Origin of the sequence: Streptomyces sp. NPDC048278, from assembly GCF_040652195.1 — a bacterium.
GTDB lineage: Bacteria > Actinomycetota > Actinomycetes > Streptomycetales > Streptomycetaceae > Streptomyces.
On the sequence record NZ_JBEZLP010000038.1, the window covers coordinates 1 to 55,910 of the forward strand.

Here is a 55,910-nt window from a genome sequence, read left to right on the forward strand (position 1 = left end):
GCCGTCCCCGCGCAGGCCTCGATCACCGACGGGCTGCTCCTGCGGTACAAGCTGGACGAGACGTCCGGCACGGTCGCCCACGACGCCTCCGGCCAGGGACACGACGGCACGGTCAACGGCACCGCCGGCTGGAAGGGCGCCGAAGGGCTGGACTTCAACGGTTCGGACACCTACGTCAAGGTGCCGAACAACATCCTGGCCGGGCTGAACTCCATCACCGTCGACTTCGACGTGTGGATCGACCGGACCATGGGCAAGCCGTACTTCCTCTACGGCTTCGGCAACACCGGCAGCGACGGCAAGGGCAACGGCTACCTGTTCTCCACCGGCAACCAGTTCCGCACGGCGATCACCACCACCAACTCGCACGCGGAACAGCAGACCCGGCCGGGCACCTCGTACCAGCTGGCGCGCGGCATGTGGAAGCACGTCACGTACACGCAGACCGGCAACACCGGCGTCCTGTACGAGAACGGCGTGGAGAAGGCCCGCAACACGTCGGTGACGATCACCCCGGGCGCGATCGGCGGCGGGACGACCACCGCGGACTACATCGGACGCTCGCTGTATTCCACCGACCTGTACTTCAAGGGCCGGATGCGGGACTTCCGCGTCTACAACCGGGCCCTGTCCACCTCCGAGGTACAGGCGGTGGCCACCGGGACCGAGCAGCAATGGGAGCAACTCCAGGCACTGGCCTCGTACAACGGCGCGCTCGCGGCGTTCGACGATCCCGGCATCGGCCCCGTCGTCATCTTCCCGTCGGACTACACCGGCGACATGGACAATCTGCAGCCCCCGCCCGAGTGGACCGACGAGTTCGGGCAGGTTCCCACCGACTGGCCGGATCCCACGACTGCGAAGAGCCCGCTGTTCACTCTCGGTCAGATCACGGACATCGAGGACGCGGTCACCGCACAGGTGCAGCCCGACGGCGACATGACCACCTATCAGCTGAACATGTACTACGACGGGACACGTGACCGCGTGGTGGCCGCGACCAACGCGCCCTCGTCCGTCACCGATCCCCTGGCCACCCAGTTCACGGGCAGGCTCGTCATCGAGAGCTACGTGTCCGACTACGAGACCGTCGGCAAGTGCGCTCCCGAACAGCGGACCGCAGGCACGGTGCTGTCGCCGGAAGCCGGACCCCAGGACGGTTTCCAGGACGCCGCGACAAAACTGCAGTGGCAGCAGGTCCAGGCCCTCGCCGACTACAACTGCGCGCTCGCCGCGTTCAACGACCCCAACATCGGACCGGTGGTCATCTTCCCGTCGGACTACACCGGCGACATCGACGATCTGGCGAAGCCCCCGGGGTGGACTTCGGAGTACGGAGACATCCCCACCGACTGGCCCAGCCCCACCACCGCGAAGAGCCAGTCGTTCACGCTCGCCCAGATCACCGAGATCCAGGACCAGGTTCTCCGCCAGGTCTCGTCGGACGGCGACACGACCGCCTACAACGTCTCCGTCCACTACGACGGTTTGCGCGATCGCGTCGTGGTGGCGACCGACGCCCCGGCTTCCGTCACCGATCCGCTGCTCGCCGCCTATCCGGGCAAGGTCGTCATCGAAGCGCCCGCCGACTCCGCGCCGGCCGACACCGACGGTTCCTCAGCAGTCCTCGGATAGACGACTACCGCGCATCCCTCCCGCCGTCATCGGCGCGAGGCAGAAAGGATCCACGATGAGAAACTCCTTTCCCCGGGTCTCCCACGGGAGAAGACACCGCGGCGGTCGCCGAACGCGGATGAGATATCTGGTCGCGACACTGGCGCTGGCCATGCTGGCGTGCCTGGTCGCCTCCTTCTCGACACCGCAGCGCGCCTCGGCGGCCGTCGAGGACTACCGGCCTGCGACCTACAACATGCAGGGCGGCATGAGCGCCGGCCAGAGCAAGTGGACCACCGACCTCCCGCAGATCATGAACGCCGGTTACAACGTGATCGCCCTCCAGGAGGCGGGACCCCAGCCACCGGCGTCCGCCCGTCTGACGTGGACGTCGCCCTATCTCTCGGGCAACGACCACTGGAGAGGCTGGCGCGTCTACGAGTACGAATGGGACCCGTACCCGAACCGCATCAATCCGCCGTGGCACATCTACTGGGTGCGCACCGACTTCAGCGGTCCGGCGGGCGTCAACGGCGGCCGGGTGAACCTGGCCATCCTGACAACGTTCGACGCCGCCGAAGCCTTCGTCGCCCGTCCCGCGTTCTGGGGATCGAACGGCCTTCCGACCTCCCGTCCCGCCCTCGGTATCAGACTGGGGCAGACGCTCTTCTTCAGCGTGCACGCGGTCTCGGGCAACGGTGCCGGAAATGACGGCCCAGGTCTGCTGAATCAAATCTCGGCGCTGGCCGGGACACGCATATGGGCCGCGATGGGTGACTGGAACCGCGAACCGGACGACCTCGCCATACGCCGTGGCTGGCACAGGTACAGGACCAATGGCGCTACCCACATGAGCCTGGTCGCGGGCCGGACGGTGAACAGGGAACTCGACTATATGGTGTCGAACGAGCGCATCGCCGGCTACGGCGGAGTCGCACACGGCTACGGCTCCGACCACATGGCCGTCATGTTCCGCCGTTTGGCTGCGAGCGCCGGTGTGCAACTCCTCAACTCACACGACGGAAACCGCGCCATGGAGTTCCGCACCAACGTCAATGGCACCTACATGGTTGTAGGAAATGCGTCCGCGGCAGGCAGGTACGGCCACTGGCGGTTCCAGCCTGCGGGCAGCGGATTTTACAGAGTCGTCAATGTCTCCACCGGGAGTTGCTGGAGGGACAGTGGCGGCAGCATCCTCCAGTGGGACTGCAACACCAACAGCGATGAGCTGTTTGATCTCAACTACTGGAACGACACCGGCCAGTTGCAGATCCGTGCGAAGAACCGGAACACCTGCGTGGGAGACGACACCCAGTTCGGTTACGGTTCGATGATCGTCACAACCGCCAGCTGCAGCGGCGGCGAAACGCGCCTCAACTTCAAGTTCGACTACGACCCCGGCCCGAACGCACCACTCGTCGTGTTCTGATCGGCAGGAGATCCACCCGCCGACGGCAGCATGCCGACACCGCGCCCAGAAAAGGCGGTTCACGGCATGCTGCCGCGCGAGGACCAGCGGGCCCGCCGCGCGGACGGCACGACGCTCAGCCTGCCCCGGCTGCCGCAGGGTGTCCACCTCCCGCGACGTGGCCGTCACCGCCGAACTCGTCGACCGGAGGCCGGTACGGGCCCTGTCGTTCACCGGTCGGGCTCGCCACGTTCGAGGAGAACGACACCTCCTGCTGCTACGCCCTCCAGGACAAGGTCTGGGTCCACGGCCCCGGCAAGGAGCCCTGGGAGGTCCACGTCGTCAAGGCCGACACCGACCAGACGGGCAAGGGCCCCGCACTCGAAGGCGGAGGCAACTGGTGCGCCGACCAGCCGGCAGCCGAAGCCGCGCCGACGGCCGCGGGCTGCGCGTGCGGCACCTGAGCATCTCCTTGTCGTCGCCGCCGGCTCCGTGATCAGCGCGATCAAACTTCGATGACACGAACCTGCGCTCGTCAAGGTTCGATGACACGTGATCAAACTTCGGTCACACGGGACACTCGGGCGGGGCAGGCCGGCGGCACGGCCCCCTCGCCTGTCCGGCGAGGGCGAGGTTGTGCATGAGACACCGAACAGCGGAGCGAGCTGCCGCAAGGTCAGGTTCGTTCGCCAGTAGGCCGTGACCAGCAATACCCGGTCCTCCAGTGGCAGACTCCACGGTCGGCCTCGGTGGATCACATCTGCTCCATCGCGCCGCAGCGTGGTCAGCAGCTTGCCGAAGCAGGCATGCCCACAGCTACGCTGATCGAGGCAGTCCACGTATGCAAAACCGGGGGAAACCGTGAACCGACCACTGCTGTTCCTCGACGTGGACGGGCCACTCAACCCCTACGCGGCCAAGCCGGAGAGGCGTCCCGACGGTTACACCACACTCCGGGTCCCCCGGAACGACACCCGTCAGGACGACACGGGCCTGTCGTCCCGACGACGCCCCCTGCGGGTCTGGCTCAACCCCGAGCACGGACGAATCCTGCTCCGGCTCGGCTTCGAGCTGTGCTGGGCCACCACATGGATGGACGATGCCAACCGATGGATCGCGCCGGTCCTCGGCCTTCCGGAACTTCCCTTCGTGAACTTCGGCGACGTCCTGCTTCAAGAACGCCCCGATGGAGTCCACTGGAAGACCGGGCCGTTGGTGGACTACGCGGACGGCCGTCCTTTCGCCTGGGTGGACGACGAGCAGAGCGAGTTGGATCAGACCTACGTGACCGCGCACCACCAAGGGCTCGGGCTCCTCCACCACGTCAACCCACGGATCGGCCTCCGGGAGAACGACTTCCACACACTCGCCGGCTTCGCCCGATCCCTGGACGCCTCACGAACCACCGGCTGAACACCTCGCCAGCTCTGCAAGCCGCTACGCACTCGGAGCCAAGATCATTGGGGGGTGCTGATCGGCGCGCGCACTCCGGCCGGGCGCCCGCTCCTGAGCCGACCGCCCGAGGGCGTCCGCCGGGTCGGACGCCCTCCTCGCTGTGGGTGGTCGGCCGGGCGGCCCCGGGTCAGCTGCTGGAGCGCGCTGCCGCGACGTCCTGGCGCAGGGCGGGCAGGTCGCCGTAGAACGTGGTGCCGGGGCACTCGGTGGCCAGCCAGTCGCGGTGGCCGCTGATCATCTGGACGTCCCTGGTGACGCCGTTGACGGGGTTGACGAAGGTGACGGCAGCCTCGGGGTCGAGGTCGTGGTAGTCGGCCAGCGCTGCGAGCAGCTTGGTCAGCGACGCACGGGCCGCGGCGGTCGGCGCCTGGCTCTCGAAGGTGCCGAGTACGGCGATGCCGAGGTTGCCGGAGTTGAAGCCGGAGGTGTGGAAGGCGGTCACCATCTTCCCGTCGGCGTTGTGGGCCGGGATGCCGTCCGTGCCCGAGTAGCGGCCCTCGTAGACGAGACCGGCCTCGTCGACGAGGAAGTGGTACCCGATGTCCCCCCAGTCGTTGGTGATCGCGTGCAGGTAGTAGTACGCGCGGATGGTGGCGGCCGGGTCCAGGTCGCCGTTGGCGCCTGCGGTGTGATGCACCGTCAGGGTCTGGGCCGGGTAGTAGGTCTGGGGCGAGTTCTCGGTGCCGTCGGCCTTGAAGCGGAGGGACTCGTCGGCGCCCCAGCCGGCCCGGGTGATGAACTCGACGCCCCGGAACGACGCCGTCTCGGTGGCCACGGAGACGGCGACGGTGGGGCCGTTGACCGTGTCGATGGCGGTGGAGCGTATGCCGGTCGCGCCGTCCGGCATCTTCAACTCGTAACCCGCGGCCCCGCCGGCGGGCACCAGCACCCTCACGCTCTTCGCCGGTTCACCGGTGTCCGCGTCGGACCCGGCGGCGCAAACCGGCGTCAGCGGCTGCCACGCACCCGGCTTGCCGGCCTGGTCGAGCATCCTGATCGCGGCACCGCGCCGGGCGCCGGTCCAGGTGACTCCGACGTATTCGACGGGGAAGCCCGGCTTCGCGGACTTGGCCGCCGCGCCCGTGAACGTCTTCGCCCGGGTGCCGGGAACCGCCTTCTGCCGTGTTGTGGTGCTGACGGGTGCGGCCGAGGCGATCACCGGGGCCGCGACGGCGACGCCGGCTGCGAGACCGGCCGCTCCGAGGACGGTACGACGGGTCATGGCGCGCTTCTTGTGACGCAAGGACTGATCCTTTCGGGTCGTTCCGACGTGGCAGAAGAAGTGCTGATTCATCGTCAGTTCCCGTGACTCCAGCACCAGTTGAGAACATCTGCCACTCGTGTCTCACTTCTTAGTACGTTTCACGCCGGGATCCGGTGGCGTGAGCTGCGGCACAGTCCGGTCCCGAGCCATGGCCAACCGTGCACGAGGTCGTTAGTGAAGACGCCCAAAGCAGGACATGAAGCAAACTCGCATACTGAAAACGCCATGTGCACGCCCGCTGAGTAACTGGCTCCGTTGCGATGCCCCGACCAGCAATGGCCGGCTGTTCTGCCACGTCTACAAACGTGGCGACCGTAGGACGGACCAGTTCGTGCGGGGCTGAACGTATGGTTTCGTTGCCGCGCCGGAGTCGGGTCACACCGTCTGGGTCGGACGGCTGAGCACCGTACGCCCGGGGCCCGCTGATCATGCGACGCTCGTCACGCTGTCCAACTGCGCTGCCTCGTCGAGCGGTTGAGGCATGCCAGGCCAATCCTCACCGCGTATGAGGGCTGAGCGAGTGTCCCTCTCGGGGCCGGGCGCATGCCCGGCCCCGAGAGGGGTGGGTGATCCTCGGCGGATCAGCCCACCGCGTTCGCCCGCTCCTGCGGGGTCAACTCCCAGTAGGGGCGGCTGTCCTTCGCATTGGGGTGCGCCGGCTCCGCCGCACCGCCACCCGAGGGGCCGGCTTCCTGCGCGCCGTGGGCTTCCTGCGCACCGCCACCCGAGGGGGCGGCTTCCTGCGCGCCGTTACCGGCTGGGGTGGCGGTGTCGGCGCGGTCCGCGGACGGGGCGGAGTGGGAGGCGGGGGTCGCGGCGGCAGCGTCGTGAGCGGTGGCCGCCGAGGCGATGCCGGCCGTGCCCGCGGCGGCCAGGACGGTTCCGGCGGCGATGCTGTACAGCCGGCGCTGCTTCTGCGAGATCTTGCGGTGCTTCAACGGTTTTCCTCTGTTCGGGTGTCAGGTCTCTGGATCGGGGGCCGCCGTATGACAGCGAGGAAGCCCTCGTGTGACAGAAGTACGGGCACGGGCGAAAACGGGTTGCACCCGGCGGCAGAAGGAATCTTCCTGCCGCGCCGTGCAACCCTGCGGGCCCGATCTCCGTATGTAGGACCGGTGGGATGATGCGCAAGCGGAGGTCAGCAAGGGTGAGGGAAGCAGTCCGGGAACGGGAGTTCCGGGAATTCGCCGAGAGCCGGCAGGCACAGCTCCGACGCAGCGCCTACCTGTTGTGCGGGGACTGGTACCAGGCGCAGGACCTGACCCAGACCGCCTTGATGAAGCTCTACGTGGCCTGGGGACGGGTCAGCCGGGACGGCAACGTGGACGCCTACGCACGCACCATCCTCACCCGGACCTTCATCGACCAGCAGCGCAAGGGAGGCTGGCGCGAGGAGTCGGTGAGCGAGCCGCCCGATCTGACCGCAGGCGTGCCGGTCGCACCGGAGCTGCGGATGATGATGCAAGAGGCGCTCATGGAGCTGCCGCCCCGTTACCGGGCTGTGCTGGTCCTGCGATTCTGGGAGGACTGGACCGTCGAGCAGACGGCACATGCGCTACGGGTGACTCCGGGGACGGTGAAGAGCCAGAGCGCCCGGGGGCTCGCCCGGCTGCGTGCCATCGTCGAGAACATGAACAGTGAAGGGACGGCCAGGTGAGGCTGGACATGGACGAGCGCGACGACGACGCCCTGCACGCCGCCTTCCAGGAATTCCTCGGCGCACGGCCGGAACCGCCCCTGCCCAGCGTCGTCGACGCGGCCGTGACCGGTGGCCGCCGCATCCGGCGCCGTCGCCTGGTGTTCGCCGCAGTTGGCACGCTCGCGGTCGTGGCCTGCACGGTCACCGTAGCCACCACCCTGCCGGGGGCAGGCACGCGACACAGCCCGCAGCCCGTCACCCCGGCCGCAACTCTCCCTGCGGCGCCCAGCCCGACCACAGCCGCGCCGCAGGACGCGAACCCCCCGGGCGGCGCGCAGCCCGCGGAGAACACGGCTACTGGCACAGGGGCGGCATCGCAGGACTCGAACGGCGCCGCCGAACCCGCCCCCACAAGGACACAACACCCCGGCAACCGGTAGACAACCGGGACGCGCCCCATCCCCCGCAGCCGTCGACAAAACGCGCCCGCCCGCCGAGCCGCTTGCGGAGGTGCAGCCGGGGGTCGGCTCTGGGTAGCCGTGGTGATTTCTCACGTGGTACTGCCGGCGCCTCAAGAAACTCAGCGTGTGGTATTTGCAGGCTCGTTGAAGTGGGGTGAAGTGGCCAAGGTATGGCCTGGCGGTGCCACGTTCCGGCGCGGCTGAACAGCCATATGCATCGAATTGAAGAGAAGCGGCACCCAGTCCTTGACCCGGTGGAGGTACGGACGGAAGGCCGTGGACCGGGCGGGCCGCGAACGCGTCTACGCGTCGATCACCGGACAACGGGACACCGTCGAGGTCTCGCCGCGCTGTCTGTCTGAAGATGAGCGGATCGTCATCGCCGACCTGCTCAGAGCCAGGAAGTCCGTGCGCCGCGCCCGCTCGGAGGAAGGCAAGATACGGCGCGATCCGGAGCTGAAGGAGTTCATCCAGCAGCACCTGGACCGGCGTTGGAGCCCTGAGCAGATCAGTCAGGTCCTGCGCTCGGCCTGCCCGGACGAGCCGGACCGCCACCTCGCGCACGAGACCGTCTACCAGGCGATCTACCTGCCGCACCGCGGCGGCCTGGAACGCAAGCCCGGCGTGCTTCGCTCGGACAGGTAGCCGCTGCCGAGGTCGCTCTGATCGAGCAGGCGGGACGTGAGCGCGGCCGAGGAGAGGGCGGTCGTCTCCCGGACGCCGTTGGACGGCTTTCCTGTCCGGGTAACGGAGGGGGCTTGTGCTGGTCCCCGGTGGTGTCGGTGGAGCAGGCGGGCAGGACGAGGAGGGCGGCGGTGATGCCGAGGGCGGTGGTGGCGACGCGAACGCGCATGACGTACTGACCCCTTGGTGCTGGGCGACGTGCGGTCAGTGCGGGCGCGCGGGCCCGGTGGGGTCGTAGGAGTGGTGGTCAGTGCCCGAGGTGGCGCAGGCAGTCCTCGAACGTGGCGTGTGTCGCGTCCGCCGGTCCGGAGTGCCGGTTGTACCAGGCGGTGTCGATGCGGGTCTCCTGCTACTGGTGGCCTGCCCGGCAGCGCAGCCGGATCTGGCCGAGGGGGGAGAGGATGAGCCAGTCCCGGTATGCGCCGCACTCGGCGCAGGCGGTCATCTCGCCGTCGAGGACGAGGGGCTGCTTCCACGGCATCATCGTGCCGTCGACCTGGTCGTGGCTCGGCACCCGCAACTCGGGCGGGAGGAAGTCGTCCACGGCGGCGGCCGGTTCGGCGAGCTGCGGCTCGGGCGCCGGTACTCCGATGCCGGGTGGGACCTGGCCGTGCAGCCGTGCCTGCAGGTCAGCGAACTGCCTCTGAGTCTCGCTCAGCTCCTTGGCCTGGCGGCGTATCCGGTGCAACACCCTTGTGTCCTCCTCGATCTCGGCACCTCGTCCCGCGCCTTTCGTGATCGTGCCCCACGCCCCCAGCGGTTTGAATTCACAAAGTCCACAGTCCTCTTCGCCCAGGTCAGCTGGGATGTTCAGGCATCTCGGCTGTCCGGAGGACGAGTTGGCGACGGAAGTTGACTGCGCGCCGAGACGCCGGCGCTACAGCGGTGTGGCCGCGTAGAGCAGGAACAGCAGGGTGAGCGCCGAGTTCGCGGAGAAGGTGGCGGACAGCACGGCGCCTGCCGCGGCCGTCCACATGGCCAGCCCCGCGGTGGTGAACAGGGACGGCCAGGTGCTTGTGACGGGCGGCGGGCCGAGCAGGGCTGCCACGCGTCGGGGGAGCGGGCCCGGCGAGGCCAGGCCGGCGAACGTGGGGGCGGGGGTGCCGCGCGAGACGAGCGCCGCCGCACCGATCGCCCGGGCGACCGTCCGGCGGCTGCCCACGGTCTGCGCCGCCTCCTCGTCCGCCCAGCGTTCGGCCGTGTAGGTGACGGCGGTCCGCAGTGGCAGCAGGAACGGGTTGGCGCGGGCGGCCAGTTGGGCGAGCAGCAGATACCGGTGGTGCCGGGCTCTGAGGTGGGCGCGCTCATGGGCGAACAGGGCGCGACGCTCCCGTGAGGTCAGCTGGGCGAGCATCCCCGTGGACACCACGATGCGGTCGCGCGGCCCGCCCGGCAGCGCGTAGGCGTAGGGCTGTGGGTCCGGCAGGACCGCGACCTCGGAGCCCGGCAGACCTCGCAGGGCCTCATGAGCTCGCCCCCGCACCCGGCGGTGGTGCGAGAGTGCCCGCGCACTACCGATGAGAACTGCGAGCAGTGCCGGGATCGCCGCTTTCCCCGCGATCTCGTGGCGCGGCACGCTTTCGCGCACCTCGGGGTCCGACCAGCCGTCCGGGAGCGGGTTTCCCGGCAGTTGCGCGGTGCCGACCACCATCAGCAGGGCCAGGCACACCGTGCTGCACAGGGCCATCACGGCGGCGACCGTGGTGAGCAGCACGGTGGCGGCACGGGGATCCAGCCGCTGTTCGCCCAGCCGCGCTATCGGCCACGCGGTCAACGGCAGTACGAGCGGAAGGAAGACGAAGATGCCCACGGACGCGCTCAGTCCCCGTCACCGGCGTCGCGCAGCAACTCCCGCAGCAACTGCTCGTCGTCCTCCGGCAAGGTGGTGATGAAACTCGCCAGCACCGCCCGCCGGTTCTGCTCGCCGTCCAGGACCCGGCGCATCTTCAGTGCGGCGAGGCCCGCCTCGTCGGCGGCCGGCATCCACACGAACGACCGGCCTTCGCGTCTGCGGGTGACGGCGTTCTTCGCCAGCAGACGGGCCAGCACCGTCATCACGGTGGTGTAGGCGAGGTCGGCGGCCAGCCGGTCCTGCACCCAGCCCGCCGTGACCGGGCTCCCGGCCGCCTGCAGTGCCGCGAGTACCTGTGTCTCCAGGGCACCCTGTGCCCTGCGCGGGCTGCGTGGATCCGGCTCGGCCACGCGCGCCTCCTTCTGCCCGGTCCGCTCCCCGGCTTCTCGTGCCAGGGCGCGTCACATCGTACAAAGCGGGACCCGTGCCGCCCGCCGCCAACTTCTACAGTGTTGTAGATTTTAGCTCGGGGTCCGTGCCGCGGATCCCGAACCAACGGTGTGTGGAGGGACGAAGCATGGGTGTTTCCCTGTCCAAGGGCGGCAATGTGTCGTTGAGCAAGGAGGCTCCGGGGCTCAGTGCCGTGGTCGTGGGACTGGGCTGGGACGTGCGGACCACCACCGGCGCCGACTTCGACCTGGACGCGTCCGCGCTGCTGCTGAACACCTCGGGCCGGGTCGTCTCCGACCAGCACTTCGTCTTCTACAACAACCTCAAGAGCCCGGACGGTTCGGTGGAGCACACCGGCGACAACCTCACGGGCGAGGGTGAGGGCGACGACGAGAGCCTGAAGGTGGCGCTCACCGCCGTACCCGCCGACGTCGACCGCATCGTCTTCCCGGTCTCGATCCACGACGCCGATGCCCGGGGGCAGAGTTTCGGGCAGGTCCGCAACGCGTTCATCCGGGTGGTGAACCAGGCCGGCGGCGCCGAACTCGCCCGCTACGACCTGTCCGAGGACGCCTCCACCGAGACCGCGATGGTCTTCGGAGAGCTGTACCGGAACGGCGCGGAGTGGAAGTTCCGCGCGGTGGGCCAGGGCTACGCGTCCGGACTGGCCGGTATCGCCGCGGACTTCGGAGTCGGCGTCTGAGCCGACGACATACACCAGGAACCCGTGTGAGCGGCGCACCCGGTCTCCGGCCGGAGGACCGGGCGGACTTCGAGGCGGTGCTGCGGCTGGCGCTGGACACCGCCGACGTCCGGTCGGTGCTGCGTACCGATCCCAGCGGCAGGGCCGCCGAGCGGCTGAGGGACTGGTCGCTGGCGGCGGCGGAGGAGATCTCGGCCGCCGCCGGCGACGAGTACCGCGACTATCTCGACGCCCGCGCGACCGCCGCCCGGGCCCCCGGCGAGCGGACCGGCGGAAACACCGTGTGGCCGCTGCTCGCGGTGCTCACGCCGCTGGTGTCCGCCGGCGCGGGGGCGGTGCTCCTGCTGGTCGGATACGGGCTCCGTCTGGCCCGCGTGGCCACGGAATTCGCCGCCTCGGTCGCGTTCGCAGGGTGGGTTCTCGCCGGGACCGGTGTCGTGGCCGGGTGCGCCGGCCTGTCGGCGCTGCTGCGCACTGCCCTGCGTGGACCCGGACGCGGCGGCGATGTGGTGCGGGCCAGGGAGAAGTGGCGGCAAGTGCTGCTGGAGCGCGGCCTGCTGCCTTACGTCCGCCGCAACCTCCCCGAATCCCTGACCCGCTGACCGGCCCCGAACGGCCGCACGATGCCAAGCGAGAGAAAGCGAGACGAGAACCCATGTCGGTCAATCTGAGCAAGGGCCAGCAGATCAGTCTGAGCAAGTCGGACGGGAGTTCACTGAGCGCTGTCCGTATGGGCCTGGGCTGGCAGGCCGCCCCGCGCAAGGGCTTCCTGGCGAAGCTTGCCGGTGCCCGGGAGATCGATCTGGACGCCTCGGCAGTGCTGTTCGCCGGAGGCCAACCTGCCGACGTCGTGTTCTTCCAGCACCTGGCCAGCGACGACGGTTCGGTACGGCACCTCGGCGACAACCTCACCGGCGGTACCGTGGCCGGAGCGGACGACGAGGTGGTCCTCGTCGACATGGGCCGGGTTCCCGCGCACATCGACCAGATCGTCTTCACGGTCAACTCGTTCACCGGACAGACCTTCGCCGAGGTCCAGAACGCGTTCTGCCGGCTGGTCGACGAGACCACCGGACAGGAACTCGCCCGTTACACCCTGAGTGGAGGCGGAGCGCACACGGCGCAGATCATGGCGAAGCTCTACCGGGACGGTGCCGGCTGGCAGTTGCGGGCCATCGGCGAGCCCGCCGCCGGGAAGACATTCCAGGATCTGCTGCCTGCCATCGCCGCCCACCTGTGACCGGGTGGCGACCGCCCCGCTCAGTCGCGTGAGTTGCCGAACAGCAGCCGGCAGTCGACGAGGAGGACCGGGGAACCGGCGATCGCGGCGCCGATGAGGGTGGTGCCGATCAGGCCGCCCGGGTCGCGGCCGGGCAGCAGGACCTGGGCGACGGCTCCGGCGAACAGGCCAAAAGTTGCTCGGTTGCGCAACTCCAGGCATATATCTGCGAGGATGACGGACGGCGAGCAGCCACTGAAGGCAAGCCGTCGAGGTTCTGTCACCTCGCCAAGACATCTGCGCAAGCAGCGAACTGGAAGGGACATCGATCGCATTGATCGAGAGGGACACGGGAAGCGGCTGCGGAGGAGGCACATGAGCACGCCACTGACCAAGGGCGGCAACGTGTCGCTGAGTCGTGAGGCCCCGGGTCTGACCGCGGTGACCGTGGGACTGGGGTGGCAGGCGAACACCGGCTACGACCTGGACGCCAGCGCCTTGCTGTGCGACGCGTCCGGCACCGTGCCGTCCGACGACTGCTTCGTCTTCTTCAACAACCTCACCAGCCCGGACGGTTCGGTCCGCCACACCGGCGGCGGCAGCCCCGTCGACGGCGACGACCAGCGGATCCAGGTCGACCTCTCCAGAGTCCCCGACCGGGTGACGAAGATCGTCTTCCTCGTGTCCCTCTACGAGGGCGCGGCCCGCGGCCAGGGCTTCGGAGAGGTGCACCGCGCCCACATCCGCGCCCTCGACCAGGAGTCGGGAGCCGAACTCGCCCGCTACGACCTCGCGTCCGCCGTCCTGTCGAACGAGACGGCACTGGTTTTCGGCGAGCTGTACCGGCACGGCGCCGCATGGAAGTTCCGCGCGGTGGGCCAGGGCTATGCCTCCGGACTCGCCGGAATCGCGGCCGACTACGGCGTGGACGTCCTGCGCGAGAGCGCTCCGCCCCCGGCTCCCAGCGCCCCGTTGCCGGTGGACGCTCCGGTTCCGGCGTACGTGCCGCCCACGCCCCCCACCCCGACCGTCGTATCGCCTCTTCCTCCGCTTCCGGCGTACGCCCCTGCCCCGCACCCCACAGGGAGCTCCTCCATGACGTGCTTCTTCGATCCTCAGCACGGCCCCGGTGGGACCACCGTGACCTGGTCCCCGCAGTGGGGCGTCCCACGACCGGTCCAGGCGTGCGGCGGCTGCGCACAGCGGGTGCAGACCACACCGCCGCCGTTCTACACACCGCCCCAGCAGGGGTATCCGCAGATGGCACCGCAGGGTTATCCGCAGCAGGGCGGTTACGCGCAGCCCTACGGCGACCACCACGACCACGGGCAACAGCAGGGCGGCGGGCGCCGGTTCGGTGCCGGCGCGCTGATCGGTGCCGGCGCGGCCGGTCTGGTCGGCGGAGCGCTGCTCAACGAGGCTTTCGACGACGACGAACCCGACGTGATCGTCAACAACTACTACGAGGACTGACCGGTCGACTGCGCTCCGGCCCCGCATCCACGGCGAGGCCGGGCGCCTACACTGGGTGGGCGCGTGAACGTCCACCGTGACATTGCGTGACGACGCAGAGGAAGAGGGCGGGCTGTGGCGGGGAAGGCCGGTGGCGTCGAGGATCCCTCCGCCGAGGTACTGGCGGACGCGGCCGAGGCGTTCGGTCTGCTCGCTTCGGCGGCCCGGCTGCACCTCATGTGGGCGCTGTCCCAGGGCGAGAGCGATGTCACGCACCTCGCCGACCGGGTGGGCGGCGCGCTGCCGGCCATCAGCCAACACCTGGCCAAGCTGAAACTCGCGGGTCTCGTGCAGGCCCGTCGCGAGGGGCGGCGGCAGGTCTACTACGTGGACGATCCGGACGTCGTGACCGTGGTGCGCGTCATGGTCGGCCAGCTGATCGTGCGTTCGCGCCAGGCGGCGGCGCCGGGGCACGGGCGGCGCGGGACCGGTGGCTGAGACCACTGCGGTTTCGGGGCAGGGCGCCGATACGCCCGGTCCCGAGGCCCTGCCGACGGCCGGCGGCAAGGAATCCGGACGGGGGGATGCCGTCGTACCGACGGTTCTCGCCGTGCTGCGCGGGCTGGACAGTGGTCCGCGCGGACTGACCGAGGCCCAGGCCGAGGAACGGTTGCTCGGGTCCGGCGAGAACACGGTTCAGGACACCCGCGGGGCCTCCTGGCCCCGGCTGTTCGTCCGGAGCCTGCGGGACCCCTTCACCGCGGTGCTGGCCTGCCTGGGCCTGGTCTCGGCGGTGGTCTTCGCCTGGGGGACCGCCTCGGTGATCCTGCTGCTGGTCGTGGTGAGCTGCGTGCTGCGCGCCACCGGTGAGCACCGGGCCGACCGGTCCATGGCCGGATTGCGTGAGCTGGTCGCCACCACCGCCTCCGTGCTGCGACGCCGGGACGACGACACCGAGCCCGTCTGCCGCGAGATCCCGGTGGCCGAGCTGGTCCCCGGCGACATCGTCCGCCTGGGTCCGGGCGACCTGGTTCCCGCTGATGTACGGCTGCTGCGCGCCAGCGGTCTGACGGTGCACCAAGCGGCGCTGACGGGCGAGTCGGCGCCGGTCCGCAAGCATGCCGCCGATCCGCCTGGCGCGACCGGTACCGGGGCCGGCACCGGGGTGTTCGAGCAGCCGCAGCTCTGCTTCCAGGGCAGCAGCGTCGCCTCGGGCAGTGCGACGGCGGTGGTCACCGAGACGGGCGCGCGTACCAGGTTCGCCGGTGCGCGGGCCGGGACGGTACGGCATGCGGCGAGCGCGTTCGACCGTTCCGTGCACGGCATCGCGTGGATCCTGATCCGGTTCATGCTGCTCACCCCGCCGCTGGTCCTCATGGCCAACGCGGCCCTGCGCGACCGGGGCCTGGAGACCCTGCCCTTCGCCGTCGCCGTGGCGGTCGGGCTGACCCCTGAGATGCTGCCGGTCCTCGTCACCACCTGCCTGGCCCGTGGCGCCGCGCTGCTCGCCCGCGCCTACGGGGTGATCGTCAAGCGGCTGCCCGCGCTGCACGACATCGGCGCGATGGACGTGCTGTGCCTGGACAAGACCGGCACCCTCACCCAGGACCGCCCCCTCGTCGACCGCGCCCTCGGCCCGGACGGCCGGGACGACCCCGACGTCCTGAACTGGGCCGCCGTCAACGCCTGGTGGACGCTGCAACTCGCCGACCTGCCCGTCCCCGACGCCCTCGACGAGGCACTCCTGGACACCGCCGACGAGGACGACCTCATGGCGTACGACGGCACGGCGGCCGTTCCCTTCGACCCGCTGCGCCGGCTCGCCACCGCCGTCGTCCGCACCCCGGGCCGGCTCGGCACCCACACCCTGGTGGTGAAGGGAGACGTCGAGGCCGTACTCGAACGCTGCGTACTCGACGAGGACGAGCGGACCCGGCTGCGCGCTCTCGCCGCGCGCCAGGCCGAAGACGGCCTGCGGGTGCTCGCGGTCGCCACCGCCGAACGCCCGGCCCGCACCAGCCCCTACACCCCGGCCGACGAACGCGGCCTCGACTTCCGCGGCCTGGTCACCCTGCGGGACGCGCTGGCGCCCACCGCCCCCGAGGCGCTGGGTGTCTTCGCCGACCGGGGCGTCACCGTCAAGATCCTCACCGGCGACCATCCCGGTACCGCCGCCCGTGCATGCCGTGACCTGGGACTCCCCGTCACCGTGGACCAGGTGCTCACCGCCGACCGCGTCGACGGCCTCACCCACGCCGAACTCGCCGCGCTGGCCCGCGGAACGACCGTCTTCGCCCGCTGCACCCCCGACCACAAGGCCCGTATCATCCGTGCCCTGCGCGCCGACGGGCATACCGTCGGCTTCCTCGGGGACGGCGTCAACGACCTGCCGGCCCTGCACACCGCGGACGTGGGCATCGCCCCGCGCGAGGCCGCCGACGTGACCCGCGAGACCGCCGACGTGGTCCTCGCCGAGAAGGATCTCACCGCGATCGCCCACGCCGTCACCGCGGGCCGGCGCGCCAGCGGCAACATCGCCACCTATCTGCGCGTCACCCTGTCCTCCAACCTCGGCAACGTCATCGCCATGCTCTGTGCGGGTCTGCTGCTGCCGTTCCTGCCGATGCTCCCGGCCCAGGTCCTCACCCAGAACCTGTGCTTCGACGCCGCCCAGCTCGCCTTCGCCTACGACCGTCCGCGCTCCTCGGCGCTGGGTCGGCCGACCGTGCTCGGCCCCCGCGACCTGCTGCGCTTCATCACCGGTTTCGGGGTGCTCAACGCTGCCGCCGACCTGGCCACCTTCGGTGTCCTCGCGCTCGCCCTGCACGGGCTGGGTACCGCCGTGGACGAGGCGGGGTTCCATTCCGGCTGGTTCACCGAGAACCTGCTGACCCAGGCCCTGGTCATGCTGATGCTGCGGCCGGGTCGAGCCGGTGCCGGATGGCGCAGACCCGGATCGGTGGCCTGTGCGGCAGCGGCCCTGGCCGTGACCGGACTACTGCTGCCGCCGTCCCCGCTCGGACCGCCCCTCGGCCTGACCGCCCTCCCGGCGGTCTACTATCTGCTGCTCGTGGCCGTTCTCGTGCTCTACGCCGCCGGACTGCTCGCCGCCAGGGCCCGGTACGAGCGACGAGGCCCGGCATGGTGAGGCGCCGGCGCTGGATCACCGTGGCGGTCCTGGCCCTCGCGCTGTACATCATCGTCAGGGCGGCCCACACCCAGCAGGGCGACTCCCCGCACCCGTCCGGGACCGCCACGCCCACCGCGACCCCCTCGACGGCCTCGGCCTCGCCGTCCGCCTCGCGGTCCTCCTCCTCGTACGACCCCGCCAGCTACGCCCTCCAGGTCCGTACCCGGGCCCGCCAGACCGGCGTCAGCGCCCAGTTGCTGATGGCGATCCTCTACAACGAGGCGTACAAACCGCACGACGCGGCCTTCGAGCGCGCCTGGCAGAGGTACAAGCCGGACGCCGCCTTCGGGATCGCGAACATGCACCGGGCCACCTTCGACGAGGTCAAGCGGGGCCGTGACTTCGCGAACCGGAGCTGGGAGTCCCTGCCCGACGACAGGGACCTGGCCATCGAGGCCGAAGCCTGGTACCTGCACGACCTGTCCACACGTCTGCCCGCCACCTGGTCCGCCTCGTACACCAGGGACGAGCTGCTGGCCCTCGGCTACAACACGGGCCCGGCCAACATGCTCGCCTTCGCCCGCGGCGCCTCTCCGGGCAGTCAGGCCCGGTCCTATCTGGACGAACTGCGCGCCAACTGGGCCAAGGCGGGGAGCGCCGTCGACACGGCCTGACGCACCACGGGGCGGCTCGGTGAACACAGCGGTGGGTCGCGACCGATGCCCTGCCGCCTCCTGGTGCGGGATGGTTGGATTGCAGGATTGCGCAATAATGGAAGTCGGCAGAAGTCGGCAGAAGTCGGCGGAAGTCGGCGAAGTCGGTCCTGTTGTCGGGGGAGGAAGGGCGTGCATGCCGCACGGGGACATTCGGCGAGTGCGTGAAGAGAATCTGCGGCTGGGCGTCGCCCTGGCGGAGGTCGAAGGTCTGTACTCGGCCTTGCTGAGGGCCGGCTCGCCGGGCAAGCGTCGGCGGCTCCGCGCGGAGTTGGCCCGTGCGGCCGGCCGGCTTGCGGAGCTGGCCACCCCTCCGCCGGGATCACCGTCCATGGCTGCAAGCGTGCCGCGCTCGCGATGGGGACGGCGCAGGGTCCTGGCCGAGCGCGGCGCCGCGTGGATCGCCGCCCGCTACCGGCGAGATGCGCCCTGATGGCGGCGTGGTGTCCGGCCAATAGCCCTCGCCTGTGAATTGACTGTGGATCAGGGCTCCATGCGCCGCATGTTTGCTCGATTGCGCAATCATGCAACTGACGCCTGATCGGGGCCCGACCGTTCGTGGGAGTGGGAGATGAGCGACCCCTGGGATGGCCGGAGTAGGCAGGCCACACGCAGGCGCACCACCCGGACGCCGGGACCGCGAGCGGGCGAGGCCGAAGCGGAGCCTCCGCCGGGCGGCCGGGCAGCGGCGAGAGCGGCGGCCCGTCGCGACGATGGCGCAGGCGGCGGCAGACGCGAGACCCGGCGGGCAAAGCGCTCCGGGCGCGGCACACGGGTGCTGAAGGTCCTCGGGCTCTGTCTGGCGGTCCTTGTGCTGGGTACGGCCGGGGTGGGCTGGTGGTTCTACCAGCACCTCAACGGCAACATCAACAGCGTTGCGCTGGACGGCAGGGGCGGTACGGAGAAGGCCGACGCGTTCGGGCGGACGCCGATCAACATCCTGGTGATCGGGTCGGACGGCCGGACCAGCACGGCGGACTGCAAGCTCGGCGGCGGCTGTTCGCAGACCGGCGTGCAGAGCGGGTACGGCAACGCGGACGTGGAGATGGTGGTGCACATATCCGCGGACCGCTCCAACGCGACGGTCATGAGCATCCCCCGCGACGGGGTGTGCGGGATGGTCCGCAACGGACTGGAACCCTGGCACCTGCTGGTCGTGGGGATCGTGATCGTCCTGCTGTTCGGCTCGAAGAAGCTGCCCGACGCCGAGCCCGGACAGCCTGCTCCGCGCGTCGTCCAGACCGCGCCCGGAGAGCCCGCGTCCGCCCGTTCCGTCACCGCGAGACGTCCCAGGCCCGCTGAGCGGCCCGTGGGGCGTCAGGGACTGGCGATGTCGAAGCCGTACTGAAGCGGTTCGCTGTTCACCGAGTAGTCGCGGCGGTACACGTACACCCCCGCGACCTGCATCCCCTCGGGGGCCGCTTCCAGCTGGCAGGGGTATGTCAACTGGAGTACGCGCGGCCGGTCCGCGACCTTCATCCGCAGTCCGTCCGCGGGGCCTCCGGAGAGCACTGCGGTCTCCCATCCGGTCACGTCGGTCTTCTCCTTCATGTAGCGGTCGCTTCTAGGTGGCGTCCGGGTCGAAGGCCGCCGCGGGCGTGGGTGATCCGGTCTGTGTCCCCTTCGTTGGGGACACGCTCTCCGCATCCTGTGATCGCTCGCCGGCGGCCTCGCGCACCACGTCGGCGACCTGCGTCAGTTCCGCCCTCGGATCGAGGGCGCTTCGGATCTCCGCCAGCCCGAGACCGTCACCGTCCAGCACGTGCTTGCGCACGAACGCCTTCGGGTGAATGTCCTCGAACTCGAAGTCCCGGAACCGGAACCCCGGCCCCAGTTCGGAACGGATCTCCTCCGAAGAACACCTGGCACCCCCGGTCCTCGCACGTGCCGATCGCCTGTTGCGCGCGGCCACGTCAACACTTTAGATGTTGCGCAACTGTTGGAACTATAGCGCCGGGTTCGGCGTTGGTAGCCGTTGACCGGACATATGGCGTGGAACAGGGAGGATCGGTCGTGGGAATTTCGTTGGCCAAGGGTGGCAACGTGTCGCTGAGCAAGGAGGCGCCGGGCCTGAGCGCGGTGGTGATCGGTCTGGGCTGGGACGTACGGACCACCACTGGTGCGGACTACGACCTGGACGCCTCCGCCCTGCTCTGCGACGCATCCGGCAGGGTGGTCTCCGACCAGCACTTCGTCTTCTACAACAACCTCACGAGCCCGGACGGCTCGGTGGAACACACCGGCGACAACCTCACCGGTGAGGGCGAGGGCGACGACGAGTCGATCAAGGTGAACCTGGCCGCGGTGCCCGGCGGGGTTGCGAAGATCGTGTTCCCGGTCTCCATCCATGACGCGGACGCGCGCGGGCAGAGCTTCGGGCAGGTCCGCAACGCGTTCATCCGTGTGGTCAACCAGGCGAACGGTCAGGAGATCGCCCGCTACGACCTCTCCGAGGACGCTTCCTCGGAGACCGCGATGGTCTTCGGGGAGCTTTACCGGCACGGCGGCGAGTGGAAGTTCCGTGCGGTGGGCCAGGGCTATGCCTCGGGTCTGCGCGGCATCGCCCAGGACTTCGGGGTCCATGTCTGAGGCGAACCCGTTCGTCAGTAGTTGTCCCTGTGTTCCGTAGGGGCCCGTGAGGTGTGGGCGCCAGACGTCCGCGGGAACCTTGAAACGGACCGGATCGTTTTCCGGATCCGCACCACAACCGGAGGAGCACCAGCTTTGTCCGCCAGATCGACGGACCCCTCGGGGCACAGTCCCGGACCATCCCGCCAGGATTTTCCTGAGCACGGCACATGGCGGGGTGGTGCTCGATGAGTGCCGTGAGCGCGCTGCTGGGCCTGCTGGCCGTGTTCCTCCTCACCGCGGCCACCGGCTACTTCGTCGCCCAGGAGTTCGCCTACGTCTCCGCCGACCGTCTCGCCCTCGCGCGGGAGGCCGAGGCGGGTGACAAGAAGGCAGCCCGGGCCCTGAAGGTCCTGGAGCGGCTTTCGTTCATGCTGTCCGGCGCTCAGCTCGGCATCACCGTCACGGGCCTGGTCGTCGGCTTCGTCGCCGAACCGTCGGTGTCGGCCCTGCTCACACCGGCCCTGTCCCGTACCGGTCTCCCGGACGCGGCCGTGAGCGCCGTCTCCGTGGTCCTCGCGTTCGCCGGAGCCACCGTGGTCCAGATGGTGCTGGGCGAGCTGGCCCCGAAGAACCTCGCCATCGCCGTGCCCGACCGGCTGGCGAAGGCGCTGGCCGGCTCCACGCTGACGTATCTGAAGGTCGTAGGTCCCGTCGTGCACGTCTTCGACGCAGCGGCGAACCGGCTGCTGCGCAGGGCGGGTATCGAGCCCGTCGAGGAGTTGCACCACGGCGCCACCCTGCAAGAGCTCAGCCAGCTGATCGGCGAATCCCACGAGCAGGGCGAACTGCCCAGGGAGACCGCGGAACTCCTCGACCACGCTGTGGAGTTCTCCGTCCGGACCCTGGACGAGGTGATGGTCCCGCGTGCGGACGCCGTCTTCGTCCGCAAGGACGCCGGCGCCGCCGAGGCGGTCGGCCTCATCGCCGAGCACGGTCACTCGAACTACCCGGTCCTCGGGGACCACCCCGACGACGTCACCGGTGTGCTCGGGGTCCGGGAGCTGATGGGCCTGCCCGCCGACCGGCTGACCCGGACGACCGCGGGCGCCCTCGCCCGCCTGCCCCTGCTCCTTCCCGACACGCTTCCGCTGCCCGAAGCGGTGGAGCAGATGCGTGCGCGGGACGACGAGTTCGCCGTCGTCCTGGACGAACACGGCGGCGTGGCAGGCATCGTGACCTACGAGGACATCGCCGAGGAACTGGTCGGCGACATCGCGGACGAGTCCGACACGGTCACCGCACTCGCCGTGGCCGACGGCACGGGCTGGCTCGTGGACGCGGGCCGCCGTCTCGACGAGGTCGCCGAGGCCACCGGCGTCGAACTGCCCGAGGACGCGGACTACGACACGGTGGCCGGACTCATCGTGGACCGGCTCGGGCGCTTCCCGGCCGTCGGCGACCGCGTCGCAGTGGAGGTGGCCGGCGGAGGACGGGCGACCTTGGAGGTACGGGCCCTGGACCGTCACGTCCCCGAACGGGTGCGCCTGGAACGCTCACCCGAGACGGTCGCGGTCCGCGAGGAGGAGCAGGCATGAGTTTCCCGATGGCGCTCTTCGTCACCGTCCTGCTGCTGATCGGCAGCGGATTCTTCGTCGCCGCCGAGTTCGCCCTGGTCGCCGCCAGACGCCACCGTGTGGAGCAGGCAGCCGCCGAGGGGCAGCGCGGCGCGAAGGCGGCCCTGGCCGGCATCCGTGAGCTGTCCCTGATGCTGGCCGGCGCCCAGCTCGGCATCACCATCTGCACCCTGGGTCTCGGCTCGGTGTCCAAGCCGGCGATCTCCCACGAACTCGACCCGCTGCTGCACAAGCTGGGCCTGCCCAGCGTGGCCAGCTACGGCGTCGCGTTCGCCGTGGCGATGATCGTGGTCGTCTTCCTGCACATGGTGGTGGGCGAGATGGCCCCCAAGTCCTGGGCCATCGCCCACCCGGAGCGCTCCGCGATGCTCCTGGCGCCGCCCTTCCGGGCTCTGGTCAACGCCCTACGGCCGTTGATCAGCCTGCTCAACGCTCTGAGCAACGCGCTCGTACGACTGTGCCGGGTCACCCCGCGCAGCGAGCTCGCCTCGGTCCACAACCGGGAACAGCTCACCCATCTCGTCGCCGAGTCGGAGCGGCTCGGCCTGATCAGCAAGGAGGAGTCCGAGCTGATCACCAGTTCGCTGACCGAGCCGCAGAACCCGGTCGGCGCACTGCAGGTGCCCGCCGCGGAGATCACCTCGGTCGTCGCGGACGCGGACGCGGAGACGATCCTGGCCACCGCCGCGGGCCATGACCGAAACCGCCTGCTGGTGCGCGACGGCGACAGGATCATCGGCTCGGTGCATGCCCGCGACGCGCTGATCGCCCGTACGCAGGGAAAGGCGAGCACGGCCCGGGACCTGGCCCGCCCGGTACCCGAGCTGGCCGAGGACGACACGATCAGCCACGCCATCGAGCAACTGCGCAGGCGCCGGGCCTCCCTGGCCGTCGTCCACGACGCCGATGGCCGTCTCACCGGCATGGTCACCCTCGACGACCTGCTCGCCCGTCTCCTGCACCCACAGCCGTGCTGACGCCGGGGCCGTTCAGGAGCGCGGTGAGGCTTCATCCCGGTCGACGACCGTGCCGGACACCACCCGGCCGGACCCGTCGGCCGGGTGGTGGGAGTCCTGCTCCTGGACCGCACGGGCCTCGCTCTTGAAGATCCGAGACGCCCTGCCCGCAGACCGCGTCAGCTCGGGCAGCTTTCTGATCCCGATGAGCACGATCACGACGACGAGGATCACGGCCAGCTCGCTCAAGCCGAACATCAGGTCTTCCCTCTTTCGCTCGATCCACTTGTTCTACAGTGCTGTAGAAGTTTCCCCCGGCAAGTGATCACCGAACAAGCGCCGAGTCAGGACGGCGTGCTGTCGGAGCCCGGACCAATGCGACAGAACGGGCGTCGAACGGTCATGCGCCGGGGGAGGCGGACGAGCGGGCCGGCATATCGGCCGTCATTCGGTGTCGGCCGGAGGAGAGCGCGGACGTCGACGCCACCACGGGATGTCCGCGCTCGGGGGAGCGGAAGCGTTCCTGCCAGACCTTCGTCATCCCTTCCCAGGGCTACTGCCCGAACAAGGCCAAGCCCGACCGCACCGCCCTCTTCGACCAACTCGTCGAAGCTGGGGCGCCAAGGTCACGTGAGGGAACTCTCCGGGGGCCGTCTCCGGGTCAGGTCTGTGCGATGTTGCTCACCGCGGAACGCAGGTCGTCCTCTTCGTGGTGCAGTGGGGGCAGCGGGGTGGCGCAGGCAGGGTTGAGGGAGTCGAAGAGCAGGGCGACGAAGCGGGCCCGCAGGGAGGGCGGAGTGCCCGGAATCGCGAGGCCCGCGACGGCCATGACGAGAAAGCGCGGGATGTCCTCCGCGGTGAGATCCTCGCGGACCTCTCCCTGCCGCTGCGCGCGCACCAGCAAAGGGTGCAACGACTCGCTGAAGCGCTGCAGAGCGTCCACGGCGACATCGGTGAAGTTGCTCGCGAAGGTGACCAGCCCCTTCTCCTCCGTGATGAGGTCGAGCAGCCGGGTGGCGACGTCCTGGAGGGAGCGGCGCGGGTGCGGCGACTCGGCCGCCCGGTCGATGAGGGGGAGCAGGTCGGTTTCGAGGATGTCGTCCAGGACCGCGCGGACGAGCGCCTCCCGGTTGGGGAAGTGGCGGTAGAGCGTCGCGATCCCCACGCCGGCCTCGGCCGCGATCTGCTCGAGTGACCCTTCACCCGTGCCGAGGACGACCCGTCCCGCGGCGGTGATGCGCTCCATGCTGGAGCGTGCGTCGACCCTCCGTCGTGGACCGCGGTCCCTGTCGGCTGCCATCTTGCCGCCCCTTTCTTCGCTGCGATGAAGGCTAACCCTTCCCTCCGGCCTTCCCTCCGGCCGTCCCGGCGGCCCTCGTCCGATCCGAAGTGATAGTCACCTATTGGATTGATAGAGTGCTATCACTTCGGGGTGTCATCGCGTCCCGCGACACGCGCGGCCCGTGTGGGGACACCTGGGAATGGGGAGAGAACTGTGTCCGTTCTGCTGTACCGGCTGGGGAGGTTTGCCTACGGCAAACCCTGGTACGTCATCGGGGGCTGGCTGGCCGTGGTGGCGGCCGTCGTGGGGCTGCTGGTGGCCAACCCCGTCAGGCTGAGCAACGAGGTACGTATCGACGGGACCCCGTCCCAGCAGGTCATGGACGAGCTGGCCACGTCGTTGCCGGAGGCGTCCGGCGGCCAGGGCATGCTGGTCTTCAAGGCCCCGGCCGGCGCCAGGATCGACGACACGGACGTGCGATCCGCTCTGCTGGCGGCCGTCGACGCCGTCTACGGCCACGACCACGTCGTCGACGTCCGCCAGGCCCTCGCGAAGGAGGCCGCCAAGGGGGAGAACAGCCCGCTGCTGCGGGCCCAGGCGGCGGTGGCGCGCGCCGCGGGGAAGACGTCCTCCGGGAAGACACCCGTCCCCTTCCGTGCGGAGGGCCGGCCGGTGCCGGGAGTGATCGTCTCCGCCGACGGATCGACGGCCCTGATGCAGTTCCAGTTCGACGAGCAGACCTACGAGCTTCCCTCGGGAACCGTCGACAGCACGGTCGAGGCCGCCGAGCGGCAGGCGGCCCGCGGCGGCCTCGACGTCCTGCCGTCGGCGTCGATGATGGAGATCCCGGAGGTCATCGGAGCCGGCGAGACGGTCGGCGTGGCCGTCGCCGCCATTGTCCTGCTGGTCACCCTGGGGTCGGTGGCCGCGGCCGGCCTTCCCCTGGTCATCGCACTGGTCGGGGTCACGGTCGGGGTCGGCGGGGCCTTCACCCTGTCCACGGTCTTCGAGATCCACTCGCTCGCCGCGGTGCTGGCGCTGATGCTCGGGCTGGCCGTCGGCATCGACTACGCCCTGTTCATCGTCAACCGGGAACGCAGCCTGATCCTCGAGCACGGCCTGGACGCGCACGAGGCGACCGGCCGCGCGACGGGAACGGCCGGGAGCGCGGTCTTCTTCGCCGGCAGTACGGTGGTCATCGCCCTGGCCGGACTCCTGGTCGTCGGGATCGGACTGCTGAGCACCATGGCCGTCGTGGCCGCCGCCACGATCGTGGTCACCGTGTCGCTGGTGCTGACGCTGCTGCCGGCCCTGCTGGGCCTGGTCCGGGAGCGCATCTGTTCCCCGCGTACCCGACGCAGGGCGCAGCTGCGGGCGGCCACCGGCGATGGCGTCGCGGACACGAGGACGGCGCGCTGGGCGGCGGGCCTGGTCCGGTACAGGTACCCGGCCCTCGTGGCCGCCTTCCTGATCCCGGCGGTCCTGGCGGTGCCCGCCGCGGACATGCGGATGGGGCTGCCGTCCGGTGCCAGCTACAACAGCGGCACCCCGCAGCGCCAGAGCTACGACCTCGTGAACGATGCCTTCGGGCCCGGCTACAACGGGCCACTCATGATCGCCGTGAAGTCCGCGGTGCGGGGGCGTCCGCTGTCCGCGGCGGCTCTCGCGGCGGTCACCGCGGATCTGAGTGACGTCAAGGGTACGAAGGCGGTGTCGCTGGCCGGAATGAGCAGCACCGGGACCACGGCCGTTCTCACCCTCGTCCCGGGCGGCGGACCCAACGACGACTCGACCAAGGCCCTGGTCACGGCCGTACGGGACGAAAGCGCGCGCACCGCCGCCGCCCATGGTGTCGTCGTCGGCACGACCGGCTTCACCGCTCTCGCGATCGACGTCTCCGACCGGCTGGCCGACGTACTGCCCCTGTACGTGGCCACCGTGCTCGGGCTCTCCCTGGTCGTCCTGCTCCTGGTCTTCCGGTCCGTCATGGTCCCGGTGACGGCGACGATCGGCTTCCTGCTGACCATCACGGCGACCCTCGGCGTCACCACAGCCGTTTTCGAATGGGGCTGGCTGCAGCAACTCATCGGACTCGATGCCACCGCGCCGGTCGTGAGTCTGTTGCCCATCATCGTCACCGGAGTGCTGTACGGGCTCGCCATGGACTACCAGATGTTCCTGGTCACCTCCATGCGTGAGGCACACCTTCACGGTGACAGCCCGTCAGCTGCCACGGTCGCCGGTTTCGCCCGGGCCGGCTCCGTCGTCGTCGCGGCGGCCACCATCATGGTCTCGGTCTTCGCGGGGTTCGTCCTCAACGCCCAACCCATGGTGAAACAGGCCGGTTTCGCGCTGGCCGTGGGCATCCTCATCGACGCGTTCGTCATCCGCATGACGTTCATCCCGGCAACCATGGCCCTGGCACAGGAGAAGGCGTGGTGGCTCCCCGCCCGGCTCGACCGCCTCCTGCCCGACCTGGATGTCGAGGGTGAGCAACTCGCGCGGAAGATCCCGCAGCCCCGGCGCGCCGTCGAGCATCCGCACCCCGCCGCGGCACAGAACGCGAACACGACCGGCTGACGCCGCACGGCCCCTCTCGGCGGACCGCCCGGCGTGCCCTCCCGGTGCTCGGCGCGGTGGACACCAAGCGCCGCCCCCACGCCGAACAGGGCCCCCTGCGCGACTCGACTTCGGCGAGTTCGCGGTGGGTGTTCCTGCCGACCCGCCGAAGGCGAACCGAGTCGGGCCCTGCACCGGGCCCGACTCGGTGACGGTCAGGAGCCGTCGAGGAGTTCGGACATCGTCGCGCGGACGGCGCTGGTGATCGCGGGGCCGCGCGCGCCCGGCGCGAGGGTGATGCGACGGGCGCGAACGGTGACGGTCGGCCGGCCCGGCACCTTCCACCGGGGCCACCGGGGCCACCGGGGCCACCGGGGCCACCGGGGCCACCAGGGCAACCGGGGCAGTCTGCGTTCGACCGGCCACGCGTCGTCCGTTCCGGTCAGGGTGAGCACCACCACCTCGGAGACGGAGGCGCGGTGCGCCAGCCAGGCGGCCCCGCCCTGGAGTTCTCCGACGCCGTCGGCGCGCTCGTGACCGGGCACGATGCGCCCTTCCGCGGCGATCACCACGACCTGGCCGCGCGCGAGCAGCCGCTCGGCCCGGCGCAGTCCGCCCAGGGCCGAACGCCCCCGCAGGGCGGGTATCGCGCGGAGCAGGCGCAGGACCGCGCGGTCCAGGGGCCGGTCGAAGAAGTCCTCCCGGGCGAAGGTGTACGGCCAGACGCCGTGCCTGCGGCACAGGGTCACGAACACCAGCGGGTCGAGGAAGCTGCGGTGGTTGATGACGATGAGGGGGCCCCTGCCCAGATCACCGCACCCGTCGAGCCCGGAGAGCTCCAGCCGGGCCACGCCCCGGACACCGAGCGCGATCAGGGCACCGGCACCGCGTCGCAGCACCCGGGCGACAGGACCGTCGAGCGGGTCGACGTCACGCGTCGGTCCGGCCTCGGGAGTGACGCGCTCCGGGCGCGCCGTCTCAGTGCCGGACACCGGCGGCCTGCCTCGGTGAGAGGTCCAGTTCTTGGGCGTACGCCGGGAGTTGGCGCGCGGCGGCGTCGTATCCGAGGGCCATCAGCCGGGGCACGTCCCGGGACGACCACGAGGAGTGGCCGTCGGTGTCGACGACGATCTCGATGTCGGGCTGAACGACCTCCGCCGGCGGCAGCACCACATGCTGGAGCGCCGACCGGCCGCCCCGGGAGGACGGGGCACGCAGCCGGATGCCGACGGTCCGCGTGGCACCGAGCCGGTGTGCGGCCCAGACGGGCAGCTGCGAGTTGAGCGCGGCGTCGACGAGCACCTGGTCGCCGACGCGCACCGGAGGGAACACGCCGGGGACGGCGACCGCCGCCTGAACCGCCGTGGCGGCCGGGCCCCGGTCCAGCAGGACCGCCCGCCGGGTGCGCACATCGGTCGCCACGGCCGCGAAGCGGCGCGGCAGCTCGTCGATGTCCCGGCGCTGGAAGATCCAGTGCAGGTTGGCCCGCAGCGCGGTCGTCTCGATCAGCGAGATCCGCCGGCTGGGCCGGAGGCTGCCGAAGTCCGACCAGGTCGCGACCTCGATGCGCTCGGCGATCCTGGCCGCTGACAGTCCCGCCGCCCATGCGCCGCCGATGAGCGCCCCCACACTCGTTCCCACGACGATCTCCGCGTCGAACCCGTACTCGGCCAGGGCCAGCAGGGCGCCGGCGTGAGCGGCTCCCCGTGCCGCCCCGCTGGACAGCACGAGGCCCCAGACCTCGGGAGTTCCCGGATTCGGGCCGCTCGCGGCCTCGGCAGACGTATCCGTGCGGGGCGCATCCACAGACTGTCCTCTCCCTCGCGCGAGGGCTTCACCACTCGCCGACTCGACGGCATAACCGATAGTCTACTATCAATGTGATAGTAGACTATCGGGTGAGTCCGTGATGCAGGGGCGGCAGGGCGTGTGCGCGGTCTCCGGCTCAGTCCCCTTGGTGCTGCCTGGCCGCGGCGGCCCAGCCGATCAGGGCACCGCGAAGCGCGGCGACCAGGCAGGCGGCGGCCTCGTCCTCGGTGCGTCCGCTCTTGATGAGGTCGAGGATGTCCCGGGGATCGAACAGGGCGTTCCACAGGTACAGGGCCTCGTCGCCGAGGTCTCCGAGGCCGAGGTCCTCGGTGGTCTGGCGCAGCGGTTCGGTGAGCGCCTCGGCCTGCGGGGTGAGGTAGGCGGTCCCTTCGCGCAGCCGCTCCAGATAGCCGCGGTGCGAGCGCATCTGGGCCATCGCGCCGCCGTGTTCGAGGACGAGGGAGACCCAGTACCGCGACACGACTTCCAGCCGGGCCATGCCCCGGGTGGTCTGCCGGGCACTGAAGTCCCTTAGCTCGGAGCCGACTTGGGCCCGGAAGGCGTGCAGGATCTCCTCGACGGAGGAGAAGTGGCGGTAGGCCGTCGCGGTGGACACCTCGGCGTGTCTGGCGATCTCGGCGAGGCTGACCGGCGTCGGCGAGTTCTCGAACAGCAGCGCCGCGGCCTTGATGAGCTGCCGACGGTTGCGCTCGGTGTCACTGCGCATGGGGCGACTCCTCGTGGTGGGCGGGACGGCGCTCATCGCAGGGACGCGAGGCCGTCGGCCAGCCTGCGGACGCCCTCGGTGATGGACTGCGGGCTGGCAGCGTACGACAGCCTCAGGTGCCCTTCACCCCGCGCCCCGAACTCGCTGCCCGGCCGGACGGCGACACCGTGCGCGCGCAGTGCCGCGACGACCTCCACGGACGGCAGGTCGACGTCGTAGCGCGGGAACTGGTAGAAGGCGCCCTCGGGTTCGCTGAGCGTGAGACCCGGGACCGCGGCCAGTTCGGCCCGCATGATCTCGCGGCGCTGCTCGTACGCGGCACGCATCCGGGTGACGTCCTCGGCGCAGTGCTCCACGGCGGCGAGCGCGGCGTCCTGGACGACGGTGTTGACGGAGCCGTTGAAGGTGTTGTGGACGCGCGCCGCCGCCCGGACGACCGGTGCCGGGCCCCAGAGGTAGCCGACGCGCCAGCCGGTCATCGCGTAGCTCTTGGAGAAGGTCTGGCAGAAGACGGTACGGTCGCGCAGGCCGTCGACGGAGATCGCCGAGGTGAACGGGCGGCCGGTGTAGTCCAGGTCGGAGTACGCCTCGTCGGAGATGACGAGCGTGTCCGTACCTGTCAACAGAGCTGCCAGCGCCTCCAGTTCCGCGTGGCTGTGCACGATGCCCGTCGGGTTGACGGGGTTGCAGAAGACGAAGAGCCGGGCGCCGGGGAGGGCGTCCGCGAGCCGGTCGAGGTCCCAGTGCAGGTCGGCCGCCAGCGGGACCGGTACGACGGTGCCGCCGGCCATGCTGACCAGGTCGGCGTAGAGGGAGTAGGTGGGGTCGGGCACGACCACCCTGTCGCCGGGGTTGACGATGCCGAGGATCGACGCGGCGAGCCCGGCGGTGCCGCCCTGGGTGACCAGGATGTCGGCGGCGGAGACCGGGACCCCGGCGGTGCCGGTGAGCCGGCCGGCGAGCGCCTCGCGCAGTGCGGGCTCACCGAGGAGCGGCGAGTAGTGGGTGCGTCCGGCGCGCAGCGAGGCCTCGGCCGCATCGGTGACCGGCCGGGGCGTGTCGAAGTCGGGTTCGCCCATGGCGAGGGAGACCAGGTCGGCCCGGGACTGCGGCTGCTGGGTCCGGCGGGAGACGGCCTCGATCCGGGCGACGGCGTCGGCGGTGGCGAACCGGGGCGGCTGGGTGGTGACGGTGGACGGCATGCGCTCTCCTGGTGGCGGGGTCAGGTCTGGGGCGTGGCGTCGGCGGGCGCGCCCGCCCACCGGCTGATCTCCAGGTCGGCGGAGACGTCGCGCTGTCTGGTCGGGGCGACGACCATCTCCTGGAGGACCACGCGCTGGGGCAGGGCGACGGCCAGCCGGACGGCCTCGGCCACGTCCTCGGGCCGCACCATCAGGGCGCGTTCCTCCGGCGCCGGGGGCCGGGCGCGGTTGTCGAGGATCGGGGTGTCCGCCTCGCCGGGCAGTACGGTGATCGCCCGCAGCCCCTGGTTGCGGAAGGTGTTGTGCAGGAAGGTCATGAAGTTGCGGACCCCGGCCTTGGCCGCGCCGTAGGCGGCGCCGCCGAGCAGGTTGGGGTTGACCGCGGCGAGCGAGGAGACGGTGACGATCGTCCCCGTGTTCCGGGCGAGCATGTCCGGCAGCACGGCCTGGGTGAGCTGGAAGACAGCGGTCAGGTTCACTTCGAGAACCTGGCGCCACTCGTCGTGCGGGGTCCACTGCGGGTTGAGCACCGACGACGCGCTGCCCGCGTTGTTGACGAGGACGTCCACCGGGCCCAGTTCGGCCCGCACCCGGTCGAGGACGCGCGTGACGTCGTCGGTGCGGGTGATGTCCGCGGCCAGGGCGAGGGCGGTTCCGCCCTCCTCGCGGACCGTCGCGGCGACCGCGTCCAGGGCCTCCTGTCTGCGTCCGACCAGGACGACGGTGGCCCCGTCCCGGGCGAGGAGCCGCGCGGTCTCGCGCCCCATGCCGCTGCCGGCTCCCGTGATGAGCGCGATGGCGCCGGGCTGCGTCGTCACCGTTCCTCCTCCAAGATCAATATGAGATCTCATTCTTAAATGAGAATAACTTTTCAGTTAGTCGCCGGGCAAGGACGACGCGAACGGTGTGAACCCGAGGGCACCGAACGCCCCGGAGACGGCCCGGCCGAGCAGGTCGACCTCCGCCTCGCGGCGCGCCACGTGGCGCAGCGAGGTCTCGCGGTCGACCCAGCGGAACCGCAGCCGGCGTCCGGGACCGGCCTGTCCGAGCAGTGGCAGGGACGCCCGTGAGGCGACGCCGACGACGGGATAGCCCGCCGTCAGACTCCGGTAGCGGCCGAGCACGATCAGCTCGTCCGCGTGCGGGATCTGCAACGATCCGACGGGCACGCCGTGGGAGACGATCTCCGTGTCGTCGTCGGGGTGGCGCACCGGTCCGTCGAGCCGCAGCCCCACGTGGTCGGAGCGGGGTGTGACGACGTAGGTCGCTCCCTCGATCACGTCGCGGATGCCGGGGATCGCCCGGACTCCGTGGGCCGCGACCACGTCGACGACCCAGGGGTCCTCGTCGAAGCGCGCGACCGGGACCGGGAGCCGGAACAGCGGTGGCTCGAACAACTGGCGCCGAAATCCTCGGAATTCCGTCTCCAGGAGCACGCGCGAGCCCGCCGTGACCGGCTGCCCGAATCCCATGCGGGCGTCCGGGGCCGCGCTGCCGAGCAGGGTCCGCGTCGCCAGGGCGCCGTTCACGGCGAGGTAGACGCGGGTGCCCCGGCCCATGTCCGGGCGGACCCTGATCTCCTGGCCGGCCGGGACCACCAACGGCGACCAACCGCTCGCCGGTGCCCCGCCGACGGTGACCCGGGCGGGCGCACCGGTCACCGCGAGCAGGACGTCGGCGTCCGGCACGAGGGCGAGTTCGCCGCCCAGGCTCTCGATCAGGGTGGCGTCCCGGGAGTTGCCCGCGAGGAGGTTCGCGACGGTGGCCGAGTGCTGGTCGGCCGCGCCGCCCGTGGGCACACCGCGGCGCTCGGTGCCGCGCCGGCCGAGGTCCTGGAACGTGGTCACCCAGCCGGTGCCGGTGACGTCGAGTGCGACGGTCGTCATAGGTGGTCCTCCGCCGACGGGAGCAGGAATCCGGCGCCGAGCGCGACGGCCTCCGCCGGGGACACGGGGACGAAGCGGACGACGTCGCCGGTGCGGAACGAGACGGGATCCGGGCGGGAGATGTCGACGACGGTGTACGGGGTGCGTCCGACCACCCGCCAGCCGGTGGGCCCGGGGAACGGCTGGATGATCGCGTTCGTGCCGGCGATCATGACGGCGCCGGGCGCGACGTCCGTGCGCGGCTCGGCGCGCCTGCGTACAGGCCGGGGCACCTTGAGCCCGTCCATCATCGGGGCCATCGCCGCGCCGAGCAGGGCGATGGTGAACGTGGACTCCGCGATCGCCTCGACGACCTCGGCAGGGAGCAGTCCCAACTCCTCGGCGACGGAGGCCAGATCGGGGCCGGTCTCGTCGTCGAAGACCACGGGGATGCTGAACCGCCGCACGGTGCACGCGTGTTCGGGGCCGTCCGAGGGTGACGGCGCCCAGCGCGCCACCAGCCGGGCCGCGTACTCCACCTGTTCGAGCGTGATCCGCAGCGGGTCGAACTCGACGAGCAGGGACTCCAGGCCGGAGACGACGTCGAGCACACCGTGCGGGAGATGTGCCAGGAACCGGTCGCGGAAGGCGACGATCCCGGCCCTGCGGATGGCCTGGTCGCTGTGCGGGATGGTCACCGTCACCGCCGAGTCCCCGAAGGGATCGACGGTGACGGCGCCGTACTCTGCTGTGGTCATCTCCTGTCGCGCCCGGCCTCAGCCGGCCAGCGCGGCCTCGGCCTTCCGGGCTTTCTCCGCCAGGACCTCGCGCAGGCCCGTGACGCGGATGTCCCGGGCGTCGAGCGCGGCGCGCAGCGCCTTGCCGTTCGCCAGCACGGAGGGATGGTCGCCGTGCAGGAGCAGGACGTCGGCGTCGTGGCCGAGCGGGACCACGTTGCCGTTCACCGAACGGACGGTGCCCTCCTCGACGACCTGGGCGGAGCGCCGGCCGATCAGCTCGGGGTCGTGGATCAGGCCGTCAGGACGCGAGCGGGAGACAGGCATGCCGTCGTCGCCGTAGCCGCGGTCGGCGAGGAACACGTAACCGACGTCGAGGCCGCGCTTGCGGGACTCCTCGGCGAGCAGCCCGCGCTGGCAGATCACGATGTAGTCGGTGTTGTACGCGGCGATCGCGTCGGTGATGGCCCGCGCGTGCTTGGCGTCTGTCTGCGCGATCGACCCCATGCGGCCGTGCGGGGCGACATGGCTGATGGTGCCGCCGTGCACCCGCGCGAAGGCGTCCAGCGCGCCGAGCTGGTAGAGCACGTCGGTGCGGATCTCCTCCTCGGTCGCCTCGATGAGCCGCCGGCCGAAGCCGACGAGGTCGGGGTAGCCGGGGTGGGCCCCGAGCTCGATGCCGCGCTCCACGCAGTCGGCGACCGTGCGGTCCATGATGCGGGGGTCACCGGCGTGGAAGCCGCAGGCGATGTTCGAGGAGGTGACGAGCCCGAGCAGGGCCGCGTCGTCCCCGATCGTGTAGTTGCCGAAGCTCTCGCCGAGGTCGGCCACTACGGCCACGGACTTGAGTCCCATGATGTCTCCTGATGTGGGGGTCGGGTTCAGCCGGCGGCGAGCGGCCGGCCCTTGGTCTCGCGCAGGACGGCGACGGCGGCCAGGGTGATCAGGGCGGTGAGGATGGAGGCGAAGGCCGGGACCAGGTTGGAGCCGGTCGACTTGATGAGCTCGGTCATCACGAGCGGTGCGCTGCCGCCGAAGATGATCGTCGAGATGCTGAACCCGATGCTGTAGGCGGAGTAGCGCACCGAGGTCGGGAACATCTCGGCGAGCGCGGTGTGGACGACGGCCGCGTGCCCGGAGAAGGCGACCGCCAGCACGATCGTGCCGATGCACGCGAGCCCGAACTGGCCAGTGGTGATGAGCCGGAACATCGGGTACGAGACGACGGCCATCGCGACCGCGGAGCCCGCGAGGACGGGCTTGCGGCCGACCCGGTCCGAGAGGCGGGCCATGAGCGGGATGCACACGGCGATGGCGACCAGGCTGAACGCCGTGACGGTGAGTGCCCTGAGCATCGAGAAGTTGTGCTCGCCCAGGTTCGTCTTCAGGTAGGTCGGCATGTAGACGAAGAGCAGGTAGTAGCCGGGGCCGTTGAGCGCGGGCAGGAAGATCGTGAGCGCGATCGCCTTCAGGTGGCGGGGCGAGGTCAGGGCCTCCTTGAGCGGGTTGCGCGCGACGGTGTTCCGCTCGCGCAGCGCCGTGAAGTGCGGCGTCTCCTCCAGCCGGCGGCGGATGTAGAAACCGATGTAGCCGAGCGGGACGGCGAGCAGGAACGGCACCCGCCAGGCCCACGAGGTCATGGCGTCGTCGCCGAGCGCGGTGATGAGGACGGCCGAGAAGGCGCTGCCGAACATCAGGGCGACGAAGGAGCCGACGGCGATGAAGCTCATCATGTAGTTGCGGCGGGCGTCCGGCGCGTACTCGCCGACGAACGACATCGCGCCGGCCACCTCGCCGCCGGCGGAGAAGCCCTGGAGCACCCGCAGCAGGACGAGGAGGACGGGCGCGGCAACCCCGATCACGGCGTGGGACGGGATGAGTCCGATGGCCGCGGTCGCGGCCGAGATGAGCACCAGGAGGGTGGCGAGCAGGCCCTTGCGGCCGAGCCTGTCCCCGAGGTAGCCGCAGATCACGCTGCCGAACGGGCGGGCGAGGAAGCTGATCAGGAAGCCGACGTTGGTGAGGAACAGGCCCCCGGCCTCCGCCTCGCCCATGATGTTGATCGCGAGATAGGTGACGAGCAGGCCGTAGATGCCGTAGTCGTACCATTCGACGAAGGAGCCGACCGCGCCCGCGACGGTCGCCTTGCGGACGACCTTCGCGTCGGCGGTGACGACGTCGGACGCGGTTGCGCCGAGACCGTCCGGTACGGCGTGCGGGTGATCTGATGTGGTGTCGATCCGGTCTGACGTGGTCATTCGCGTTCACTTTCGGTGTCGCGGACGCCGGGGACGGAGTCCTGAGGATCGTGCGCCTCGGGGGAGTTGCGTGCCGTCGGTGCTGTAGGGGAGGCCTGCGGAGACCGGGTGGGGGCGTCACGGTCGAGGGCCGTCGTGGGCCGCAGAACGGTGCTGGGGCCTAGATGCAACGTGAATCGCGAATGAGAATAGGTTCGCATTCTGGGGTGGTCAAGACTCCGTGTTGCCCCGAAGTTAACGTTCTGGATCCATCCCGCTTCCGCCGTGTAGGCCTGCTGCTCCGCTGTGCACACCCCTTGTCTTACGGTGCGGGTGGCTGCACACTGGCTCTCGAAAAACGCGAAAGCATTCTCACTTCCTGTCAGGCTCTTCTGTCAGTCGTCCGAAGGAACCTGTGATGACCCAGGACAACGTGCGCGTCACCACCGCATGGCAGCGCGTCGACGGCCACGTCCTCGACCGCTTCCGTGCCCACTCCGTGGCGAACCTCGGCGACGCCCTCGACCGGCTGAACATCGTCGACGGAGGCATCTCGCCGATCTGGACCGGCGCCAGGGCCGTCGGCACCGCGCTTCCGGTGCTCACCGTCGCCGGGGACAACAAGGCGGTGATCGCGGCCCTCGAACACATCCGCCCCGGCGACATCCTCGTCGTCAACGCCTTCGGCTACGACGGCCGCGCGGTCATCGGCGACAACCTCGCCCAGCGGTTCGCCGTGTACGGCGCCGTCGGCGCGGTCGTCGACGGATACGTGCGCGACGCCGCGATCATCGAGCGGCTCGGCGTCCCGGTCTTCGCCCGCGGGCTGACCCCGGCCGGCCCCTTCAAGAACGGACCGGGCGCCATCGGTGAACCGGTCGCCGTCGGAGGCGTCGTGGTCAACCCCGGTGACATCGTCGCCGCCGACGGGGACGGCGTCATCGTCATACCGCCGCACCGCGCAGAGGAGGCGCTCGACGCCGTCGAGGAGATCGTCGCCCGCGAGGCCGCCCTCGACGCCGAGGTCGAGGCACTGCGGAACAAGGCCGCCGTACGAGCCGCCGTATGAGCCACCGTGTGGCCGGACAGGCCCCGGCACCGGACCGCCTAAGGGTCGCGGTCGCCGCCCCGGTCTCCCCGGAGAACTGCGCGCGCATCCAGGAGCTGGAGCCGCGCATCGACCTCGTCGTCGACCACGCCCTGCTGCCGCCCATGCGCTGGCCCGCCGACTTCGCCGGCGATCCGGCCTGGCGGCGCACCCCCGGGCAGCAGCGCGCCTACGAAGCCGCCGTCGACTCGGCCGACGCCCTGTACGGCATCCCCGACGTCGACCCCGCGGCGCTGGCCCGCGCGGTCCGCGCCAACCCGCGCCTGCGCTGGGTGCACACCATGGCCGCGGGCGGCGGCGGGCAGGTCAGGGCGGCCGGTCTGACGGCCGGGGAACTCCGACGCGTCCTGTTCACCACCTCCGCCGGAGTGCACGGACGTCCGCTCGCCGAGTTCGCCGTCTTCGGCGTCCTCGCGGGAGCCAAGGACCTGCCCCGCCTCAACCGCCAGCAGCGCGCCCACGCATGGAGCGGGCGCTGGACGATGGGGCAGGTGAGCCGGCAGACCGTGCTGGTCCTCGGGCTCGGCGGGATCGGCCGCAAGGTCGCCGAGGCGCTCGCCGCACTGGGTGCCGAGGTCATCGGCACGAGCAGAGGCGGCACCGGAGCGGGAGGCGCGGGAGCGGGGGGTGCCGGAGCGGGCGGTGCCGGAGTGCGCGGTGCCGGAGCCGGGGGCGCCGCAGTCCCCGGTGTCTCCGCCGTCGTGCATCCCGACCGGATCGCCGACGTGGCCGGCACCGTGGACGCCGTCGTGAACACGCTGCCCGGCACGGAGGCGACCGAACACCTGCTCGGCAAGCGGTTCTTCGACGCCCTGCGCCCCGGGGCCGTCCTCGTCAACGTCGGCCGCGGCAGCGTCGTCGACGAGTCGGCCCTCCTCGACGCCCTCGACTCCGGCCGGGTCGGCTTCGCCGCGCTGGACGTCTTCGAGACCGAACCACTGCCCGCGCACAGTCCGCTCTGGGACCACGACCGCGTCCTGGTGAGCCCGCACACCGCCGCCCTCGACGCCGCCGAGGACCGTCTCATCGCGGAGCTCTTCGCGGCCAACGCCACCCGGCTCCTCGACGGACGCGACGTCCTCAACCGGGTGAACACCGTCGAGTTCTACTGACTCCACCGACCGGCTCCACCGACCGGCTCCACCGACCGGCTCCACCGACCGGCTCCACCGACCAGGAAGACGCCACACATGACCTCCCCCTTCGACCTGACCGGCCGGATCGCCCTGGTCACCGGATCGAGCCGCGGCATCGGACTCGGGATCGCCACGGGCCTCGCGGACGCCGGGGCCACCCTCGTCCTCAACGGAGTCGACCCCGGCCGCCTGGACGCCACACGCAAGGCGCTCGCCGGCCGGTTCGGCGAGCGGCGGGTCGCGGCCCGCGCCTTCGACATCGTCGACGAGGACGCCGTCGCCGAGGCCGTCGAGTCGATCGAGTCCGAGGTCGGCCCCGTCGACGTCCTGGTGAACAACGCCGGAGTCCAGCACCGCGAGCCGATGACCGAGGTGAGCCTCGACGACTGGCGGCGCGTGATCGACACCGACCTCACCGGAGCCTTCGTCGTCGGCCGTCAGGTCGCCCGGCGGATGCTGCCCCGCCGCTCCGGAAAGATCATCAACGTCTGCTCGGTCCAGACCGACCTCGCCCGGCCGACCATCGGCGCCTACACGGCGGCCAAGGGCGCCCTGCGCAACCTGACCCGGGCCATGACCGCGGAGTGGGCCGGCGAGGGACTGCAGATCAACGGCATCGCGCCCGGATACATCCACACCGAGATGACCCAGAACCTGGTGGACGACGAGGAGTTCAACGGCTGGATCCTCGGCCGGACCCCGGCCCGGCGCTGGGGCACGGTGGCCGATGTGGTCGGCCCGACCGTGTGGCTCGCCTCCAGCGCCTCCGACTACGTCAACGGCCAGGTCGTCTTCGTCGACGGCGGCATGACGGCCGTCGTCTGAGCCGCGGCCCGAGAAAGGATCCCCTCATGACCTCCAGCACTCTCGCGGTCGTCGCCCACGGCGCGGACGACGTCCGGATCGAGCAGGTCACCCTGCGCCCGCCCGGGCCGGACGAAGCGGTGGTCGCCGTCGCCTACGGCGGTATCTGCGGCTCCGATCTGCACTACTGGCGGCACGGGGCCGTGGGGGAGTCCGTCCTGCGGGCGCCGATGGTCCTCGGGCACGAGGTGGCTGGTACGGTCGTACGGGCGGCGGCCGACGGAAGCGGCCCCGCCGCCGGCACCCGGGTCACCGTGCACCCCGCGACGCGGGAGCACACCGACGCCCGCTTCCCCCACGACCGCCCCAATCTCTCGCCCGGGGTGCGCTACCTCGGCTCCGCCGCGCGGTTCCCGCACACCGAGGGCGCCTTCGCCCGCGAGGTCGTGCTCCCCACGGCGATGCTGCGCGCCCTGCCCGACGGCCTGGACCTGCGGGTCGCCGCCCTGGCCGAGCCCGCCGCCGTCGCCTGGCACGCCGTGGCGCAGGCGGGCGACCCGCGGGGCAGACGCGTTTTGGTCGTCGGCAGCGGGCCGATCGGCGCCCTCGCCGTCGCGGTGGCGCGCCGCGCCGGGGCCGCCGAGATCGTGGCGGTCGACCTGCACGCCAAGCCCCGGGAGATCGCGACCGCGGTCGGCGCCACCCGGACGCTCGACGCGGGCGACGCGGAGGCCATTGCGGCGGTGGACGCGGACGTGGTGATCGAGTCCTCCGGCAACCACCGGGGCCTCGCCTCCGCCATCGCGGGCGCCACCCGCGGCGGCACGGTGGTCATGGTCGGTCTGCTGCCGAACGGCGACCAGCCCGTCCCGATCGCGCACGCCATCACCCGCGAACTCCGCCTGGTCGGATCCTTCCGCTTCAACGACGAGATCGACGAGGTGATCACGGCACTCGCCGACGGCACCCTGGCGGTCGGCCCGGTCGTCACCCACACCTTCCCCGCCGCCCAGGCCCTCGAAGCCCTCGCCGTCGCCGGCGACCCCTCGGTCTCCGGCAAGGTCCTCCTCTCCTTCTGAGACCCCGGTTCCTTCCGAGACCACGATCCGGCAGCTCCAGGCCGTGTTCGCGGGCCTCGTGCCGTCCGGCCCGCACGGGCCGGCCACGATTGATGTTCTACAGAACCTTGACGTAGTTGAGAATTGATGTGGAGGATTTCCCCACTGGTACCCGTGCCCGCGCGAGGAGGCGCTCAGCATGGTGGTGGTGTCCTTCGACCGGAGCCCGCAGACGTACCGGCACTGGCGGCTGAGCACGGACGGGCCGCTCGCCTGGCTGGAGTTGGACGTCGACGAACACGGCGGCCTGGTCCCCGGCTACGAGCTCAAGCTCAACTCCTACGACCTGGGCGTGGACATCGAGCTGTACGACGCGGTGCAGCGGCTGCGCTTCGAGCACCCCGAGGTCCGCTCGGTGGTGGTGACCAGCGCCAAGGAGAAGGTGTTCTGCGCGGGCGCCAACATCCGGATGCTGGCGGCCTCCCCGCACGAGTGGAAGGTCAACTTCTGCAAGTTCACCAACGAGACCCGCAACAGCATGGAGGACGCCTCGGAGCACTCCGGGCTCACCTTCATCGCCGCCGTCAACGGCGCCTGCGCGGGCGGCGGTTACGAACTCGCGCTGGCCTGCGACCGGATCCTGCTGATCGACGACAACGCCTCCACGGTCGCCCTGCCCGAGGTCCCGCTGCTCGGCGTGCTGCCCGGCACCGGCGGACTGACCCGGGTCACCGACAAGCGCCGCGTCCGCAAGGATCTCGCGGACCTCTTCGCCACCCGCAGTGACGGCGTGCGCGGCAAGACGGCGGTGGACTGGCGCCTCGTCGACGAGGTCGTCCCGCGCCGGGAGTTCCGTACGATCGTCGAGCAGCGGGCCCTGGAGGCGGCAGGGCACGCCACCCGCCCGGACGACGTGCGGGGCATCGCGCTGACCCCGCTGGAGCGCGAAGTCACCGACGACGGCCTCGCCTACCGCCACGTACGCGCCGAGTACGACCGTCCGCTCGGCCTGGTCCGCGTCACCGTGCGCGGTCCCGCCGGGCCCCCGCCCGCCGACACCGGCGCTCTGCACGCCCAGGGTGCCGACGGCTGGCTGCTGGCCGTCACCCGCGAACTCGACGACCTCATCCTGCGGTTGCGCACCAACGAGACCGAGCTCGGCACCTGGGTGCTGCGCACCGAGGGCGTCCCCGAACTGGTCCTCGCCCATGAGCGGGCCGTACTGGACGCGGCTGCCCGGGGCGACTGGCTCGCGGGCGAGATCCTGCACTACTACAAGCGCACCCTGAAGCGGCTGGACGTCACCAGCCGCAGCCTCGTCGCCCTCGTCGAGCCGGGCGGCTGCTTCGCCGGGCTGCTCCTGGAACTCGCCCTCGCCTGCGACCTCCAGTACATGCTGGACGGCCCGCCGCCGGACGATCCCGACAGCCCGGAGCGGGCCGTCCTCGCGCTCTCCGACGCCAACTTCGGCCCCTTCCCCATGGGCAACGGGCTGACCCGCCTGGAGTCCCGCTTCTACCGGGAGGACGACCACCTCGACTGGCTGCGCCAGGAGACCGGCCGCCCGCTGAGCGCCGCCCGGGCCCGCGAACTCGGCCTGGTCACCGACGCGCCCGACGACCTCGACTGGGAGGACGAGATCCGGCTCGTCCTGGAGGCGCGGGCGGCCCTGAGCCCGGACGCGCTGACCGGGATGGAGGCCAACCACCGGTTCGTCGGCCCGGAGACCATCGAGACCAAGATCTTCGGCCGGCTCACCGCCTGGCAGAACTGGATCTTCATCCGCCCCAACGCCTCCGGTCCCGAAGGCGCGTTGCGCCGCTACGGCACCGGACAGAAGGCGGTCTACGACCGGAAGCGAGTGTGACCCGATGCCCTCCGCGATCGACTACGACTCCCGCATCCCCAACAACGTCTCCCTCGCCGACGACCGCCGCCTGCAACGGGCGTTGGAGGGCTGGCAGCCCAAGTTCCTGAACTGGTGGGGCGAGATGGGTCCCACGCTGGAGAACCACGGGGTGTACCTGCGCACCGCCGTCTCCGTCGGGCGGGACGGCTGGGCCCACTTCGGCCACGTCGACGTGCCCGACTACCGCTGGGGCATCTTCCTGGCCGAGCCCACCCCCGACCGCCGTATCGGCTTCGGGGAACACCAGGGCGAGCCGGTCTGGCAGCAGGTGCCCGGCGAATACCGCGCCGACCTGCGCCGCCTCATCGTCGTCCAGGGCGACACCGAGCCCGCCTCCGTCGAACAGCAGCGCCTGCTCGGGCTGACCGCGCCCAGCCTCTACGACCTGCGCAACCTCTTCCAGGTCAACGTCGAGGAGGGCCGCCACCTCTGGGCGATGGTCTACCTGCTGCACGCCTACTTCGGCCGCGAGGGCCGCGAGGAGGCCGAGGCACTGCTGCACCGCAACTCCGGCAGCCCCGACGCCCCGCGCATCCTGGGCGCGTTCAACGAGGAGACCGCCGACTGGCTGGCCTTCTACATGTTCACGTACTTCACCGACCGGGACGGCAAGTACCAGCTCGGCTCGCTCAAGGAGAGCGCCTTCGACCCGCTCTCCCGGACCTGCTCCTTCATGCTGAAGGAGGAGGCCCACCACATGATGGTCGGCACCACGGGCGTCGACCGGGTGGTCACCCGCAGCGCCCAACTCGTCCGCGAGCACGACACCCTGGACATCGCCGCGTGCGGGGGCATCCCGCTCGACGTCATCCAGAAGTACATCAACTTCCACTACACGGTCTCCCTGGACCTGTTCGGCGGCGAGACCTCCACCAACGCGGCCAACTACTACACCGCCGGGCTCAAGGGCCGCTGGATGGAGGAGCGCCGCAAGGACGACCACCGGCTCGCCGACGACAGCGCCTTCCTGGACAGGCCCCAGGACGACGGGAGTTGGAGCCAGGAGGAGGTCTCCGCGCTGCTCGCCCTCAACCTCGACCTGCGCGACGAGTACATCTCCGACTGCCGGGGCGGTGTCACCCGCTGGAACCGGATCCTCGCGGAGCACGGCGTCGACCACCGGCTGACCCTGCCCCACCCCGGCTTCAACCGTGACGTCGGCCTCGCCGCCGGACACCACGTCACCCCCGACGGCACGATCGTCGACGAACAGACCTGGGAGGCGAGCCGCCACCACTGGCTCCCCACCGCCGAGGACCTCGCGTTCGTCAGGTCGCTGATGCAGCCGGTGTACGAGCGCGGCAGGATCGCCCACTGGGTGGCACCGCCGGCCAACGGCATCAACGGCAAACCGTTCGACTACGAGTACGTCCGACTGGTGTGAGGTGAGCCGGATGCCCGAGCTCTTCAACGCGGCGGACCACCTGGTCGACCGGCATCTGCGGGAGGGCAACGGCGACCGTACGGCCGTCGTCACCCCGGCCCGGAGCCTCACCTACGCGCAGCTGTCGACCGAGGTCCGCCGGGTGGCCGCGGGGCTGCGCGCGCTCGGCCTGCGGCCCGAGGAACGCGTCCTGATGTGCATGACGGACGACGTCGAGCTGTTCACCGCGATCCTCGCGGCGTTCCGGATCGGTGCCGTGGCGGTCCCCGCCTCGACCATGCTCACCGGTGGTGAACTGGGCACGCTGATCGCCGACTCGCGCTGCCGGGTGGTGCTCGGCTCCGCCGAGTTCGCCCCGCTGGTGCGCGCCGCGCTCGGATCGGCACCGGAGGTCGCACAGGCCGTCCTGACCGGCCCCGACGCCACCGGGCTTCCGGCGCACGTACACGGCCGGACCTGGCAGCAGCTGCTGGACGCCGGCGCCGGCGACGGGCTGCCGGACGCCGCAGGCGACGACCCGCCGTACCCGACCTGGCCCGACTCGCACGCGCTGTGGCTGTACACCTCCGGCACCACCGGCACCCCCAAGGCGGCCATGCACCGGCACGCCGACATCCGGCTGGTGGCCGAGAACTACGGGCGGCGCGTCCTCGGCATCGGCCCCGGCGACCGCTGCCTGTCGGTCGCCAAGCTGTTCTTCGCGTACGGCCTCGGCAACTCGCTCTTCTTCCCGCTCGCGGCGGGCGGCACGGCGCTGCTCGAACCCGCCAGACCGTCCCCGGCGCTCTTCGCGAAACGCGCGGCGGCCGACCGGGCGACGGTGCTGTTCGGCACCCCCAGTTTCTACGGCCCCCTGCTCGCGAGTGCCGACGTCCCCGACGACGCGTTCACCACCGTACGACTCGGTGTCGCGGCCGGCGAGGCACTGCCCGCGCCGATGTACCACGGCATGCTCCGGCGGTTCGGCGTGGAGGTGCTCGACGGCATCGGTTCCACCGAGATGCTGCACATCTTCGTCTCCAACCGCCCGGGACGCGTCCACCCCGGCTCCTCCGGCGAACCCGTTCCGGGGTACACCGTGGAGCTGCGGGACGCGCAGGGCGAGGTGGTGGCGGGCACCGGCACACCGGGGGAGCTGTACGTGCGGGGCGAATCGGCCGCCGTCGGCTACTGGTGCCGGGCGGAGACCACCCGGCAGGTGTTCCTCGGCGACCGGGTGCGCACCGGCGACACCTACGTCCGCAACGCCGACGGCACCTACACCTGCCTGGGCCGCACCGGCGACCTGCTCAAGGCCGGCGGCATCTGGGTCTCACCGGCCGAGGTGGAGGAGCGGCTGCTCGCCCACCCCGACGTGGCCGAGGCCGCCGTGGTCGGCGCACCGGACGCGGACGGCCTGGACAAGCCGGTCGCCTGCGTGGTGCCGGTGCCCGGCCGGGACATCGATCCGGACGCCCTGGTCGCCTGGTGCCGCGAGGGCCTGGCCGCCTTCAAACGCCCGCGCGTCGTCCTGCAGTTGCCCGAACTGCCCCGCACCCCCACCGGCAAGATCCGCCGGAACGTCCTGCGGACCATGGCCCGCGACGGCTCCTGTGCCGGGCTGCCTGCTCAGGAACCGCCGTCCCGGTCGCCCTGATCCCGCGTCAGCTCCGTCCAGCGTGCCAGTGCCGCCGGGCTCCACTCGGCATGTCTGCTGTGGAACAGCGCGGCGGCCCTGGCCCCGTTCCAGCCGGGCGGCAGCAGCTTCGGGGGCAGCCGGGGGTCGAGGAACGGGAACCGGCGCCACTCGTGCACCAGCATGGTCTGGGCGTGCAGTACGGCGTCGCCGTCGGCCGGGCGCAGACCGGTGAACTCGTCGATGAACGCCTCGTACCGCTCCTCCACCTCGCTCAGGTCCCAGGCGCGCGCCACCATCGCGGCCTCACTGCCGACGGCACCGTACGAGGCGGTGAAGGACATCGCCCCGTCCGCGAGCCCGAGTTCCTTCAGGACGCCGAGGGCCTCCGCCTCCCGGTCCGCGTGCGGGGTGATCCACACACCGGGTTCGGGGGAGCCGAAGCCCGCCCAGGTCAACCGGGTGCGCACCCGGTGGCGCAGATCCCGTTTCGCCTCCGGCACCGACGCCAGCACCACCAGCCAGGTGCCGTCCCAGGCGGCCTCGCCGCTCCCGAAGTCGTAGATGCGCTGCGCGCCCTCGGTCAGCAGCCGGCGTCCCGGCGGGGTCAGCGCCCAGCGCACCCGGCGGCCGACGCGCTCGGAGGCCAGCCAGCCCTCGGCCCCGGTGCGTGCCAGCGACTGACGGGCCGACTTCTCCTCGACCTCGAACCTCGCCAGCGCGTCCACCAGTGCCGACGTCCACACCGGGCGGCCCTGCGGAAGCACGTACTCACCGAGCATGGTCATCAGCAGCGACCGCGCGCTGACCTCGCCGATCTCCCGCCGTCGGCTCACCACCGGCCGCGTCCGGCCCATGGCGGTCCCGCCGGACCCGCTTGCCGCCGCACCCGCCATGGCCGCCCGCCTCCCTCACCGTCACCGTCTCCGTGTAGTACACAATAACTTGTCGTCACGGTGACTTTCAGTAGAGGGTCGGTCAGGATCGGCCGTGGGCCACCACACCGTCGATGTCGATACCGATGGACCAGTTCTCGCCGGCCGAGTTGTCGGCGTTGCGCCGGTGGACCCGCCGCCTGGTCGGGAACCTGATTCCCTCGAACGTCCGGTACCCGCCGACGTAGTGGGCGACGGCGACGCCGACGTTGACGTCCACTTCGTAGTCGAGTCTGCGCAGCAGACCGTCGTCGCCGAAGTAGAAGGTCTGCCTGGCCGTGTGCGTGGCGATGGACCCGGGAAACTCCACGTGCAGCCGGCGCCACACTTCCCCGTTCTCCGTCCAGGGCTCTCCTTCGTGGGAGGTGACGTCGGGACGGTCGAACAGGAAGGGGGTGGTGAGGTAGTTCCACATGGCGTAGCCGATGAAGTAGCCGACCTGGAGCGGCTGCCAGGGCGAGGTGAGGTCGTATCCCCGGTATGTCGACCGGATACCGGTCCGCGACTCCAGCACCGTGCCGTCCGACGCGGCTCGCAGCTCGATCACGTCGTCGTCGGCGCGGAACACGAAGTCGTGATCGGGCCGGCCCCAGGGGCTGAACCGGACCAGTTGGCGTCGGGTGTCGATCGTCACGGTCTCGTTCAGCGGTTCGTCGGAGAAGCCCCGCACGGCCCAGAAGGGACCGTGGAGCTTCGTCCGAACCTCCAGGCTGCCGATCCGCGACCAGCGTTCACGGCCGCCGTGCGCTGAAATGACATGGTCGAGCAGGTCGTTCATGGGTGTCTCCGGTGTGTTGCTGATCTGTCGATGTCGTCGCCGGGTGCCGTCAGAGAAGGCCGGCGCGGATCATGTAGGCCACCGCGTGCGTTCTGTTCTTCACCCCGAGCGTGTTGATGATGGCGTGGACGATGCTCTTGATCGTCCTTTCCGAGTAGCTGAGGCGACTGGCGATCTGCGCGGTGTCGAGCCCGTCCGAGAGCATCCTGAGAACGGTCATGTCCCGGGCGCTGAGGCCTGATCCGGCACCGGACCCATGGCGTTCCATGCGCCTCATGTGCTGGATCAGGGGCCCCAGTATGTGCGGCGGCACATCGGCGTGCCCGATGCTCGCGGCAACGGCGGCGTCGGCGATCTCCGAGAAGGTGGCGGTCGGGCGCAGCACCACGCTGACGACTCCGAGGCTGATGGCCCGGACGAGTCGCGGCTCGGTGATGGAGTCGGTGACCAGGACGGCACGCGCGTGCGGCTGGTCGGCCGAGATCCGCTCCACGTGCTTCAGCACCTGGTCCGAGGCCGCTTCGTCGAAGGCCACGAGGACGTCCGCCTTCCGCTCGTCCCCCCGCGGCAGTACCCGCAGTCCCGGGAACGCGGCAAGGGCGGCGACAGCACCCTCGTAGGTGATCCGGTCACCGGAGACGACGGCCACGGCGAGCGGAGGACCGGTCTCGGCGCCGCCGCTCTGTCCCGCGGACGTCTGATGAATCCCGGTGTTGATCATGGAGCGGGTGTCAGAGCCGGCCGACTTCGATGAATTCGAAGGTCAGCAGACCGTGGGCCGCGTACGGCAGTTGGCCGAGCTGTTCACGCGCGCTGTCGAGACTCTCGGCCTCCACGATCAGGAAGGCTCCGGGTCTGTCGGTGCGGCGGAAGGAGGAGAGCACGACGCCGTCCGCCTTCAGCCTTCGCAGGACGCGGGCCTCGTCTTCCGCGTGCGGTGCCAGTTGCTCGCGTTCGGCCGTGACGGTGCCGGTGACGTGCAGGTACATGGTGGTGTCCTCGTTCGTGGGTGTTGTCGAGTGGTGCCCGGGCCCGGGAAACGCGGTCAGCCGGCGCTCGCGCCCTGCGCGGTACGGGCCTGGGCGTCCGCCGCGCTGCGGGCGGAGATCTCCCGGAAGTCCTCCAGCGTGTGACGTGCGACGTCGTAGCCGCGGCCGTGGGTCCACCGGGCGGTCAGCTCGGCCAGCCGGGCCCCGTACCGCTCGGCGGTGACGAGGTCCCCGTGCGCGGCGACGGCCCCGGGCTCCTCGTCCACGTTGGTCTGGCCCATGACGCCGAGCCAGGAACCCAGCCGGTTCACGTCGTACACCGATCCGCCCGTCCAGTTGTTGCCGGAGGCGTCGCCGACCGAGATCCACTGCATGTTCATCTGCGCGGCGAACACCGCGAGTTGCTGAAGGGAGAACAGCTTGTCGCCGTTCTGCGAGGCGGAGTGGGTGAACCCGCCGGCGAGCTTGTCCTTCCACTCCTGCCCGAGGAACGGATAGAAGCCGGCCTCGAGGAAGGCCTTGAACACGGCCGAGACGCTGCCCATGTACGTCGGTGCGCCGAAGACGATCGCGTCCGACTCCTTCAGCAGTTCCATGGTCGCGGCGTCGGACCAGCGTCCTTCGTGGACCTGGTGTCCCTCGATCTCCGCCAGCCGCACCTCGGTGCCGGGTACGCTCCGCGCTCCGCGGGCGACGCTCTCGGCGAGGGCGCGGGTGTGGCCGTTGGGGTAGTGGAAGACAACGGTGACAGTAGCCATGTGGGGGGAACCTCTCCGATCGTGCGGTGTTCGTCAGGCGGCCGGGGCGGGCACGACGGCGGCCAGGAAGGCGTCGACCGTCGTGACCTCGTGGCCGTAGGTGGGGTAGGAGATCTCCAGGGCGGCCCGATGGGCCTCCTCCGTGAAGTCGGCCACGGCGTCCGTGAGGAAGGTGACGTGGTACCCGGCTTCCAGTGCGTGCCGGCCGGTCCCCTCGACACAGGTCTGGGAGGTCAGTCCGGCCAGGACCACGTGCTCGATGCCCCGGGCGGTGAGCTGCTCGTGCAGGTCCGTGCCGGCGAACGAGTCGAACATGTGGTGGCGGCCGACCACCACGTCCCCGTCCTGGGGGCGCAGCGGCGGGTAGAAGTCCGCGCCGTCGGTGCCCTCCCAGAAGACCTGGTTGTCCACCGCGAACCGGAAGCGCGGCAGCACGTGCCTGACGTCGTCGAAGACGCCCTCGTGGAGGCCGTGGGGTGCGTAGAAGACGGTGACGCCGGCCTCACGGGCGCCTGCCGCCAGGCGGGCGAGCTGCGCGTGCAGGCCGGTCCTGTCCAGCATGGGGCCTATCTGCCCGCTCAGCTTCCCGTTCGCGGCCAGGAAGTCGTTGAGGGGGTCGATCAGGACCACGGCGGTGCGCGTGGCGGGGTAGGGCTGAGGGCTCATGGGGGTTCTTTCTGTCGGGTCGCGCGCCGCCGGCGCGGGGGGTCTGCTGCTCGGCGGCCCGGACGGCCATCCCATTTACATGATGACCATCATGAATAACTTCATCATGATGGCCATCATGTAAATTGTCAAACAGGGATACGGTTCAGGAGGTGGACATGCGTGCTTCTCGTGAGCAGGTGGCTGCAAACCGTGAGGCCATCGTCGTCAGCGCAGGTCAGCAGTTCAGGAAGCGTGGCTTCGACGATGTGACCATCGCCGACGTGATGAAGGCCGCGGGGCTGACCCACGGTGGCTTCTACGGCTACTTCGGCTCCAAGGAGGCGCTGGCCGCGGCGGTGTGCGAGCGGGGGATCGCAGAGAGTGTCGCGGCCGTCGACGCGGTGGCGGCGCAGGGCGGGGAGGACGGCGGACCGGACGCCGAGCCCCTGCTGCACCGGTTCGTGGAGGACTACGTGTCGGCCCGGCACCGGGACAGCCCGGACGACGGGTGCAGCGTCGCGGCACTGGCCCAGGACGCCGGCCGGAACTCCACGGAGATCCAGCGCATCTTCGCCACCGGCATCACGGGCATGGCGGAGTCGCTGAGCCGGCTGCGGGCACTGGACGCACCGGACCGGGCACCGGGGGCCGGGCCCGACTTCGCCACCCTGTCCACCATGATCGGCGCGTTGGCCCTCTCACGAGCGGTGGCCAAGGCCGACCCCGGGCTGTCCGAGACGATCCTGGAGGCGGCACGGGCACACATCGAGACCCCGGTCTGAGGGACCCGTCGCGGGCTACTGCTTGCCCAGCAGCTCGCGCACGTGTCGCACGATCTCCTCGTTGGTGAAGGAATGGCCGGCGATGCCCCAGCCACCGGGTACGGCCTCGGTCAACGCGACCCAGGTCCGGTTCGCCAGGTCGGGGTCGGCCGCGGCCGACGCCACCGCCGCGGTGATGTCGCCGACCACGCCCAGCTGCTGCCCGCGGTCCAGAGCACCGGAGCTGGTGGTCACCTGCACGCGCACGCACTCGCTCCGGCCACTGGCCGTGGACAGCGCGTCCGAGGGCAGTTCGTGGATGAACGCGGCGGTGTTGTCACCGAAGAAGGGGATGTCCGGCACCTTCTCCCAGCGCATGACGATCCGGGCGAGTTCCCTTGCCAGGGCGTTCCTGTCGCTGAAGGTGCCGGCGGCGGCATACACGTCGATCATGGGCATGGGTGTCCTACCTCAGGGCTGAGAAGATGTCTCGCCGAAGATCGGCGGCGATCCCGGATCCGGCGGCCGAGCCGCGGAGCGGTCCGCGAAAACGTAACCCAACAGCCCGAACGCACCGGCCGGTTGCCGCTGCCCCGACTGCCCCGACGGGCAGCGGACGGCTCCGGCCGCGCGCCGTGCGACGGGGCACCGGTCGGGGTCCGCCGGCCCGGCCACCATGTCCGCGAACATGATGTGTCGTCCCCTCACACACTTCCTCCGCCCCCGGCCGGCGCGCACCGGCCGGCGCACGTCGTCCCCACATGACGTGCGTGACCGTCCGGCACCCTTCCCGAAAGGGAGGCTTTCGATGTCCGCTGAGGCAGCTGCGCAGACAGCCCCGACCGGCCCGCCGTTCACAGCGGCCCGGTGACGGCCGCCTCGGCCGGCCGCCGGTTTCCGAGCAGTACCCAGGACCCGGCGCCGGTGAGGGTACCGATCACCGCGCAGGTCCCCCAGGCGGCGGCGCTCCCCCAGTGGTCGAGGGCCGTACCCCCGAGGACCGGCCCCAGAAAGGACGCCGCCGCCCAGGCGACGGTGTAGACGCCGTCGTAGCGTCCGCGGGCGTACGACGGCGAGAGGCCGGCCACGAACGACATGGAGGCGGGCGCGTAGAGGATCTCGCCTACGGTCCATACGGCCACGGTGCCCGCATAGGCGACGACCGACCCGGCGAGGGCGGTCAGGCCGAACCCCCAGCCCATCAGGAGCGTTCCCGCCGTCAGGACCGCGACCTGGCCGCGCCGCGCGGTCAGACGGGTGAGCGGAATCTGCAGGACCACGACGAGGACACCGTTGAGGGCGATGACCGTCCCGTAGTCACGGGCCGTGAGACCGTGCCTGCCCATGTCCACCGGCAGCATGGTGGATCCCTGCTGGACGACCAGGCCCAGCAGGAACGTCAGCGCGACGAACGTCATGAACCTCGCGTCCCGCACGACGATCGCGATGCCCGCCGGCGGTGCCGTCCCGGACTGCTCCCCGGAGCCGGCGCCCGGGGCCGTGGGCAGCGTCTCGGGAACACGGAGCCGTATCACCAGGGCGCAGAGCAGGGTCGTGCCGGCATCGCCCAGGAAGAGCCACACGTAGCCGTGCGCGGCGATCAGTCCGGCGACCGCGGACGACACCGCGAAGCCTATGTTCACCGCCCAGTAGCTCAGGGAGAAGGCACGCGCCCGGTCCTCGTCCGCGACGAGATCCGCCATGGTGGCCTGTGTCGCGGGGCGCGAGGCACCGGACGCCGCGCCCAGCGCCGCGGCCAGTACGGCCATGGGCACCGCGGCGCTCACCAGGGGCAGGGCGACGGTGCCCGCCGCCGAACAGAGCTGCGCCCACAGCATGGTGCGGCGTCGCCCCGCACGGTCGGCGAGGGCCCCGCCCGCCAGCGCGCCGATCGCACTCCCGAGCCCGTAGAGGGACGCCACCAGGCCCGCGTAGGTGGCGGAACGGCCGCGTCCCAGGGTCAGGTAGAGCGCAAGGAAGCTCACCACGAAACTGCCGAGGCGGTTGACCAGGGTGCCGGTCCACAGCCACCAGTAGGCGTCCGGCAGGCCTGTCAGGGTTTCGCGGAGGGTGCGCCGGATGCTTCCCACGGGTCTGCTCAAAGGGCTGCGGGCCGTGGCGGGTCCACGGAGGTCGTGGCCGTCGTGCTCCGGGGCGACGGGAAATGGCGAGAGGAAGGAGCGGGGGAAGGGGCGGGGGAAGGGGCGGGGAATCCGGCGAACAGGTCGTTCTCGCCGGGCATGTGGGCTCCTGCCGGCACGGCGAGTACGAACTCCTCCACCCGGTCGTCCGGCCCGGCCACGCGGAACAGCGCGTGCAGCGCCGCGGCGTCCGCCTGACTGCGGTGTGCCGCGAGGGCGGCGACCTTCCGCGGCCAGGCCTCGCCGACGTCGACCACCGTGGTCACCGCGGCGTCGTCGATCGCGATCTCCAGGGGCGGGAGCCAACTGCCCGGCGGGAGCAGGGACTCGCCACGCCTGCGGACCGCCCGCAGCCGGGTGCGGGAGACGGCGACGTAGTACAACCTGGGTCCGGTTCCCGCCGTCGCGGCCGTCGGCCGCGCGGCCGACGCCCGGTACTGCCGGAACGCGTCCACGGTCACCCGGTGGGCCTGTATGTGGTCAGGGTGGAAGGACAGCCCGTCGGGCGGGTAGGTGATCACGACGTCCGGCCGGTACGCGTGCATCAGCCGGGTGAGCCGCCGGACGACCGGCCCCGGATCCATCCGGCTGAAAGCCTCCGGTGCGATCGTGGCCGGGTCTTCGGGCATGCCCGAGTCGGGGTGCCCCAGCTCGATCACCTCGTCGACGCCGAGGGCGACCGCGGCGGCGGCCAGTTCAGCGGAACGCACGGCTGCCACCCGGCTGCTGGTCGTGCCGGCGCCGCCGTCCGACGCGCCGTCTCCTCTGCCCCCGTCCGTGCAGGTGACCAGCACCGTGCGGCACCCCGCGGCCGAGTAACGGGCGAGTGTGCCTCCGGTCTGGCTGGACTCGTCGTCGGGATGCGCGTGCACCGCCATGAGGGTCGGCCGTCGGGACGGGGCCGTGACCACCGCTGGTTCCTTCCTCGTGCTGCCGTCACTCACCTGCCGGGCGCCACTTCGCCGTCGAGGAACTGCGTCACGAAGGAACAGAAGAGCTCCGGGTACTGGAACAGCGAGCCGTGGCCGGAGTCGGGGAGGATCACGAGCTGTGCGTTCGGAATGTGCTGGTGGAGAATCCACGAATTGACGGTGGGCACCATGATGTCGTTGTCTCCGTTGACGACCAGGGTCGGCCGGCGGATCCCGCGGAGTTCCTCGAACCGCTCGCCGCGGGCGGTGTTCCAGTCGGCGCGCAGGGCGTTCTGCGCTCTGACGCTGTCCGGGCCCGACTCCGGGTCGACATCGTGCGTGCGGGCGTGCCTGCGCTTCCAGAACGCCCGGCCGGCGGTCCGGCTCGCCTCCGAGGGGCCGAAGAAGAGGTAGAGGTAGTCGTCCTCGGTCAGGACCTCGTGGCCGGCGACCTCCGGGACCCGCTCTCCCAGGCCTTCCGTCTCACCCGCGCGCGGCTTGGTGCCGACCAGGACGAGACGCCGCACCAGATCGGGGCGGGCGAGCACGAGCGCCTGGCTGACGTAGCCGCCCACCGAGAAGCCGAGCAGGTCGATCTCGTCCAGGCCCAGGGCCGCCAGAAAGCGCACGGCGTGCTCGGCGAACCCCTCGGCGCTCGTCGCGGTGTCGCCGCCGGAGGCGCCCACGCCGGCGTTGTCGAACAGGATGACGGGACGGTTCGCCGCCAGTCCGTCCGTGACGAGCGGGTCCCAGTGGTCCATTCCGGCCCGGAAGTGCGGCAGCATCAGCAGCGGAACACCGGTCTCGGCCCCGAAGCGCCGGTAGGCGTAACGGACACCGTCCACCTCGATGAACCGGGTGGGTGCGGTCGCGTGTGTATGTGTGGTCATGGCACTCCTCGGCCTGTGCGGATTTCGGGATCTACCGGAAAGGCCGGAACACGGACGGGCTGAATCCATCGGGAGGCAATTCCGCGTGTCGCTCCCGGGATTTCCGGTGCCGCGGGGCCGGTGGCTCTGCACCCGGCGCACCCGGCTCATCCGGCGCACCCGGCGCACCCGGCTCATCCGGCTTTCGGCGTTCCCCGGGAAGGCTACGACGGGGTGGCCCCCGAAGGCGTGCACCAAAGTGCCGCGAACACCGCCCATTGGTGCCGGCCCCACCGTTGGCGCGCGGTTCGGGAGGCCGGCCCGACGGCGCGCCGACGGGAAACCCGGGTGATGCGCCCCGTGCTAACGTGGGGCGTTTGCAACGTCACCGCGTCCCCGCCGCGCCTTCCTCGGTACGGTCCCTTCGGAGGAAGTCTTTCTGTGAGCGAATCAGCACGTGCAGATGCCCGGCAGCAGGGCGTGGAGCACGAGACGTCGGGCAGCACCGCGGCGCTGCCCCCGGCGGCGTCCTTCGCGGAGCTGGGACTGCCGGCCGCCGTGCTGCGGGTGCTGGACGAGCAGGGCGTGACGGTGCCCTTCCCCATCCAGGCGGCGGCGCTGCCGAACGCGCTCGCGGGACGGGACGTCCTGGGCCGGGGGCGCACCGGATCCGGCAAGACGCTCGCCTTCGGCCTGGGGATGCTCGCCCGTACGGCCGGGCGGCGCGCGCAGCCCAAGGAACCGCTGGCGCTCGTCCTGGTGCCCACCAGGGAGCTGGCGCAGCAGGTAGGTGAGGCGCTCACCCCGTACGCCGAGGCGCTGCGGCTGCGGCTCGCGACCGTGGTGGGCGGAGTGTCCCTCGGGCGGCAGGCCGCCGCGCTGCGGGACGGCGCCGAGATCGTCGTCGCCACGCCGGGCCGGCTGCACGACCTCGTCGAGCGCAGGGCCTGCCGGCTGGGACGGGTGCGCATCGCGGTCCTGGACGAGGCCGACCAGATGTGTGACATGGGGTTCCTGCCGCAGGTCACCGAGATCCTGGACCAGGTGCGTCCCGACGGGCAGCGGATGCTGTTCTCCGCGACCCTCGACCGCGACGTCGACCGGCTGGTGCGGGACTACCTGCGCGACCCCGCCGTCCACTCCGTGGACCCCGCGTCCGGCGCGGTCGCCGCGATCGATCACCACGTCCTCGTCGTGCACGGCCCGGACCGGTACGCCGTGACCACGGAGATCGCCGCCCGCGACGGCCGCGTCCTGCTGTTCCTGGACACCAAGCACGGCGTCGACCTGCTCACCCGGCATCTGCGGGCCAGCGGTGTGGCCGCCGCCGCCCTGCACAGCGGGAAGGCCCAGCCGCAGCGCACCCGGACCCTGGCCCAGTTCAAGGACGGGCAGGTCACCGCCCTGGTGGCGACGAACGTCGCCGCACGCGGCCTGCACATCGACGACCTCGACCTGGTGGTCAACGTCGACCCGGCCACCGACCCCAAGGACTATCTGCACCGCGCGGGCCGCACGGCCCGGGCCGGCCGCTCCGGCACCGTCGTGACCCTCGTCCTGTCGGGACAGCGCCGCGAGACGAGCCAGGTCATGGCCGACGCCGACGTCACCCCCAAGGTCACCAAAGTGCGGTCGGGCGAGGCGGAGCTGAGCCGCATCACCGGCGCCCGGGCCCCCTCCGGAAAGCCCCTCGACGGCGCACCCGCCGTACCGCGCCCCAAGAACCCCAACGCCCCGTTCCGCGGCCTCGGCAGCACCAAGGATCCGCGGGGCGGCTCCGGCGGCAAGCCCTCCCGCAAGACCAGCGAGGCCCGCAAACTCGCGGAGGCCCGCGAGGCCGCCAGGACCCGCCGCGGCGGCTGATCACCACCGCCCGGTGGTCGGATCGGGCCCGGACGGTGGCCGGGTCGGCGCCGTCTCCGGCTGGTCCGCACACGTCCGCGTCGGACCGGCCCGCAGGTCCTCGTGGCACGCGGCCTTCCTGCCCGGCGACGACCTGGCCGGGGCACGGCAGGGCCTCGCGCCGGGCACGACTAGGGCGAGGGCGGTGCCAGGGCCTGGAGCGCGGACAGGGCGCCGCCGGTGACCGGGGACGGCGGTGCCGACTCCGGCGGCACCTTGCGGAAGGCGGTCGGGGACATGCCGTAGACGGCGCGGAAGCGGCGGGAGAAGTGGTAGGCGTCGGCGAAGCCGCACCGGAGGGCTATGGCGCGCAGCGAGAGGTTGCTCAGCCAGAGCAGCGGTTCGGCCCGCGCCAGGCGGAGCAGTTCGAGGCCCGCCACGGGGCTGACGCCGAGGTACCGCCGGCAGACGCGGGACAGGGTGCTGGGGGAGACTCCGGCCGCCTCCGCCAGCCGCTCCAGGGCGAGCGGGCGGGCGACGCCGTCCGACCAGCGGGAGCGCACCGCGGCCATCATGGCGAGCAGCGGCTCCGGGAGCGTCTGGGGGCCGGTTCCCGGGCCGGTGCCGTGCGCGAAGGTGAAGACCAGCAGCCGCAGGGTCTCCTCGGCGTGCCGCTCCCAGGCCGGCGGGCGGGTCGCGCC

General features: G+C 71.0%; 57 protein-coding genes and 4 pseudogenes (1 of these 61 running past the window's edge). 30 read left to right on the forward strand and 31 right to left on the reverse strand.

Annotation, left to right across the window (positions count from 1 at the left end):
- From AB0D74_RS41480 to AB0D74_RS41490, 3 genes and pseudogenes are all read left to right on the forward strand, one after another.
- Positions 1-1,635 (forward strand): LamG domain-containing protein (locus AB0D74_RS41480; RefSeq protein ID WP_362599059.1); only part of this gene is annotated, 1,635 nt, incomplete at its 5' end.
- A gap of 118 nt (positions 1,636-1,753) precedes the next feature.
- A complete protein-coding gene (locus AB0D74_RS41485; protein ID WP_362599061.1) occupies positions 1,754-3,043 on the forward strand; it encodes a hypothetical protein in 1,290 nt (429 codons plus the stop codon).
- Between the two features lie 218 nt (positions 3,044-3,261).
- A pseudogene (locus AB0D74_RS41490) lies at positions 3,262-3,486 on the forward strand (glyoxalase/bleomycin resistance/dioxygenase family protein); the annotation flags it as partial.
- A gap of 177 nt (positions 3,487-3,663) precedes the next feature.
- Here AB0D74_RS41490 and AB0D74_RS41495 read toward each other — a convergent pair.
- Positions 3,664-3,861: pseudogene (locus AB0D74_RS41495) on the reverse strand (transposase family protein); the annotation flags it as partial.
- Between the two features lie 22 nt (positions 3,862-3,883).
- Here AB0D74_RS41495 and AB0D74_RS41500 point away from each other — a divergent pair.
- Entirely contained in the window at positions 3,884-4,435 is a 552-nt protein-coding gene (locus tag AB0D74_RS41500) for a hypothetical protein (RefSeq protein ID WP_362599062.1), read from the forward strand.
- A gap of 169 nt (positions 4,436-4,604) precedes the next feature.
- Here AB0D74_RS41500 and AB0D74_RS41505 read toward each other — a convergent pair whose 3' ends face one another.
- A complete protein-coding gene (locus tag AB0D74_RS41505) occupies positions 4,605-5,699 on the reverse strand; it encodes a peptidoglycan recognition family protein (protein ID WP_362599064.1) in 1,095 nt (364 codons plus the stop codon).
- A 623-nt stretch (positions 5,700-6,322) separates the two neighbouring features.
- The gene (locus AB0D74_RS41510; RefSeq protein ID WP_362599066.1) at positions 6,323-6,679 is read right to left on the reverse strand and encodes a hypothetical protein; all 357 of its coding nucleotides are present in this window, start codon (positions 6,677-6,679) and stop codon (positions 6,323-6,325) included.
- A 209-nt stretch (positions 6,680-6,888) separates the two neighbouring features.
- Between AB0D74_RS41510 and AB0D74_RS41515 the strand changes: the two genes are divergently transcribed.
- The 3 genes from AB0D74_RS41515 to AB0D74_RS41525 all read left to right on the forward strand — a co-directional run bounded on the left by AB0D74_RS41515 (position 6,889) and on the right by AB0D74_RS41525 (position 8,486).
- Positions 6,889-7,398 (forward strand): SigE family RNA polymerase sigma factor, encoded by a 510-nt coding sequence (locus AB0D74_RS41515; RefSeq protein WP_362599068.1) that lies wholly within the window; start codon positions 6,889-6,891, stop codon positions 7,396-7,398.
- Positions 7,399-7,406: 8 nt separating this feature from the next.
- Positions 7,407-7,820: a hypothetical protein gene (locus tag AB0D74_RS41520; protein WP_362599070.1), complete on the forward strand. Its 414-nt coding sequence runs from the start codon at positions 7,407-7,409 to the stop codon at positions 7,818-7,820.
- Between the two features lie 297 nt (positions 7,821-8,117).
- Entirely contained in the window at positions 8,118-8,486 is a 369-nt protein-coding gene (locus tag AB0D74_RS41525; protein WP_362599071.1) for a hypothetical protein, read from the forward strand.
- Between the two features lie 286 nt (positions 8,487-8,772).
- On the opposite strand, the pseudogene AB0D74_RS41530 reads toward AB0D74_RS41525, so the two are convergent.
- The 3 genes and pseudogenes from AB0D74_RS41530 to AB0D74_RS41540 all read right to left on the reverse strand — a co-directional run bounded on the left by AB0D74_RS41530 (position 8,773) and on the right by AB0D74_RS41540 (position 10,727).
- Positions 8,773-9,216, reverse strand: a pseudogene (locus tag AB0D74_RS41530) (hypothetical protein).
- Between the two features lie 186 nt (positions 9,217-9,402).
- Positions 9,403-10,335: a M56 family metallopeptidase gene (locus AB0D74_RS41535; RefSeq protein WP_362599073.1), complete on the reverse strand. Its 933-nt coding sequence runs from the start codon at positions 10,333-10,335 to the stop codon at positions 9,403-9,405.
- Positions 10,336-10,343: 8 nt separating this feature from the next.
- Positions 10,344-10,727, reverse strand: coding sequence for a BlaI/MecI/CopY family transcriptional regulator (locus AB0D74_RS41540; RefSeq protein ID WP_362599075.1), 384 nt, complete (start codon positions 10,725-10,727; stop codon positions 10,344-10,346).
- Between the two features lie 167 nt (positions 10,728-10,894).
- Here AB0D74_RS41540 and AB0D74_RS41545 point away from each other — a divergent pair, with 167 nt between their 5' ends.
- From AB0D74_RS41545 to AB0D74_RS41555, 3 genes are read left to right on the forward strand one after another with little or no spacing between them, the layout of a single operon-like run.
- Positions 10,895-11,470, forward strand: a complete 576-nt coding sequence (locus AB0D74_RS41545; protein WP_362599077.1) for a TerD family protein — start codon at positions 10,895-10,897, stop codon at positions 11,468-11,470.
- 26 nt (positions 11,471-11,496) lie between these two features.
- Positions 11,497-12,072: a hypothetical protein gene (locus AB0D74_RS41550; protein ID WP_362599079.1), complete on the forward strand. Its 576-nt coding sequence runs from the start codon at positions 11,497-11,499 to the stop codon at positions 12,070-12,072.
- A 53-nt stretch (positions 12,073-12,125) separates the two neighbouring features.
- The gene (locus tag AB0D74_RS41555; RefSeq protein WP_362599081.1) at positions 12,126-12,710 is read left to right on the forward strand and encodes a TerD family protein; all 585 of its coding nucleotides are present in this window, start codon (positions 12,126-12,128) and stop codon (positions 12,708-12,710) included.
- A 20-nt stretch (positions 12,711-12,730) separates the two neighbouring features.
- On the opposite strand, the gene AB0D74_RS41560 is transcribed toward AB0D74_RS41555, so the two are convergent.
- On the reverse strand, positions 12,731-12,901 hold the full coding sequence (locus AB0D74_RS41560) for a hypothetical protein (RefSeq protein WP_362599083.1): 171 nt from the start codon (positions 12,899-12,901) through the stop codon (positions 12,731-12,733).
- A 163-nt stretch (positions 12,902-13,064) separates the two neighbouring features.
- On the opposite strand from AB0D74_RS41560, the gene AB0D74_RS41565 reads away from it, so the two are divergent.
- The 7 genes and pseudogenes from AB0D74_RS41565 to AB0D74_RS41595 all read left to right on the forward strand — a co-directional run bounded on the left by AB0D74_RS41565 (position 13,065) and on the right by AB0D74_RS41595 (position 19,332).
- Positions 13,065-14,162 carry a TerD family protein gene (locus AB0D74_RS41565; protein WP_362599085.1) on the forward strand — a complete coding sequence of 366 codons (1,098 nt, stop codon included), beginning with the start codon at positions 13,065-13,067 and terminating at the stop codon, positions 14,160-14,162.
- A 114-nt stretch (positions 14,163-14,276) separates the two neighbouring features.
- Positions 14,277-14,639 (forward strand): metalloregulator ArsR/SmtB family transcription factor, encoded by a 363-nt coding sequence (locus tag AB0D74_RS41570; protein ID WP_362599086.1) that lies wholly within the window; start codon positions 14,277-14,279, stop codon positions 14,637-14,639.
- A gap of 49 nt (positions 14,640-14,688) precedes the next feature.
- Positions 14,689-17,289 (forward strand): magnesium-translocating P-type ATPase, encoded by a 2,601-nt coding sequence (gene mgtA / locus AB0D74_RS41575; protein WP_362599219.1) that lies wholly within the window; start codon positions 14,689-14,691, stop codon positions 17,287-17,289.
- The gene (locus AB0D74_RS41580) at positions 17,283-17,945 is read left to right on the forward strand and encodes a lytic transglycosylase domain-containing protein (RefSeq protein ID WP_362599087.1); all 663 of its coding nucleotides are present in this window, start codon (positions 17,283-17,285) and stop codon (positions 17,943-17,945) included. The genes mgtA and AB0D74_RS41580 overlap by 7 nt, the downstream gene beginning before the upstream one ends.
- Before the next feature lie 199 nt (positions 17,946-18,144).
- The gene (locus tag AB0D74_RS41585) at positions 18,145-18,417 is read left to right on the forward strand and encodes a hypothetical protein (protein ID WP_362599088.1); all 273 of its coding nucleotides are present in this window, start codon (positions 18,145-18,147) and stop codon (positions 18,415-18,417) included.
- Between the two features lie 138 nt (positions 18,418-18,555).
- Positions 18,556-19,089 (forward strand): annotated as a pseudogene (locus AB0D74_RS41590) (LytR family transcriptional regulator); the annotation flags it as partial.
- Between the two features lie 12 nt (positions 19,090-19,101).
- Entirely contained in the window at positions 19,102-19,332 is a 231-nt protein-coding gene (locus tag AB0D74_RS41595) for a twin-arginine translocase TatA/TatE family subunit (RefSeq protein WP_362599221.1), read from the forward strand.
- Here AB0D74_RS41595 and AB0D74_RS41600 read toward each other — a convergent pair.
- Together AB0D74_RS41600 and AB0D74_RS41605 are read right to left on the reverse strand one after the other, a co-directional pair.
- Complete coding sequence (locus AB0D74_RS41600) at positions 19,302-19,535, reverse strand: hypothetical protein (protein WP_362599090.1); 234 nt, start codon at positions 19,533-19,535, stop codon at positions 19,302-19,304. The two genes, AB0D74_RS41595 and AB0D74_RS41600, sit on opposite strands and share 31 nt — an antisense overlap.
- Before the next feature lie 13 nt (positions 19,536-19,548).
- Positions 19,549-19,896: a preprotein translocase gene (locus tag AB0D74_RS41605; RefSeq protein WP_362599092.1), complete on the reverse strand. Its 348-nt coding sequence runs from the start codon at positions 19,894-19,896 to the stop codon at positions 19,549-19,551.
- 101 nt (positions 19,897-19,997) lie between these two features.
- Between AB0D74_RS41605 and AB0D74_RS41610 the strand changes: the two genes are divergently transcribed.
- The 3 genes from AB0D74_RS41610 (at position 19,998) to AB0D74_RS41620 (ending at position 23,166) form a co-directional block, all read left to right on the forward strand.
- Positions 19,998-20,573, forward strand: coding sequence for a TerD family protein (locus tag AB0D74_RS41610; protein ID WP_362599094.1), 576 nt, complete (start codon positions 19,998-20,000; stop codon positions 20,571-20,573).
- Between the two features lie 227 nt (positions 20,574-20,800).
- Positions 20,801-22,150, forward strand: coding sequence for a hemolysin family protein (locus AB0D74_RS41615; protein WP_362599096.1), 1,350 nt, complete (start codon positions 20,801-20,803; stop codon positions 22,148-22,150).
- Positions 22,147-23,166, forward strand: coding sequence for a hemolysin family protein (locus tag AB0D74_RS41620; RefSeq protein WP_362599098.1), 1,020 nt, complete (start codon positions 22,147-22,149; stop codon positions 23,164-23,166). The genes AB0D74_RS41615 and AB0D74_RS41620 overlap by 4 nt, the downstream gene beginning before the upstream one ends.
- A gap of 12 nt (positions 23,167-23,178) precedes the next feature.
- On the opposite strand, the gene AB0D74_RS41625 is transcribed toward AB0D74_RS41620, so the two are convergent.
- Both AB0D74_RS41625 and AB0D74_RS41630 read right to left on the reverse strand, forming a co-directional pair.
- The gene (locus AB0D74_RS41625) at positions 23,179-23,403 is read right to left on the reverse strand and encodes a twin-arginine translocase TatA/TatE family subunit (RefSeq protein WP_362599100.1); all 225 of its coding nucleotides are present in this window, start codon (positions 23,401-23,403) and stop codon (positions 23,179-23,181) included.
- A gap of 403 nt (positions 23,404-23,806) precedes the next feature.
- Positions 23,807-24,445, reverse strand: coding sequence for a helix-turn-helix domain-containing protein (locus AB0D74_RS41630; RefSeq protein WP_362599102.1), 639 nt, complete (start codon positions 24,443-24,445; stop codon positions 23,807-23,809).
- Positions 24,446-24,640: 195 nt separating this feature from the next.
- Between AB0D74_RS41630 and AB0D74_RS41635 the strand changes: the two genes are divergently transcribed.
- Positions 24,641-27,007 carry an MMPL family transporter gene (locus AB0D74_RS41635; RefSeq protein WP_362599104.1) on the forward strand — a complete coding sequence of 789 codons (2,367 nt, stop codon included), beginning with the start codon at positions 24,641-24,643 and terminating at the stop codon, positions 27,005-27,007.
- A gap of 194 nt (positions 27,008-27,201) precedes the next feature.
- Here the strand turns inward: AB0D74_RS41635 and AB0D74_RS41640 are convergent, their stop codons facing one another.
- The 9 genes from AB0D74_RS41640 to AB0D74_RS41680 all read right to left on the reverse strand — a co-directional run bounded on the left by AB0D74_RS41640 (position 27,202) and on the right by AB0D74_RS41680 (position 35,584).
- Complete coding sequence (locus AB0D74_RS41640; RefSeq protein ID WP_362599106.1) at positions 27,202-27,978, reverse strand: lysophospholipid acyltransferase family protein; 777 nt, start codon at positions 27,976-27,978, stop codon at positions 27,202-27,204.
- Positions 27,965-28,792, reverse strand: coding sequence for a patatin-like phospholipase family protein (locus tag AB0D74_RS41645; protein ID WP_362599108.1), 828 nt, complete (start codon positions 28,790-28,792; stop codon positions 27,965-27,967). The genes AB0D74_RS41640 and AB0D74_RS41645 overlap by 14 nt, the downstream gene beginning before the upstream one ends.
- A gap of 139 nt (positions 28,793-28,931) precedes the next feature.
- Complete coding sequence (locus tag AB0D74_RS41650; RefSeq protein ID WP_362599110.1) at positions 28,932-29,522, reverse strand: helix-turn-helix domain-containing protein; 591 nt, start codon at positions 29,520-29,522, stop codon at positions 28,932-28,934.
- A gap of 32 nt (positions 29,523-29,554) precedes the next feature.
- The gene (locus AB0D74_RS41655; RefSeq protein WP_362599111.1) at positions 29,555-30,724 is read right to left on the reverse strand and encodes an aminotransferase class I/II-fold pyridoxal phosphate-dependent enzyme; all 1,170 of its coding nucleotides are present in this window, start codon (positions 30,722-30,724) and stop codon (positions 29,555-29,557) included.
- A 20-nt stretch (positions 30,725-30,744) separates the two neighbouring features.
- On the reverse strand, positions 30,745-31,542 hold the full coding sequence (locus AB0D74_RS41660; protein ID WP_362599113.1) for an SDR family oxidoreductase: 798 nt from the start codon (positions 31,540-31,542) through the stop codon (positions 30,745-30,747).
- A gap of 57 nt (positions 31,543-31,599) precedes the next feature.
- The gene (locus AB0D74_RS41665; RefSeq protein WP_362599115.1) at positions 31,600-32,610 is read right to left on the reverse strand and encodes an allophanate hydrolase; all 1,011 of its coding nucleotides are present in this window, start codon (positions 32,608-32,610) and stop codon (positions 31,600-31,602) included.
- Positions 32,607-33,347, reverse strand: a complete 741-nt coding sequence (locus tag AB0D74_RS41670) for a carboxyltransferase domain-containing protein (protein ID WP_362599117.1) — start codon at positions 33,345-33,347, stop codon at positions 32,607-32,609. The genes AB0D74_RS41665 and AB0D74_RS41670 overlap by 4 nt, the downstream gene beginning before the upstream one ends.
- 18 nt (positions 33,348-33,365) lie before the next feature.
- Positions 33,366-34,181 (reverse strand): 5-oxoprolinase subunit PxpA, encoded by an 816-nt coding sequence (locus AB0D74_RS41675; RefSeq protein ID WP_362599119.1) that lies wholly within the window; start codon positions 34,179-34,181, stop codon positions 33,366-33,368.
- A 26-nt stretch (positions 34,182-34,207) separates the two neighbouring features.
- Positions 34,208-35,584: an MFS transporter gene (locus AB0D74_RS41680; protein WP_362599121.1), complete on the reverse strand. Its 1,377-nt coding sequence runs from the start codon at positions 35,582-35,584 to the stop codon at positions 34,208-34,210.
- A 397-nt stretch (positions 35,585-35,981) separates the two neighbouring features.
- On the opposite strand from AB0D74_RS41680, the gene AB0D74_RS41685 reads away from it, so the two are divergent.
- The 7 genes from AB0D74_RS41685 (at position 35,982) to AB0D74_RS41715 (ending at position 44,598) form a co-directional block, all read left to right on the forward strand.
- Entirely contained in the window at positions 35,982-36,632 is a 651-nt protein-coding gene (locus tag AB0D74_RS41685) for an RraA family protein (protein ID WP_362599123.1), read from the forward strand.
- Positions 36,629-37,783: a D-2-hydroxyacid dehydrogenase gene (locus tag AB0D74_RS41690; protein ID WP_362599125.1), complete on the forward strand. Its 1,155-nt coding sequence runs from the start codon at positions 36,629-36,631 to the stop codon at positions 37,781-37,783. The genes AB0D74_RS41685 and AB0D74_RS41690 overlap by 4 nt, the downstream gene beginning before the upstream one ends.
- Before the next feature lie 78 nt (positions 37,784-37,861).
- Entirely contained in the window at positions 37,862-38,632 is a 771-nt protein-coding gene (locus AB0D74_RS41695) for an SDR family oxidoreductase (protein ID WP_362599127.1), read from the forward strand.
- Positions 38,633-38,658: 26 nt separating this feature from the next.
- Complete coding sequence (locus AB0D74_RS41700) at positions 38,659-39,690, forward strand: zinc-binding dehydrogenase (RefSeq protein ID WP_362599129.1); 1,032 nt, start codon at positions 38,659-38,661, stop codon at positions 39,688-39,690.
- 178 nt (positions 39,691-39,868) lie between these two features.
- A complete protein-coding gene (gene boxC / locus AB0D74_RS41705; RefSeq protein ID WP_362599131.1) occupies positions 39,869-41,536 on the forward strand; it encodes a 2,3-epoxybenzoyl-CoA dihydrolase in 1,668 nt (555 codons plus the stop codon).
- A gap of 4 nt (positions 41,537-41,540) precedes the next feature.
- A complete protein-coding gene (boxB, locus tag AB0D74_RS41710; protein WP_362599133.1) occupies positions 41,541-42,962 on the forward strand; it encodes a benzoyl-CoA 2,3-epoxidase subunit BoxB in 1,422 nt (473 codons plus the stop codon).
- Between the two features lie 10 nt (positions 42,963-42,972).
- Positions 42,973-44,598, forward strand: coding sequence for a benzoate-CoA ligase family protein (locus AB0D74_RS41715; RefSeq protein WP_362599135.1), 1,626 nt, complete (start codon positions 42,973-42,975; stop codon positions 44,596-44,598).
- On the opposite strand, the gene AB0D74_RS41720 is transcribed toward AB0D74_RS41715, so the two are convergent.
- The 6 genes from AB0D74_RS41720 to AB0D74_RS41745 all read right to left on the reverse strand — a co-directional run bounded on the left by AB0D74_RS41720 (position 44,571) and on the right by AB0D74_RS41745 (position 48,703).
- Entirely contained in the window at positions 44,571-45,473 is a 903-nt protein-coding gene (locus AB0D74_RS41720) for a PaaX family transcriptional regulator C-terminal domain-containing protein (protein WP_362599137.1), read from the reverse strand. The two genes, AB0D74_RS41715 and AB0D74_RS41720, sit on opposite strands and share 28 nt — an antisense overlap.
- A gap of 82 nt (positions 45,474-45,555) precedes the next feature.
- Positions 45,556-46,290: a hypothetical protein gene (locus AB0D74_RS41725; protein WP_362599139.1), complete on the reverse strand. Its 735-nt coding sequence runs from the start codon at positions 46,288-46,290 to the stop codon at positions 45,556-45,558.
- A 49-nt stretch (positions 46,291-46,339) separates the two neighbouring features.
- On the reverse strand, positions 46,340-47,011 hold the full coding sequence (locus AB0D74_RS41730) for a response regulator transcription factor (protein ID WP_362599141.1): 672 nt from the start codon (positions 47,009-47,011) through the stop codon (positions 46,340-46,342).
- 10 nt (positions 47,012-47,021) lie between these two features.
- Positions 47,022-47,279 (reverse strand): YciI family protein, encoded by a 258-nt coding sequence (locus tag AB0D74_RS41735; protein ID WP_362599143.1) that lies wholly within the window; start codon positions 47,277-47,279, stop codon positions 47,022-47,024.
- Between the two features lie 56 nt (positions 47,280-47,335).
- Positions 47,336-48,037, reverse strand: a complete 702-nt coding sequence (locus AB0D74_RS41740) for a flavodoxin family protein (protein WP_362599144.1) — start codon at positions 48,035-48,037, stop codon at positions 47,336-47,338.
- A gap of 33 nt (positions 48,038-48,070) precedes the next feature.
- Complete coding sequence (locus AB0D74_RS41745) at positions 48,071-48,703, reverse strand: isochorismatase family cysteine hydrolase (RefSeq protein ID WP_362599146.1); 633 nt, start codon at positions 48,701-48,703, stop codon at positions 48,071-48,073.
- 179 nt (positions 48,704-48,882) lie between these two features.
- Between AB0D74_RS41745 and AB0D74_RS41750 the strand changes: the two genes are divergently transcribed.
- Positions 48,883-49,467, forward strand: coding sequence for a TetR/AcrR family transcriptional regulator (locus AB0D74_RS41750; protein ID WP_362599148.1), 585 nt, complete (start codon positions 48,883-48,885; stop codon positions 49,465-49,467).
- 15 nt (positions 49,468-49,482) lie between these two features.
- On the opposite strand, the gene AB0D74_RS41755 is transcribed toward AB0D74_RS41750, so the two are convergent.
- The 4 genes from AB0D74_RS41755 to AB0D74_RS41770 form a co-directional block, all read right to left on the reverse strand.
- On the reverse strand, positions 49,483-49,899 hold the full coding sequence (locus AB0D74_RS41755; protein WP_362599150.1) for a hypothetical protein: 417 nt from the start codon (positions 49,897-49,899) through the stop codon (positions 49,483-49,485).
- Between the two features lie 401 nt (positions 49,900-50,300).
- The gene (locus AB0D74_RS41760) at positions 50,301-51,536 is read right to left on the reverse strand and encodes an MFS transporter (RefSeq protein ID WP_362599152.1); all 1,236 of its coding nucleotides are present in this window, start codon (positions 51,534-51,536) and stop codon (positions 50,301-50,303) included.
- Between the two features lie 8 nt (positions 51,537-51,544).
- Positions 51,545-52,498 carry a PIG-L family deacetylase gene (locus AB0D74_RS41765; protein WP_362599154.1) on the reverse strand — a complete coding sequence of 318 codons (954 nt, stop codon included), beginning with the start codon at positions 52,496-52,498 and terminating at the stop codon, positions 51,545-51,547.
- A gap of 29 nt (positions 52,499-52,527) precedes the next feature.
- Complete coding sequence (locus AB0D74_RS41770; protein ID WP_362599156.1) at positions 52,528-53,388, reverse strand: alpha/beta hydrolase; 861 nt, start codon at positions 53,386-53,388, stop codon at positions 52,528-52,530.
- 459 nt (positions 53,389-53,847) lie between these two features.
- Between AB0D74_RS41770 and AB0D74_RS41775 the strand changes: the two genes are divergently transcribed.
- Positions 53,848-55,230: a DEAD/DEAH box helicase gene (locus tag AB0D74_RS41775; protein WP_362599223.1), complete on the forward strand. Its 1,383-nt coding sequence runs from the start codon at positions 53,848-53,850 to the stop codon at positions 55,228-55,230.
- Positions 55,231-55,400: 170 nt separating this feature from the next.
- Here the strand turns inward: AB0D74_RS41775 and AB0D74_RS41780 are convergent, their stop codons facing one another.
- A protein-coding gene (locus AB0D74_RS41780; protein ID WP_362599158.1) for an AraC family transcriptional regulator crosses the window boundary here: on the reverse strand, positions 55,401-55,910 show its 3' portion. It continues 369 nt past the right edge of the window; only the last 510 of its 879 coding nucleotides appear in the window; its start codon lies off the right edge, out of view; its stop codon occupies positions 55,401-55,403.

Coding starts and splice junctions, on each gene's coding strand:
- AB0D74_RS41485 (WP_362599061.1), top strand. CDS start 1,754: ATGAGATATCTGGTCGCGACACTGGCGCTGGCCATGCTGGCGTGCCTG.
- AB0D74_RS41505 (WP_362599064.1), bottom strand. CDS start 5,699: ATGACCCGTCGTACCGTCCTCGGAGCGGCCGGTCTCGCAGCCGGCGTC.
- AB0D74_RS41520 (WP_362599070.1), top strand. CDS start 7,407: ATGGACGAGCGCGACGACGACGCCCTGCACGCCGCCTTCCAGGAATTC.
- AB0D74_RS41545 (WP_362599077.1), top strand. CDS start 10,895: ATGGGTGTTTCCCTGTCCAAGGGCGGCAATGTGTCGTTGAGCAAGGAG.
- AB0D74_RS41555 (WP_362599081.1), top strand. CDS start 12,126: ATGTCGGTCAATCTGAGCAAGGGCCAGCAGATCAGTCTGAGCAAGTCG.
- AB0D74_RS41565 (WP_362599085.1), top strand. CDS start 13,065: ATGAGCACGCCACTGACCAAGGGCGGCAACGTGTCGCTGAGTCGTGAG.
- AB0D74_RS41580 (WP_362599087.1), top strand. CDS start 17,283: ATGGTGAGGCGCCGGCGCTGGATCACCGTGGCGGTCCTGGCCCTCGCG.
- AB0D74_RS41595 (WP_362599221.1), top strand. CDS start 19,102: ATGGTCCGCAACGGACTGGAACCCTGGCACCTGCTGGTCGTGGGGATC.
- AB0D74_RS41600 (WP_362599090.1), bottom strand. CDS start 19,535: ATGAAGGAGAAGACCGACGTGACCGGATGGGAGACCGCAGTGCTCTCC.
- AB0D74_RS41615 (WP_362599096.1), top strand. CDS start 20,801: ATGAGTGCCGTGAGCGCGCTGCTGGGCCTGCTGGCCGTGTTCCTCCTC.
- AB0D74_RS41620 (WP_362599098.1), top strand. CDS start 22,147: ATGAGTTTCCCGATGGCGCTCTTCGTCACCGTCCTGCTGCTGATCGGC.
- AB0D74_RS41625 (WP_362599100.1), bottom strand. CDS start 23,403: ATGTTCGGCTTGAGCGAGCTGGCCGTGATCCTCGTCGTCGTGATCGTG.
- AB0D74_RS41630 (WP_362599102.1), bottom strand. CDS start 24,445: ATGGCAGCCGACAGGGACCGCGGTCCACGACGGAGGGTCGACGCACGC.
- AB0D74_RS41650 (WP_362599110.1), bottom strand. CDS start 29,522: ATGCGCAGTGACACCGAGCGCAACCGTCGGCAGCTCATCAAGGCCGCG.
- AB0D74_RS41655 (WP_362599111.1), bottom strand. CDS start 30,724: ATGCCGTCCACCGTCACCACCCAGCCGCCCCGGTTCGCCACCGCCGAC.
- AB0D74_RS41665 (WP_362599115.1), bottom strand. CDS start 32,610: ATGACGACCGTCGCACTCGACGTCACCGGCACCGGCTGGGTGACCACG.
- AB0D74_RS41670 (WP_362599117.1), bottom strand. CDS start 33,347: ATGACCACAGCAGAGTACGGCGCCGTCACCGTCGATCCCTTCGGGGAC.
- AB0D74_RS41675 (WP_362599119.1), bottom strand. CDS start 34,181: ATGGGACTCAAGTCCGTGGCCGTAGTGGCCGACCTCGGCGAGAGCTTC.
- AB0D74_RS41680 (WP_362599121.1), bottom strand. CDS start 35,584: ATGACCACGTCAGACCGGATCGACACCACATCAGATCACCCGCACGCC.
- AB0D74_RS41685 (WP_362599123.1), top strand. CDS start 35,982: ATGACCCAGGACAACGTGCGCGTCACCACCGCATGGCAGCGCGTCGAC.
- AB0D74_RS41690 (WP_362599125.1), top strand. CDS start 36,629: ATGAGCCACCGTGTGGCCGGACAGGCCCCGGCACCGGACCGCCTAAGG.
- AB0D74_RS41695 (WP_362599127.1), top strand. CDS start 37,862: ATGACCTCCCCCTTCGACCTGACCGGCCGGATCGCCCTGGTCACCGGA.
- AB0D74_RS41700 (WP_362599129.1), top strand. CDS start 38,659: ATGACCTCCAGCACTCTCGCGGTCGTCGCCCACGGCGCGGACGACGTC.
- boxC (WP_362599131.1), top strand. CDS start 39,869: ATGGTGGTGGTGTCCTTCGACCGGAGCCCGCAGACGTACCGGCACTGG.
- boxB (WP_362599133.1), top strand. CDS start 41,541: ATGCCCTCCGCGATCGACTACGACTCCCGCATCCCCAACAACGTCTCC.
- AB0D74_RS41715 (WP_362599135.1), top strand. CDS start 42,973: ATGCCCGAGCTCTTCAACGCGGCGGACCACCTGGTCGACCGGCATCTG.
- AB0D74_RS41720 (WP_362599137.1), bottom strand. CDS start 45,473: ATGGCGGGTGCGGCGGCAAGCGGGTCCGGCGGGACCGCCATGGGCCGG.
- AB0D74_RS41725 (WP_362599139.1), bottom strand. CDS start 46,290: ATGAACGACCTGCTCGACCATGTCATTTCAGCGCACGGCGGCCGTGAA.
- AB0D74_RS41730 (WP_362599141.1), bottom strand. CDS start 47,011: ATGATCAACACCGGGATTCATCAGACGTCCGCGGGACAGAGCGGCGGC.
- AB0D74_RS41735 (WP_362599143.1), bottom strand. CDS start 47,279: ATGTACCTGCACGTCACCGGCACCGTCACGGCCGAACGCGAGCAACTG.
- AB0D74_RS41740 (WP_362599144.1), bottom strand. CDS start 48,037: ATGGCTACTGTCACCGTTGTCTTCCACTACCCCAACGGCCACACCCGC.
- AB0D74_RS41745 (WP_362599146.1), bottom strand. CDS start 48,703: ATGAGCCCTCAGCCCTACCCCGCCACGCGCACCGCCGTGGTCCTGATC.
- AB0D74_RS41755 (WP_362599150.1), bottom strand. CDS start 49,899: ATGATCGACGTGTATGCCGCCGCCGGCACCTTCAGCGACAGGAACGCC.
- AB0D74_RS41770 (WP_362599156.1), bottom strand. CDS start 53,388: ATGACCACACATACACACGCGACCGCACCCACCCGGTTCATCGAGGTG.